Source organism: Winogradskyella sp., from assembly GCF_028282165.1.
Taxonomy (GTDB): Bacteria; Bacteroidota; Bacteroidia; order Flavobacteriales; family Flavobacteriaceae; genus Winogradskyella.
The window spans coordinates 1-49,925 of record NZ_JANQIM010000035.1 but is presented as its reverse complement, the minus strand read 5'-3'; the positions used below and the strand labels follow the sequence as shown (position 1 = coordinate 49,925).

The 49,925-nt window shown below is 36.5% G+C and carries 44 protein-coding genes and 2 pseudogenes; 14 read left to right on the top strand and 32 right to left on the bottom strand.

Annotation, left to right across the window (positions count from 1 at the left end; genetic code table 11):
- The 6 genes and pseudogenes from Q0972_RS14730 to Q0972_RS14705 all read right to left on the bottom strand — a co-directional run.
- A pseudogene (locus tag Q0972_RS14730) lies at positions 1-708 on the bottom strand (collagen-like protein); the annotation flags it as partial.
- Between the two features lie 3 nt (positions 709-711).
- On the bottom strand, positions 712-1,173 hold the full coding sequence (locus tag Q0972_RS14725) for a T9SS type A sorting domain-containing protein (RefSeq protein ID WP_299366955.1): 462 nt from the start codon (positions 1,171-1,173) through the stop codon (positions 712-714).
- A gap of 102 nt (positions 1,174-1,275) precedes the next feature.
- Positions 1,276-3,192 carry an OmpA family protein gene (locus tag Q0972_RS14720; RefSeq protein WP_299366952.1) on the bottom strand — a complete coding sequence of 639 codons (1,917 nt, stop codon included), beginning with the start codon at positions 3,190-3,192 and terminating at the stop codon, positions 1,276-1,278.
- Positions 3,193-3,211: 19 nt separating this feature from the next.
- Positions 3,212-4,123 (bottom strand): type IX secretion system membrane protein PorP/SprF, encoded by a 912-nt coding sequence (locus Q0972_RS14715; RefSeq protein WP_299366949.1) that lies wholly within the window; start codon positions 4,121-4,123, stop codon positions 3,212-3,214.
- Positions 4,124-4,150: 27 nt separating this feature from the next.
- Positions 4,151-9,496 (bottom strand): gliding motility-associated C-terminal domain-containing protein, encoded by a 5,346-nt coding sequence (locus Q0972_RS14710; RefSeq protein WP_299366946.1) that lies wholly within the window; start codon positions 9,494-9,496, stop codon positions 4,151-4,153.
- 211 nt (positions 9,497-9,707) lie between these two features.
- A complete protein-coding gene (locus Q0972_RS14705; RefSeq protein ID WP_299366943.1) occupies positions 9,708-10,658 on the bottom strand; it encodes an endonuclease in 951 nt (316 codons plus the stop codon).
- A gap of 72 nt (positions 10,659-10,730) precedes the next feature.
- Between Q0972_RS14705 and hflX the strand changes: the two genes are divergently transcribed.
- Positions 10,731-11,942, top strand: a complete 1,212-nt coding sequence (gene hflX / locus Q0972_RS14700) for a GTPase HflX (RefSeq protein ID WP_299366940.1) — start codon at positions 10,731-10,733, stop codon at positions 11,940-11,942.
- Between the two features lie 51 nt (positions 11,943-11,993).
- Here hflX and Q0972_RS14695 read toward each other — a convergent pair whose 3' ends face one another.
- From Q0972_RS14695 to Q0972_RS14670, 6 genes are all read right to left on the bottom strand, one after another.
- The gene (locus Q0972_RS14695; RefSeq protein ID WP_299366937.1) at positions 11,994-12,926 is read right to left on the bottom strand and encodes a DUF3078 domain-containing protein; all 933 of its coding nucleotides are present in this window, start codon (positions 12,924-12,926) and stop codon (positions 11,994-11,996) included.
- Positions 12,927-13,048: 122 nt separating this feature from the next.
- Positions 13,049-13,561, bottom strand: coding sequence for a DUF2480 family protein (locus Q0972_RS14690; protein WP_299366935.1), 513 nt, complete (start codon positions 13,559-13,561; stop codon positions 13,049-13,051).
- A 1-nt stretch (position 13,562) separates the two neighbouring features.
- A complete protein-coding gene (locus Q0972_RS14685) occupies positions 13,563-13,889 on the bottom strand; it encodes an iron-sulfur cluster assembly protein (protein ID WP_299366932.1) in 327 nt (108 codons plus the stop codon).
- Position 13,890: 1 nt separating this feature from the next.
- Positions 13,891-14,313 (bottom strand): SufE family protein, encoded by a 423-nt coding sequence (locus Q0972_RS14680; RefSeq protein WP_299366929.1) that lies wholly within the window; start codon positions 14,311-14,313, stop codon positions 13,891-13,893.
- Between the two features lie 33 nt (positions 14,314-14,346).
- Positions 14,347-15,189, bottom strand: coding sequence for an META domain-containing protein (locus Q0972_RS14675; protein ID WP_299366927.1), 843 nt, complete (start codon positions 15,187-15,189; stop codon positions 14,347-14,349).
- A 45-nt stretch (positions 15,190-15,234) separates the two neighbouring features.
- The gene (locus Q0972_RS14670; RefSeq protein ID WP_299366961.1) at positions 15,235-16,449 is read right to left on the bottom strand and encodes an aminotransferase class V-fold PLP-dependent enzyme; all 1,215 of its coding nucleotides are present in this window, start codon (positions 16,447-16,449) and stop codon (positions 15,235-15,237) included.
- A gap of 180 nt (positions 16,450-16,629) precedes the next feature.
- On the opposite strand from Q0972_RS14670, the gene Q0972_RS14665 reads away from it, so the two are divergent.
- Together Q0972_RS14665 and Q0972_RS14660 are read left to right on the top strand one after the other, a co-directional pair.
- Positions 16,630-16,923: a hypothetical protein gene (locus tag Q0972_RS14665; protein WP_299366925.1), complete on the top strand. Its 294-nt coding sequence runs from the start codon at positions 16,630-16,632 to the stop codon at positions 16,921-16,923.
- A gap of 1 nt (position 16,924) precedes the next feature.
- Positions 16,925-17,290 carry a hypothetical protein gene (locus Q0972_RS14660; RefSeq protein ID WP_299366922.1) on the top strand — a complete coding sequence of 122 codons (366 nt, stop codon included), beginning with the start codon at positions 16,925-16,927 and terminating at the stop codon, positions 17,288-17,290.
- A 46-nt stretch (positions 17,291-17,336) separates the two neighbouring features.
- Here Q0972_RS14660 and sufD read toward each other — a convergent pair whose 3' ends face one another.
- From sufD to Q0972_RS14600, 12 genes are all read right to left on the bottom strand, one after another.
- A complete protein-coding gene (sufD, locus tag Q0972_RS14655; RefSeq protein WP_299366919.1) occupies positions 17,337-18,650 on the bottom strand; it encodes a Fe-S cluster assembly protein SufD in 1,314 nt (437 codons plus the stop codon).
- Positions 18,651-18,741: 91 nt separating this feature from the next.
- Positions 18,742-19,494 (bottom strand): Fe-S cluster assembly ATPase SufC, encoded by a 753-nt coding sequence (gene sufC / locus Q0972_RS14650; protein ID WP_299366916.1) that lies wholly within the window; start codon positions 19,492-19,494, stop codon positions 18,742-18,744.
- A gap of 6 nt (positions 19,495-19,500) precedes the next feature.
- Complete coding sequence (locus tag Q0972_RS14645) at positions 19,501-19,917, bottom strand: hypothetical protein (protein WP_299366913.1); 417 nt, start codon at positions 19,915-19,917, stop codon at positions 19,501-19,503.
- A gap of 10 nt (positions 19,918-19,927) precedes the next feature.
- Complete coding sequence (gene sufB, locus Q0972_RS14640) at positions 19,928-21,376, bottom strand: Fe-S cluster assembly protein SufB (RefSeq protein WP_299366910.1); 1,449 nt, start codon at positions 21,374-21,376, stop codon at positions 19,928-19,930.
- A 16-nt stretch (positions 21,377-21,392) separates the two neighbouring features.
- Positions 21,393-21,803 (bottom strand): four helix bundle protein, encoded by a 411-nt coding sequence (locus Q0972_RS14635; RefSeq protein WP_299366907.1) that lies wholly within the window; start codon positions 21,801-21,803, stop codon positions 21,393-21,395.
- A gap of 12 nt (positions 21,804-21,815) precedes the next feature.
- Positions 21,816-22,145, bottom strand: coding sequence for an iron-sulfur cluster assembly accessory protein (locus Q0972_RS14630; protein ID WP_299366904.1), 330 nt, complete (start codon positions 22,143-22,145; stop codon positions 21,816-21,818).
- 105 nt (positions 22,146-22,250) lie between these two features.
- Positions 22,251-22,493 (bottom strand): hypothetical protein, encoded by a 243-nt coding sequence (locus Q0972_RS14625; RefSeq protein ID WP_299366902.1) that lies wholly within the window; start codon positions 22,491-22,493, stop codon positions 22,251-22,253.
- A 106-nt stretch (positions 22,494-22,599) separates the two neighbouring features.
- The gene (locus tag Q0972_RS14620; RefSeq protein ID WP_299366899.1) at positions 22,600-23,661 is read right to left on the bottom strand and encodes a cytochrome c peroxidase; all 1,062 of its coding nucleotides are present in this window, start codon (positions 23,659-23,661) and stop codon (positions 22,600-22,602) included.
- Between the two features lie 3 nt (positions 23,662-23,664).
- Positions 23,665-24,453: an MbnP family protein gene (locus tag Q0972_RS14615; protein ID WP_299366896.1), complete on the bottom strand. Its 789-nt coding sequence runs from the start codon at positions 24,451-24,453 to the stop codon at positions 23,665-23,667.
- 8 nt (positions 24,454-24,461) lie between these two features.
- Positions 24,462-25,799, bottom strand: a complete 1,338-nt coding sequence (locus Q0972_RS14610; protein WP_299366893.1) for a hypothetical protein — start codon at positions 25,797-25,799, stop codon at positions 24,462-24,464.
- Positions 25,800-25,842: 43 nt separating this feature from the next.
- Complete coding sequence (locus Q0972_RS14605; RefSeq protein WP_299366890.1) at positions 25,843-27,291, bottom strand: choice-of-anchor B family protein; 1,449 nt, start codon at positions 27,289-27,291, stop codon at positions 25,843-25,845.
- A 63-nt stretch (positions 27,292-27,354) separates the two neighbouring features.
- Positions 27,355-28,590, bottom strand: a complete 1,236-nt coding sequence (locus tag Q0972_RS14600; protein ID WP_299366887.1) for a choice-of-anchor B family protein — start codon at positions 28,588-28,590, stop codon at positions 27,355-27,357.
- 109 nt (positions 28,591-28,699) lie between these two features.
- On the opposite strand from Q0972_RS14600, the gene thiL reads away from it, so the two are divergent.
- The gene (gene thiL / locus Q0972_RS14595) at positions 28,700-29,752 is read left to right on the top strand and encodes a thiamine-phosphate kinase (RefSeq protein ID WP_299366884.1); all 1,053 of its coding nucleotides are present in this window, start codon (positions 28,700-28,702) and stop codon (positions 29,750-29,752) included.
- Here the strand turns inward: thiL and Q0972_RS14590 are convergent.
- From Q0972_RS14590 to Q0972_RS14580, 3 genes are all read right to left on the bottom strand, one after another.
- The gene (locus Q0972_RS14590; RefSeq protein WP_299366881.1) at positions 29,736-29,966 is read right to left on the bottom strand and encodes a DUF1660 family phage protein; all 231 of its coding nucleotides are present in this window, start codon (positions 29,964-29,966) and stop codon (positions 29,736-29,738) included. The genes thiL and Q0972_RS14590 overlap by 17 nt on opposite strands.
- Before the next feature lie 84 nt (positions 29,967-30,050).
- Positions 30,051-30,290, bottom strand: coding sequence for a hypothetical protein (locus tag Q0972_RS14585; protein WP_299366878.1), 240 nt, complete (start codon positions 30,288-30,290; stop codon positions 30,051-30,053).
- A 77-nt stretch (positions 30,291-30,367) separates the two neighbouring features.
- Positions 30,368-31,144 carry an alpha/beta fold hydrolase gene (locus Q0972_RS14580; protein WP_299366875.1) on the bottom strand — a complete coding sequence of 259 codons (777 nt, stop codon included), beginning with the start codon at positions 31,142-31,144 and terminating at the stop codon, positions 30,368-30,370.
- A gap of 92 nt (positions 31,145-31,236) precedes the next feature.
- Between Q0972_RS14580 and Q0972_RS14575 the strand changes: the two genes are divergently transcribed.
- Together Q0972_RS14575 and brnQ are read left to right on the top strand one after the other, a co-directional pair.
- Positions 31,237-32,787 (top strand): serine hydrolase, encoded by a 1,551-nt coding sequence (locus Q0972_RS14575; RefSeq protein ID WP_299366872.1) that lies wholly within the window; start codon positions 31,237-31,239, stop codon positions 32,785-32,787.
- On the top strand, positions 32,788-34,065 hold the full coding sequence (gene brnQ / locus Q0972_RS14570; protein ID WP_299366869.1) for a branched-chain amino acid transport system II carrier protein: 1,278 nt from the start codon (positions 32,788-32,790) through the stop codon (positions 34,063-34,065).
- A gap of 23 nt (positions 34,066-34,088) precedes the next feature.
- On the opposite strand, the gene Q0972_RS14565 is transcribed toward brnQ, so the two are convergent.
- The 3 genes from Q0972_RS14565 to Q0972_RS14555 form a co-directional block, all read right to left on the bottom strand.
- Complete coding sequence (locus Q0972_RS14565; protein WP_299366866.1) at positions 34,089-35,426, bottom strand: AAA family ATPase; 1,338 nt, start codon at positions 35,424-35,426, stop codon at positions 34,089-34,091.
- A gap of 469 nt (positions 35,427-35,895) precedes the next feature.
- A complete protein-coding gene (locus Q0972_RS14560) occupies positions 35,896-37,185 on the bottom strand; it encodes an aminopeptidase P family protein (RefSeq protein ID WP_299366864.1) in 1,290 nt (429 codons plus the stop codon).
- A 101-nt stretch (positions 37,186-37,286) separates the two neighbouring features.
- Positions 37,287-37,529, bottom strand: coding sequence for a GlsB/YeaQ/YmgE family stress response membrane protein (locus Q0972_RS14555; protein ID WP_299366861.1), 243 nt, complete (start codon positions 37,527-37,529; stop codon positions 37,287-37,289).
- Positions 37,530-37,659: 130 nt separating this feature from the next.
- On the opposite strand from Q0972_RS14555, the gene Q0972_RS14550 reads away from it, so the two are divergent.
- From Q0972_RS14550 to Q0972_RS14525, 6 genes are all read left to right on the top strand, one after another.
- Complete coding sequence (locus Q0972_RS14550) at positions 37,660-40,500, top strand: glycosyl hydrolase (RefSeq protein ID WP_299366858.1); 2,841 nt, start codon at positions 37,660-37,662, stop codon at positions 40,498-40,500.
- Positions 40,501-40,558: 58 nt separating this feature from the next.
- Complete coding sequence (locus tag Q0972_RS14545) at positions 40,559-41,425, top strand: hypothetical protein (protein WP_299366855.1); 867 nt, start codon at positions 40,559-40,561, stop codon at positions 41,423-41,425.
- A 94-nt stretch (positions 41,426-41,519) separates the two neighbouring features.
- Positions 41,520-42,206, top strand: a complete 687-nt coding sequence (locus Q0972_RS14540) for a succinate dehydrogenase cytochrome b subunit (protein ID WP_299366852.1) — start codon at positions 41,520-41,522, stop codon at positions 42,204-42,206.
- Positions 42,207-42,216: 10 nt separating this feature from the next.
- Positions 42,217-44,217 carry a fumarate reductase/succinate dehydrogenase flavoprotein subunit gene (locus tag Q0972_RS14535; RefSeq protein ID WP_299366849.1) on the top strand — a complete coding sequence of 667 codons (2,001 nt, stop codon included), beginning with the start codon at positions 42,217-42,219 and terminating at the stop codon, positions 44,215-44,217.
- 9 nt (positions 44,218-44,226) lie between these two features.
- On the top strand, positions 44,227-44,973 hold the full coding sequence (locus tag Q0972_RS14530; RefSeq protein ID WP_299366958.1) for a succinate dehydrogenase/fumarate reductase iron-sulfur subunit: 747 nt from the start codon (positions 44,227-44,229) through the stop codon (positions 44,971-44,973).
- An 82-nt stretch (positions 44,974-45,055) separates the two neighbouring features.
- Positions 45,056-46,834: a DNA mismatch repair protein MutS gene (locus Q0972_RS14525; protein ID WP_299366846.1), complete on the top strand. Its 1,779-nt coding sequence runs from the start codon at positions 45,056-45,058 to the stop codon at positions 46,832-46,834.
- Positions 46,835-46,891: 57 nt separating this feature from the next.
- Here the strand turns inward: Q0972_RS14525 and rpmA are convergent, their stop codons facing one another.
- Together rpmA and rplU are read right to left on the bottom strand one after the other, a co-directional pair.
- Positions 46,892-47,152 carry a 50S ribosomal protein L27 gene (rpmA, locus tag Q0972_RS14520; protein WP_299366844.1) on the bottom strand — a complete coding sequence of 87 codons (261 nt, stop codon included), beginning with the start codon at positions 47,150-47,152 and terminating at the stop codon, positions 46,892-46,894.
- 42 nt (positions 47,153-47,194) lie between these two features.
- Complete coding sequence (gene rplU, locus Q0972_RS14515) at positions 47,195-47,857, bottom strand: 50S ribosomal protein L21 (protein WP_299366841.1); 663 nt, start codon at positions 47,855-47,857, stop codon at positions 47,195-47,197.
- A gap of 291 nt (positions 47,858-48,148) precedes the next feature.
- Here rplU and Q0972_RS14510 point away from each other — a divergent pair, with 291 nt between their 5' ends.
- On the top strand, positions 48,149-49,480 hold the full coding sequence (locus Q0972_RS14510) for a pitrilysin family protein (RefSeq protein WP_299366838.1): 1,332 nt from the start codon (positions 48,149-48,151) through the stop codon (positions 49,478-49,480).
- Positions 49,480-49,925 (top strand): annotated as a pseudogene (locus Q0972_RS14505) (insulinase family protein); the annotation flags it as partial. The gene Q0972_RS14510 and the pseudogene Q0972_RS14505, both read left to right, overlap by 1 nt.

Below are 49,925 nucleotides of genomic sequence, written 5' to 3'. Positions count from 1 at the left end.
GTAAGCATAGATTGTATTAAAATCAGCTACTACAAAATTACCATTTGACCCAACAATGTCTCCTCCTTGGACAGCACTAGCCGACTGAGAGCTCCAAGTCCCAGTAGCCCCATTATAAGCGTAGATTGTATTAAAATCAGCCACTACAAAATTACCGTTAGATCCAACAATATCATCTCCCTCAACAGCACTAGCCGACTGAGAGCTCCAAGTTTCAGTTGACCCATTATAAGCATAGATTGTATTAAAATCAGCTATTAAGAAATTTGAATTAAAACTATTAGGATTATTATTGCCATTCCCAGTTGCCCCTGAATTTTTAGCATACAAAGCATATGGTACACTAAGCAATTGACTAGTTCCCTCAATCGTATAATTAGTACCTCCAGTAGGATCAGTTTCAGATTTTATATAGTAGCTACCATTTCCCCAATCAATAGTAGAGAAATCATCTGCTGATGAACCAGAACCTATAGATAGCGTTACTAATCCATTTTGGTTTGTGGTTACTGTATGTGTTTCGGTATATACTGCTGTACCTGTATCCGAATTTTGCAATATGCTAATTCTTATACCAACGGATGTATCTTGAATTAAATCGCCATCTGCATTACGTACCAAGGCTTGATAGCTCATTAATTCGGGCGCCTGGGCAAACGAAATAAGAGATATAAAGAATAATAAGGCTGTTAAGTATAAGTTTTTCATGGATTATTTTTTTGAGATTTTATATGATTTAACAATGGTATTGTCCTTTAGGATATTAAAAATATAAATTGAAGTTTCAAGTGATGTAAGTTCAATTTTAGATTGAAGGGTATTCAATTCACCAAACGTTACTCTTCTACCAGATAAATCTATGATTTGATACGATAACTCATCTACTGAATTCAAATGAACGTTCAAAAAATTTTCCGTTGGATTTGGAAAAACTTCAAAAGTTAAATTGCTATAATTATTAATACTTAAAACTGAAACTTCAAAAGGTATTTGCGATCCGACAGAGGTACTTCCTCCAGTTCCTGTAGCTTCTTCATAATGGATTAAGCCAACAGAATAGGTTACTTTTCCTGATGATGATTCACTGTCTAAACCCGAAGAAAGCACATGTTCTTGAGCTGCTATCTGGAGGGTAAAACCCAATAGCGTTAAAAAAAATAGATTTTTTTTCATTAAAACGTTATTTATTAATTGGTGCTATGCGTTAGGATATTTCTAAAAAAGCCTATCAATTTAGTAAATGATAGGCCTTTAAATAATGAGTTATATATAAAATTACTTTTGAGCTTGTGGCCCACCACTGATAATCAAGAATTCTGAACGCCTATTTTGTTGGTGTTCATCGTCTGTACAATTGGCTCCACAATTTACTTTAAGCTCACTTTCACCTTTGCCTTCAGCCGAGATACGAGATTCATCAATACCCTTGGAAATTACATATTGTTGCGTGCTCTTAGCTCTGCGTTGCGAAAGCCTTTGATTATAAGAATCAGACCCTCTACTATCGGTATGTGATGTGGCCTTGATCACTAAGTCGGGATATTTATTCATAACCTGAACTAATTTATCTAACTCAAATGCAGCTTTAGCCGTAATGTTTGATTTATCGTAATCAAAGTAAATAGGGTTTAAGACAATTTCTTCAGTCTCAATTATTTTTTCTATTGGGTCTAAAGAAACCTGTACTGCTAGTTCTTCTTCACTTGTGCCACTGACTTGAATTTTTTTACTTTCAAAGTCCTCCATAACCACTTCTAGCTCTGTGTCTTGTTCACATTCTACTATAAATTCAGCAATACCTTGCTCATTACTCATTTTAGTTACAACTTTATTACCTTCAGCATCATATAAAGAAACTGATGCACCACTTAAGGGCGCTCTGGTTTTATCGTCTAAAACAGTAGCTGTTATAAGCACATCACAAAGAGGTTGTAGTTTTTTAAAAGCATAAACATCATCACTACCTTGCCCTCCGTCTCTATTAGATGAAACGAAACCTTCCTCAGCTTCTTCGTCTATTGTAAAAGCAAAATCATCACCATTACTGTTTATAGGAATCCCAATATTTCTTATAGGTGCCATTTTACCGTCAATTTCTTTAGTGTAAAAAACATCCATTCCTCCAAGTCCTAAATGACCATTTGATGAGAAATATAAGGTATTATTACTACTAACGTAAGGAAACATTTCCTGTCCTTCAGTATTTATTTTCTGACCTAAGTTTTCAGGTTCACCAATAGTTCCATCGTCATTTATTGGCGCTTTATAGAGATCAAATAAACCATAACCTCCAGGCATATTAGATGAAAAATATAGTGTTTTACCATCAGGACTAACAGAAGGATTTTTTACGGAATAGTTCTCACTATTGATAGATAAACCTTCAACAGTATCCCAATCGGACCCTAGCTTAGCGGCCTTAAACAGATAGAGTTGACCAAATCTTGCATTACTCAAAGAGTCTTTTTGAAAGTCTCTTTCAAAATAGCTTTCTCTAGTAAAGTACATAGTATTGCCATCTGGCGAAAAAGACACCAACCCTTCGTGAAACTTAGTATTGATCTTATCATTCAACAATGTAGCTTCCTGATAGGAACCATCAGAGTTTTTAGCGATGGAATAGATATCTAAAAAAGGTTCTTCATTCCATCCGTAGGTCTTACGATTGTCGTTACGACCAGAAGCTATATATAATTTCCCATCGTATAAAGTGCCACCAAAATCGGATTGTGGCGTATTAAAACCAGCATCTTGAACGTTAAACTTTTTACCTTGTTCTAAGATTTTAGGTAAATAGTTAGGGTTCTTTCTATATGCTGTTGCTCTATTATCTGATGGTCGCATAGAAGCAAATTTTTCCATTTGCGTGTTTGATTCTTCATACTTTCCGTTAGCCTTAAGCATTTCGGCATATTTGTAAATCAATTCTGGATTGTCAGACGATTCTAAAGCTTTAGCATACCAGCGTTCGGCTTCTACTGTACTAAAGATGTTATAGTAGCTTTCTGCGAGTTGGGCATATACATAAGAGGTTGCTTTACCACTTTCAACGAGTTTCTCGTAGCTCTCGGCAGCTTTTACAAATTCAAATCTTGCAAATTGTTTATCTGCCTTTTTGGTGTCACTGTTCTGAGCAGTTAAGCATAAACTACTCATCAACGTAATAAATAATAATGTTTTTAAGTTTTTCATAATTGTTTAGCTTAACGGATTAAAAGTATCTAGGTGAACGAGAAACACGTTTCGGGAAATTTAGATCAAATAGCAACATCACTTCATGAGATGCTGGTGCAAATGCCTGAATATCTGAAGACACAGCATCATAAGCATAACCAACTCTTACAGAAGGCGATAGTGCAAAATTGATCAATCCTGAAAATGAATCATCTAAGCGATATGAAGCTCCAATTTCAAACTTCTTAAAAAACCTTGCATTTAGGTTAACATCAAAAGAAGTAGGTGCATCAAAAGCCGATTTTACCATAAAAGATGGTTTTAGCTCAGTATTTGGTGATAAATCAAATACATAACCACCAGTTAAAAAGTAGTGTTGTGTTTCGGAACCAATATTATTTCCATTAGAATCTAAATGAACAGAATCTAATAAATTAGGAACGGATAACGACAGGTAATAATTATTAGTGTAGTAGAAGAAACCAGCACCAATATTAGGAGTAGTTTCATTGATTCCAATACCAAAGAAAGGGTCTCCCTCATCAATCACAGCTACATTACCGCTTGTTAAATTAATGTCGTGAAAGGTGGCACCTGCCTTAACACCAAAAGCCAAACGATGCTCACCGCCTAGTTTAAGGGTATAGGACACATCTACATAAGCATTGGTCTCTGTTACGGGACCAATTTGGTCTGCTATAAGTGAAACACCTAGCCCCAAGTTACTGCCAATAGGAGCATGTCCAAAGAATGTACCTGTTTCAGGCCCGCCTTCAATCTTTGTCCATTGATTTCTGTATAATAATCCAAATGATAGATTTTCTCTAGAACCAGCATATGCCGGATTTATGATGTTCATATTATACATGTACTGTGTGTACTGAGGGTCTTGTTGCCCATGCATTTGAAAAGCCAAGAGCAATACCGCTATAATAGAAAGTTTTTTCATTATTTTAAGTTGATTCAAGTTAGTTGATTATCTGTTAATATAGACCCAAGCACTTTTTTGCTTAGTTCCACCTTCGTAAGTCATCGTATAGAAATATGTGCCAACAGGAAGCTCTTCACCATCATTGGTTTGTCCTTCCCATTCGTCTGTATAGTTATCCTTAGAGTAAACTAGAGTACCATTTCTATTGAATATATCAAGGCGCGTGACATTAAAATACCTTAAGTCAAACGTATCGTTGAATCCAGGAGAGACACCTGGAGATATACCTTCAGGGATAACACAATTATCTATTTCAGTTACAACATTGTCCGAAATTGAATTTGAACATCCCGTATCATCAAAGGTAATTCTTGCAGTATAATCACCTGGAGATAACGCTTCATAGGACAGTCCTGTTGCGCCAGCAATCTCAATCCCATCTAATAACCATTGTACAGAGATGGTACCAACATTAGAGCTGTCGGGTATCAAAGTGAGCACAACTCCAGATCCTGCTTGAGGACATAATAAAAATTCATCCGTATCTGGGTCATAATAGAATAGATTGGTATCGATAGAACCAAGTGGTACCACATTAATAACTAGGTTAAACGAAGTGGTACTAAAACAACCAGTAGTATTATCTTGTGCACGTACAAAAACAGTTTCACCACTACTTGAATATGGGCTTACAAGAGCGTCAGTTCCAGTCTCAGCATCGGCTTGAGTATTATGATAAGTCACTGTAACATTTGGATCAGTAGTAACCTCTGAATCAATTGAAGTTAAATCAAACTCTGTAACACCATCAACAATGCCATCTAGATCATCACAAACCACAAAATCCGCTGGTTGGTTTATGACTGGATTTGCATTTACAATCAACTCTACCTCTCCTAATTGGCGACAGCCAAGGAAACCGTTATTTGCAGCGTTTGTATCTTCAACCCTTACAACTAAAATCTCTCCACCAGAATTATATGGGCTAGTCACGGGATTCATTGCCTGGTTAGCATCAGCCATATTGGTATAGTAAGTTACGGTAAAGGCTGGTCCAAAACCAAGGGCCGCTGTAATATCTTCTAAATTGAAATCTTCAACGCCATCAGCTGTAGCTCCGTCACAGACAATAAGAGGATCTGGAGTAAAGTTGCCAGGATCTTCATAAAGATTAACTTCTACAAATTGAGAAAAAGCCTCAGCAGCACAACCATTATCAATGGCCAATACTTGATAAGTATCTGATTCTGTTACTGTAAGAGTACTTGAAGTTTCACCTGTAATTTCAATACCATTTTTGAACCAAACAAATTCATCAGCACCAGGCGAGTCCGTTTCTAATGTGATTTCAGTAAATCCACATAAAGGAACTACATCAGTTTCTGAGAAGTCATTATTTGGATCGATAAAGGCCTGTTGACTTGTGATTTCGGCTGTAATATCTGCAACAATTGCACCCGCACCACTATCGCCAAGATTAGTTTGAATTACCTGAATGACGCCTGGTTCCGACTCAAAATTAGTAATCAATAGCAGATACACTTCTCCGGCCTGAGCTCCCGTTAAAACTGCATTTTCAACTGGTAAAAACGAATAACTACAATCAACAACTGGTGCAGAAATAGTAAAAGGATCTTGATTTACACAAACAGGATCATCTGGTGTCAACGGTCCCCATAATAAAAAGTCAACATCTAGTTCATCGCCAATTGGGTTACCATCCGCATCAAAAGCAGAATTTTGTACCATTTCAATCAAAATATCACCTGTTTCACCAATAGGAAGTTCAAAATAAGTAGGGTTAGGAATTGTAATTAAACAATCCAAAGTACTCGTATCTGGCAAACCTACTACATTATTATAATAGAGAATGTTGTCATCGTTACCACCGCTACATAGATTCTCAGTCGATTCACAATCTATATTTGGCGGTGCTAAATATGTTGTAATACAAAGGTCGAATGTGGTATCCTCTTGTGTTGTACCTCCAGAATAGACTCTAACATAATAGGTCTCACCTATAGTAACAGATGGTGTAAGAAGCGACCAATCCTCAAAACCAGAAACACAGGCAATCTCTGTTAAGTTATCACAGGTACCTTCATATACAGCAAGATCCATATCTGTGGCTGAGCTACCCACAACGTTGGCTAAAGAAATTAATTGGAATTCACTTAGTGCTTCAAATTGAAACCACACGTCATCATCTGCTGAACCACCGCATGAAGGGTCTGGAACACCAGAAGGACTAGCGCCAAAAATTGATCCAGGAGTATTGTTCTCACACAATATACCATCATTTACAACTGCAACATTTGCCTCACAAGGCGTATCATTATCTGGCGGACATATGAGTCTTAATTCTGGACTTACAATAGTACAAAGACTTTCTTGTTCATTTGCAACGGACACAACAACAGCAGTTCCAGATGGAAAAGGCCCAATTTGTGAAATACCTGCTGCCATGATCTGTATTGTATTGGCATCAAAATCATTTGATATTTCTATAGAAGTGGCATCTCCCAGATCAGTAACATCAACATCAATAAAGAATTGCTGACTATCGCAATCATCTACAATATTAAAACTAACTTCTGGAAGCACACAAGGTAAAATACCCACGTTTACTGTAAAGTCCAATGTAACGCCCCAAGTACCATTATAACATGGGTTAGGGGTGGCCTGACCAGTATCTGCTGTACCAATACGCATTCTATGCACACCAGGAGTTGCGGTAACAGGCATAACAAAAGACGCATCTAAAGTATGAGGATCACCAGCACCTGATGATTCGCCTTGGAACACTAATTCTGAGGCGTCAAAAACTAAATTATCATCAAAATCTATCCAAATATTGGTGTTATAATCAAAGGCATGGCCAAATTCAATAATAACTTCAGTATTAATCCCTGGAAACACATCAATAGTAGGAGACGTTTGATCTTCATAAGTAACAAGATCACCTAGACTTGGAAAATCTATTGTCTCTATTGTAACATTGTTTACACCAGTTCCATCAAGACTCGATGGTTCTGATTGACAATAACCAGTAAAAAATGAAGCTGGACCAGCAAATGAACTTAGGTTCATTGGGTCACATTCTGCCTGAACATAAAAGTCATAATCTGTGTCTGGTAATAAAGGAGAGATTGTATACGGATTTGTTGTTACACCGGAGACTAGTGTCCCTGTTCCTGGTGTAAAGCCTGAAGGACCATATTCAATATTCCAAACGGTAGACGTACCAGTTTCTGTCCAACTAACTTCAGTCTCGGTTAAACTTAAATTATTGGAATCTAAATTTATTGGCTCGGGACAGGTTGGGATACCTCTAACACGGAAGTTGTCTACAAATACATCATTATCTTCAGGATCATCTACGGTACCTTCAGAACCTAAGATTCCGAATCTAACTGTTTGACCTGCATAAGCCTCTAGAGTAAATAATACTGTTTCTCCAGTTGCAGGTACTACAGATGAACTATCGTAAGTTACTAAAGTAGTCCATGTTGCACCATCATCATTAGTGATTAAAAGCTGTACTGTATCATCTGAGCCTAGAGTACCAGCCGTAGTTGTACTCGCAAACTCCATGATAGCAAAATCAAATTCAACTTGGAATGGCCCTCCAGTTAAATCAAAAGTTGGTGATAAAATCCAATCACTTTTAGATGCAAGCCATAAGTTGATTTTATAAGCTCCAGTTGTTCCATTATTAATAAATCCATCTTCTACCCAGGAACTACCACCTAAATCACCTGGGCCAGTTGTTGCATCACCACTATCGGCTTCCTCCCAACAGTCAGGGGTAATTGTATTGAATTGCTCTATGTAATCGGGTGTAAATATATCACAAGCAGTAGTAAATGTAAAAGGACCAGAAAAATCACTTGTATCACCGCCGCCGCAATCTGCTTGAACATAGAAATCATAGTCTGTATTTGGCATTAAGCCTGTAACGGTGTATGGGTTAGTTACGCCGGTAGATGTAGGCGTTCCGGTTGGAGGATCTCCAGCAAGAACAACTTCAACATTCCATACCGTAGCAGTTCCGTTTTCTGTCCAGCTTAAGTCCGCTCCATCTATTGTAAAATTTGAAGCTGACAAATCTGAAGGGAAAATACATGTTGGTCCCTCTTCAATACAAACGTCTGCACTTCCAGATTGTCCGTCTCTCCATATTACAGCGACATAAGTATTGCCAGGTGTAAGCCCATCAATAATACCTGAGTTATCACCATCATTAAAATCGTTATTAAAGCACACTAAAGATGTTCCACCACAAGCATCCAAAATTTCTAGGCCAACTTCATCAGCGCCTCCACCAAACTCAAAGATAACTGAACCAATAGCAGGTGCTGTGAAATTTATCCAGTATCCCCAATTTCCTGCTCCATCACAAGTAGGGTTTTCGCCATTGGCATCTATATCTTCTGCTAAGCTAAAATCAAACGTTACGGGAGTAGCCGCAGAACAATCTGGTTCTACGTTCATTGCAAAGGAAGCATTACAGGCTCCTCCAGGAACAGCTGTTGCAAAGGTAAATGGCCCTATAAAATTAGATGTGCCTGAAGAACCACCACAATCAGATTGTATATAAAAATCATATCCAGTCCCAGCTGTTAAACCTGTAAGATTGTAAGGTATTGCAGTAATACCATTTACTGTTGTACCTGAACCTGGTGTAAATCCAGCAAGCCCCCATTCTATATTCCAAACTGTGGCAGAGCCATTTTCTGTCCATTGTAAGTCGGCAGTAGTCTCTGTGATATTTACAGCTTCTAACATATCTGGATCAGGGCATATTGGTGGTGTCTGTGAAGTTATGGTTGGTGAATCAAAACAAAAACCCCATTCCCAAGCTGCTCCACCTCCAGGGCCATCATCATAAAAGGCAATTCTATACTGAAAGTTTGAAAGCTGATTTGCCGTAAAGCCAGCTATATTTAATTGATTACTGGTAAAGCTATCTCTTGCACCGGAACAGAAATTATCATCAGGTTCGTCAGCAGAAGCTACAAATTGTTGCCATACTTCCCATGTGCTACTGTCGGCATCCCAGTATTCTAGGTTAAGCACATCTGCCAAATCATTATAGGTGTAATCGACATCAATAAATAACCAAGTCTCACCAGCCCCAAAAGCGGCTGACAAGTCTATTATTGGAGATTCAGCGGCGATGTCGTCGTCACTTGTCCCGCCCGCATCGTCATCGTCGAAAGCAAAGTTACTTGTGGCCGTTGGATCTGCTTCAAAGGCCGATGGATCTGGGTTGAAAACGCCTGTAACTGTCCAGTTAGTGTTTGGCCATGCTGCAGGCTGATTTAAAACTTGAGCACTTACAGCAACGGAAAAGCACAAAAGCATTAGAAATAGAGTAATCTTTTTCATTATTAATCGGTTTGTTAGAAATTATATATTCCTTTATAACACTCTGATTATAAAGGAATTGATTTTTTATTTGTAAATTGAGGCTATTAATCAGTAATAAAGCCTTGATTAGGTTGCTTTTTTACAGAGACTCGAATATATAAAAAATGACTATTAACAAGATGTTAACAATGTTATAATAGACCAACTACCGTATTAATCGATAAATGGTTTATGTCTTTTTGAGTTCTATATAAACGGGAAAATGATCGCTATAACCACCTTTATATTTTTTGCCTACAAAAGTTCTAAAGGGTTGTCCTTTATACTTTCCGTGGTATTGCGTTAAGAACTTGTTGTTAAACACGTCTGCACCAGAAAAGGATAAGCTAAAATTACTGGTGTCAAAGAAATTAGTTGAAAATAAAATTTGGTCAAACAGGTTCCATTCAAAATCATGATTAATACTACCATTATCTTTTGACCAAACTGTTTTGAAGGGGTTGAATAAGCCGCTTTCCTCTTCTAGCAACTCGATGCTGTCATTATCTGGATTATCATTAAAGTCTCCCATTACAATTATTTTAGCTCTATCGTCATCTTTTTTCAGTTTGCGAACAATTGAATTAACCACATTGGCTGCCGCTATACGTTTGTATTCGGTTTCTTTTTCACCTTCTCGTCTAGATGACCAGTGGTTAACAATGATATTAAGCAATTCGCCTTCCAATTTTCCTTGTACTAGAAGAATATCCCTAGTATAATCTCTTTCACCGGTATCGGTTTGAAGATATACCGAATACGTTTCTGAATTCTCAAGTTCAAAATGATTGCTTTTATAAAGTAGCGCCACATCAATACCTCGTTCATCTGAAGAATCATAATGCACATAGCTGTAATCTTCATCGATGAGGTTTTTGCTTTCTATTAAATCTGATAAGACTTTTTTGTTTTCTACTTCAGCAAGACCAACAATTACGGGAGCAACTTTAGAGTCTTCATCACCTATTTTAGAAATGACAGCGCCCAATTTTCGAAGTTTATTTTTATAGCGTTTTGGGGTCCATCGCTTTGCTGAAGTTGGTAGAAAATCATCATCATTTGTAAAAGGGTCGTTTTCTGCATCGAATAAGTTTTCAATATTATAAAAGGCAATGGTATGTGTTGCGGAAGATTTATTCATGGCAATAAATATAGGATATTTAAAGTGTATTTAGAATAGCCCATTTGTTTAACTTTGCACTTTAATTTATATATGATAGAAAAAAAAGACATTGCTTTAGAAAAGGTAGTACTTATAGGTATAATTACCCAAGATCAAGATGAGGCCCAATCTAAAGAATATCTAGATGAGTTAGAATTTCTTACTTACACTGCAGGTGGTGAAGTGGTAAAGCGCTACACACAAAAGATGGCCATGCCAAATCCTAGAACATTTATTGGCACAGGTAAGATGGATGATGTGATGCATTTTGTAAAGGATAATGAAATTGGGACAGTAATTTTTGATGATGAATTGTCTCCTGCTCAAGAAAGAAATATTAGTAAGATACTCAATTGTAAGGTACTCGATAGAACAAATCTTATTCTAGATATTTTTGCACAACGCGCTAAAACCAGCTATGCCAGAACTCAGGTTGAATTAGCACAATGCGAATACTTATTGCCTAGATTAAAGGGGATGTGGACTCACCTTGAACGTCAAAAAGGTGGTATAGGTATGCGTGGTCCCGGTGAAACCGAAATCGAGACGGATAGACGTATTGTTCGCGATAAAATTTCCCTTTTAAAATCCAAGATCAAAGCCATTGATAAACAAATGGCGGTTCAACGCAGTAATCGTGGTAAAATGGTGAGGGTTGCCCTAGTTGGCTATACTAATGTGGGAAAATCTACATTGATGAATGTTATTAGCAAAAGTGAGGTTTTTGCCGAAAATAAACTATTTGCAACTTTAGATACTACAGTTAGAAAAGTCGTTATTGGTAATTTACCATTTTTAGTAAGTGATACTGTAGGATTTATTAGAAAACTCCCCACGCAATTGGTAGAGTCTTTTAAAAGTACTTTAGATGAAGTGCGAGAAGCCGACTTATTGTTACATGTCGTGGATATTTCACATTCAAATTTTGAAGAGCACATAGAATCGGTGAATCAGATCTTGGATGAAATTGATAGTAAAGACAAACCAACCATTATGGTTTTTAATAAGATTGATGCCTATAAACCAGAACCTTTCGATGAAGACGATTTAATCTCTCAGAGAACAAAAGCAAATTACAGCATTGAAGATTGGAAAAAAACTTGGATGTCTAATATTGGTGACAATGCGTTGTTCATATCTGCATTAAACAAAGAGAATTTAGATGAATTTAGGAAACGTGTCTACAAGGAAGTAAGGCAAATTCATGTCACAAGGTTTCCATACAATCACTTTTTATATCCAGATGTTGAAGATATTTCGTAAAAAAGGTCGAACTAATAAGCCCGACCTTTTTTACTATAGTATTGTATTTATTTAAAAGCTATAACTCACACCAACCGTGTAATAGCTTTGAATATCATTATCCACGTTATCAAATGTGGCGTCAGGATTTCCTCCTGTTCTAGTCTGTTCAAAATTAACAGCTTCTTGATGGTTGCTTCTTAGACCAAAGTCAAGACCAACACCAATTCCTTTCCATAAGGTGTAAGCAAAAGAGTTGATCCATGTCCAGTTAGAGAGGTTACTGTCCTCGTAACTTTGAAAAGCCGAAAGGTTGGTTTTAAAGTTAATTTTTCCTAATTGTTTGGTGTAATCGGCAACAATCTTCGCACCAAAAGACGAATCGAAAACCGTATCTCCGCTAGAGAAGACAAAATTATAGTTAGCTGGATGAATTACTACGACCAAATCCGTAATCGGTGTCCAAGTAAAACCAACACCCAAGTCTAGGTAACCAGGATCATTAAAGTTGTTGAGTACAGTAGTTCTATATTCTGCCAAACCAGAAACCGCCCACTTTTCACTGAGTCTTTGACCGTAAAGCGATGTTAAGTTGAACACATCGGTTGTAGGCTCAAAATCTTCGCTATCATTGGGATTGTCCTTGTCATCTAGTTTGGTCCAAGCAAAGTTGGTGTTTAAGCTGTTTCTCCAAAAATATTTGTCTTCAATTTTATTGGCAAATGCATTAACCGTAAAACCAATGGTACCGGATTGGTTATTAGGTGCACCCTGGGCGTACCACTTACTAAAATTAGATAAGCTACCGCCAATAGTACCAAATGCGCCAATTCTCCATCCGGGCAAGGCATCGATTTGCGCTTGTAGCGCATCAGCTTCTGCCTGAAATTTATCAGCTTCTGCTTGTTTTTCAGCTTTTTGCTTTTCTAGTTCCTCTTTTGTTTGGGAAAATCCCAAAGTTATGACTAACATTAAAAATGCCGATAAAAGTAATTTTTTGTTCATAATAAGTAATAGTTTAGTAAACCAAAGTTGTTATTTGCGTGCAAATATAAGCTTTATTGATTTCAGCTTAATGTATAAATCTTTGAAAATCAATACTACTTAGACCTTTTTTTGAGGAAAGGTCACACTTTTTTTCTTTTAAATAAGGGTACAGAAGAACAGGCTTCACCATACATAATGGATTTAGCAATTGGTTTTAGCTTTTGGGACAGCAGTACCAGAGCATTAGCGGGGACAGGCTTATGAGCACAACCTTTGATGATCACAGGCATATCTTTATAAATAGATGTATCTAATTCTGAAACAATTGAAGTGTAGACTATAGACTCCAAATGCTCTAAAGAACCAATGACCGTCAATTGAGCAATCCCTTGAAGTTGCATGGATATAAGCATATAGGCCCAATCGGGTACTATAGCATCGGTTGAACAATACAAGGCCACATAGCAATCTCTGTATTGCGACCAGTCGTGTGCTGAGACTGATGCTCTAAAGTCTTTTTCTCGAAGCACCAACCCTTCAAACAACCAATCTTTTATATCAAACAAAATACGCTTACCGTCAGGATAAAATTCCTCGAGATCAATAACTTTTAATTTGCTTTGGGCGACTCTATTAACAATTTCTTCTGCCATACTATAGCATTCCTAATTCTAATTTAGCTTCTTCACTCATTAAATCTTGTGACCAAGGTGGGTCAAAGGTAATTTCGACTTCTGCATTTTTAATATCATTTATCGATTTTACTTTTTCTTCGACTTCAAGAGGCAATGTCTCTGCGACTGGACAGTTGGGTGAGGTTAAGGTCATTAGTATTTTTACCTCGTAATCTTCATTGACCAAAACATCGTAAATTAGTCCCAATTCGTATATGTCTACAGGAATTTCTGGGTCGTAAATTGTTTTTAAAACTCTTACGATCTTATCTCCGATTATTGTTGTATCTATATTGGCTTCACTCATTTTAACTTAATTGTGTTTGGTATGCGATGGCATACATTTTTAGTTGTTTTATCATGCTCACTAGACCATTGGCTCTAGTTGGCGACAAGTGCTCTTTTAATCCTATTTTATCAATAAAATCGGTATTGGCTTCAATAATGGCTTTAGGATGCTGGTTAGAAAAAACTCTAATCAATATGGCAATTATGCCTTTGGTTATAATGGCATCACTATCTGCTGTGAAATTGACTTTGTCATCTTGCATATTGGCATGTACCCAAACCTTACTTTGACATCCTTTTATAATATGGTCTTCAGTCTTATATTGTTCGTCAATTAGGGGTAGGGTTTTACCTAAATCAATCATGTATTGATAGCGTTCTTCCCAGTCATCAAACATAGAGAACTCATCGATAATTTCATTTTGAATTTCTGCAATTGTCATGTTCTATCTCTTTGTGGCAAAGTTACAAAATCACTATTGTTTAGAGGTGTTTTCGCTTATAGATAACACTTTATTAACTAGTGCTTCTATTTCTTTTGGTGGCATACCGTGATCAAAAGTTGGCGACATCATCTCTACATCACCTTTTATGACGGATAAGGTAGCATGTGCAGCACCATCATACAAGCGTTTGTCTGTTGGGGCTTCTAGTTGATCTAGATGTTCTACATCAACTTCGTTTAAGATTTTATTTAGTGCTTCCCAATCTTCAGCTTTGCAAGGGTAAGAATTCATGGTTTTTAAATTTCTGTCTTTTGAGGTCACAATCTCGGATTTTGAGATTTGAATATAATCGAATTTACTTCTTGATAGCACTTTGTAAGTCACTAAAGTTTTGCTGTAATTTTCTTTAACAAGATCCTTTTTTGGGTTATTTGTAGTATTTAGCTTAGAGACTTCTATTTTGTCAGCGTTTAAAACAGAAACATCATCTGTGTACAGTACTAATTTATTGTCTCTAAGCTCTATTTTATTTGCTTTTCTCAAGAGCGTTAAGAAATTCTGCTCCACATCACCTATCTCTTTTCCACAGTATTTTTTAGATGATGCCATATCGCTAAAGTTAATCTTATTATTGTCGAGCGTGTATGTTCCAAAAAAACTATTACAACCAGCAAAACCTGTAACCTTATTTGAATTGGCATCAAATGTGATTTTTAAAGCCAAATCTTTTGTGGCCTTATTTTCAATTTGCGTAACTAAATAATCACCAGAAATCGAATTCTGATCTAAAGTTTTAGCGTTCATTGCATTTTTACTTGTGTTACAAGAGTTAGTCAATAATAATAGACTAAAAATGGAGAGTAAAAGTTTCATATTAAAAAGGTTTAATATGTAATATACATTTTTAATGCCAAACATTTAAGACAGCATCAAAATAGACTTTTTCAAAGCTGTAATAAAGGTGTCAATTTCTTCTTTGGTGTTGTAGAACATAAAAGATGCTCTTATGGTACCAGGGATTTTATAAAAATCCATAATCGGTTGGGCACAATGATGTCCAGTTCTCACGGCAATTCCCATTTTATCGAGAATAGTACCAATATCGTAAGGATGGATATTGGCGACATTAAAAGAAATTACAGAAGTTTTCTTTTTAGCTGTGCCGTAGATCTTTACTCCTTCAATTTGCTGTAATTGATGCGTGGCATATTCTAAAAGCTCATGTTCGTATTGGGCAATAGTTTCAAAGCCTATGGCATTCATATAATCAATGGCAGCACCAAAAGCAATGCCACCACAGACATTTGGTGTACCAGCTTCAAACTTATGTGGTAAACCGGCATAAGTGGTTTTTTCGAAAGTAACTTCAGCAATCATTTCCCCTCCACCTTGGTAAGGTGGTAGTTTGTTTAGCCATTCTTCTTTGCCGTAAAGCATTCCGATGCCTGTTGGCCCACAAACCTTATGGGCAGAGCATACATAGAAATCAACATTTAAGCTTTGAACATCTGGTTTTAAATGTGGACAAGATTGTGCGCCATCGACTAAAACAGCGGCTCCTACATTATGGGCTTTATCTATAATATCTTCAATAGGATTGATGGTCCCTAGTGCATTAGAAATATGATTAACAAATACCAGTTTCGTGTTTTCGTTTAAAAGTGTATCCAATTCTGAAAGAATTAGATCGCCATTGTCATCCATTGGAATAATTTTCAATGTAGCACCAGTTCTCTCACAAAGCATTTGCCAAGGCACTATATTGCTATGATGCTCTAATGCAGAAACAATGACCTCATCTCCTTCTTTTAGCAAGGATGAAAACCCGTTGGCCACTAAATTAATACCATGTGTTGTTCCTGAAGTGAAAATGATTTCGTGAGCGTGTTTGGCATTAACATGTGTTTGGATTTTCTGACGTGCTTGCTCGTAAGCATCAGTGGCTTCTTGACTCAACGCATGGACTCCTCTATGGATATTGGCATTATAATTAGAATAATAATCTACAATAACATCAATAACTTGTTGAGGTGTTTGCGATGTTGCCGCGTTGTCAAAATAGATTAAAGGTTTTCCGTTGACTTTACGATTTAGTATCGGAAAGTCTTTTCTGATTTTTTGAACGTCTAACATTAGCTTTAATTCCATATGCAAAGGTACAAAGCAATCTTAACAAAGTAAAACTTATAACAATGCTTTAAGAGTAGGTTTGGTTTTTCATAAGTATCTTTATATTATTTATAATGTAAGAGTTTTCAAACCACTTTTAAGAAATAATTCAAGTTAAATCGAAAAACAGAAAACTGCTAAAAAGTGAAAATTATAAAGTGCATTAATTGTGGTGTCTATAATAAAAATAGAGATCGTTGTAAAAACTGTGATGCACTTCTGTCATACAAAAAAAGAAGAGCGCAACAAATAAAAGCTGAGAATACCGAGAGGTTAGAAAAGGCAAAAAAGAGCCCTCCAGATTTTATAGAAAATTTGCAGCAACATCGATACATTATGTTTCGTGTACTGGGTTGGATTTTATATTCGGCTTTTGTTGTGGTTAGTGCTATTGGAGCTTTTATAGCGTGGTTGGTCTTTGCTATTGCTGCTGGTTGATATGAATACTACTATTAAGTTCTACTTTTTTATTTCGGTTATTGTGGGTGTGTCGATATACATCGCTCAAAAACAGAATATAGACTTACCTCTAATTGTAAACAATTATGTCAACGATTTTTTAATTGTGCCAATCTGCTTAACGATTAGTTTAGTACTACTAAGATTTACTAGAAATGATGAAGATTATTATTTACGTTTTTATCACGTTTTGTACTTAGCTCTTTTTTATGCAGTGCTCTTTGAATATGTCTTACCACAATTTTATGAGCGTTATACATCAGATCGAGTAGATATAATGCTATATTTCTTGAGTGCAATGCTGTTCTATTATTTACAACGAAAGTCTAAGGCACATGCTAATTAGCCAAATACTTAGTGGTTTTTCAAGTTTGGTTTTATAACTGATTTATTTACAAATCAAAACCTAGATTGACACCTAATTTATTGGCAATTATAGTAGTAATCCTACTTTTAATTTCTGGTATTTTTACTGAATCCAATACATTATTACTAAAGGCAAACATTAATAATGCTCTTGCCTCTTTTTCTGGAATACCACGAGAACGTAAATAGAACATAGCACTGTCATCGAGCTGACCAATAGTGCAACCATGAGAACATTTTACATCATCTGCAAAAATCTCCAATTGCGGTTTAGTGTTAATACTCGCTTTGTCGCTTATCAATACATTGTTATTAGCCTGAAACGCATTAGTCTTTTGTGCTTCCTTTTCAACAATAACCTTTCCGTTAAAAACACCTGTGGAATTATCATCAAAAATACCTTTGTAGTCCTGATGACTTTCGCAATTTGGTTCTATATGATGTACCAATGTATTGTGGTCTACATGTTGCTTATTACCAATTATAGTGATTCCTTTCATTGTAGAATCAATACGCTCACCATTTTGGAAGAAGTTCAAATTATTTCTGGTCAACTTACCACCAAATGAGAAAGTATGCACTTTAGCAATGCTTTCACGCTTTTGGTTGATAAACGTGTTATCAATTAAGGACGCTGTTTCCCTATCATTCTGAATTTTGTAGTAATCTACAATAGCACGTTTATTGGCAAATACTTCGGTAACACTATTAGTTAAAACAGGATTGTCTGTTAAACTCTGGTGACGCTCAATAATCTGAACATGTGAGTTTTCATCAACGACGATTAAGTTACGCGGTTGAAGCATTAATGCGGCTTCATTTCCTGTAGAGAAATGAAGTATTTGAATCGGTTTTTCGACCAATTTATTCTTTGGAATATGAATGTAAGCACCTTCAGCAGAAAACGCAGTATTCAATGACGATAAGCCATCTTTGGTAGCAATTTTATTGAAATAATTTTCAATAATCAATCTGTATTTTGGCTTGGTCAATGCGGCCGACATTAAGCAAACATCAATGCCATCATGAGTGGTCTGTGATAAGTGCGAAGAATACTTTCCATCGATAAAAACAATTTGATATGAATCTATATCATGGATAAAGTACTTTTTAACGTCCTTAAAATCTAAAGCTTCCTCGTGCTTAGGAAACACGCTATAATCGTGTTTTAACACCGAATTTAATGAGGTATACTTCCAAGCCTCCTGTCGCTTAGTAGGGAAACCTTCGATTTCAAAATGCTTTATAGCTTCAGTTCTTATATCATGGACAGGAGAATCTATATCGACCATATTTTCAAAGGCCATGAAAGAAGACACTAGTTTTTCTTTTAATTCCATATGTTCTGTCATTCCTGCGAAGGCAAGAATTTATTTGTTTTTATCTGTTTACGCTATTTGAGATTCCTGCGAAGGCAAGAATAACAATTAGCTATGCGTTAACTTCTTCTTTAATCCAATCGTAACCTTTTGCCTCTAGCTCGTGAGCTAATTCCTTAGGTCCCGATTTTACGATTTTACCATCATGTAAAACATGCACATAGTCTGGAACAATGTAATCTAACAATCTCTGGTAGTGCGTTATCACAATAACGGCATTGTCTTTAGACCTCAGTTTGTTAACACCATTTGCTACAATTCTTAGGGCATCGATGTCTAACCCAGAGTCCGTTTCATCTAAAATGGCCAACTTAGGCTCTAGCATTGCCATTTGAAAAATCTCGTTGCGTTTTTTTTCACCTCCAGAAAACCCTTCATTTAACGAACGCGATAGAAATTTACGATCTATCTCTAACATTTCGGATTTTTCGCGAATCATCTTAAGCATTTCGTTGGCAGGCATATCCTCTAAGCCTTTAGCTTTTCGGGTTTCGTTGATAGCCGTTTTCATAAAGTTGGTTACACTAACACCTGGGATTTCTACTGGATATTGAAACGACATGAAAACGCCTTTGTGAGCACGTTCTTCTGGTCCTAGCTCGTCAATATTTTCGCCATCTAATAGAATTTCACCTTCTTCAACTTCATAATCTTCTTTGCCTGCAACAACTGCAGCTAACGTACTTTTACCAGAACCATTAGGTCCCATAATGGCATGTACTTCTCCTGGTTTTACATGAAGGTCAATACCTTTTAAAATGGCTTTATCATCTACACTAGCGTGTAAGTTTTTTATCTTTAACATTGCTATTTAGTTTGCTAATTTTACTACGTCTTTTTTATTTGGGTCAGGTGCTTCCACCTTTAATATATCTTTTACTTCTAAAATGTTGTCCCACAGAATAGCTTGATCAGTATTCTCAATTCTTTTGACTCTAATGGTAACTGGTACAGAAGTATATTCATCGGCCTTAAAAGCTTTTACTTTTTCATTTAAGAGATGCATATTGTCGTTAACCACTACGCCATAAATTTCATTGGGAGTTTGAAATACAGCTGCTTTTTTATCGGCATCGTATAAAAACTCACCTTTCATCGTTACCAAACCATCATTTTGGTCATATGATTTTGCACGACTTTCTTCTAAGTTAACGCCTTTTTCCTTAGGTTCATTTTTACAGGAAAAAAGACCAATTGAAACCATAAGAATAAATACTAACTTTTTCATTATAAGTGGTTTATCCTACAGATCCTTCTAAACTTATTTCCAGTAATTTTTGAGCCTCAACAGCAAACTCCATCGGGAGTTTATTTAGTACATCTTTACTAAAGCCATTAACAATTAAGGCAATGGCCTTTTCCGTATCTATACCGCGTTGATTACAGTAAAAAATTTGATCTTCGCCAATCTTACTCGTGGTGGCCTCGTGCTCTATTTGTGCTGACTTATTTTTGGCTTCTATGTACGGAAACGTATGTGCCCCACATTCGTTACCCATGAGTAAACTATCGCACTGCGAAAAGTTACGTGCATTTTCGGCACGCGAGCTAATTTGTACGAGTCCACGATAAGAATTTTGAGATTTGCCAGCAGAAATACCTTTAGAAATAATAGTAGACTTAGTATTTTTTCCTAAGTGCACCATTTTTGTTCCCGTATCGGCTTGCTGAAAATTGTTGGTTACGGCAATAGAATAAAATTCGCCAACCGAATTATCACCTTTTAAGACACATGATGGATACTTCCATGTAATGGCAGATCCTGTTTCAACCTGTGTCCAAGAAATTTTGGCATTGGTTTCACAAAGTCCTCGTTTGGTCACAAAATTATAGACACCACCTTTACCTTCAGCATTACCAGGATACCAATTTTGAACTGTGGAATATTTAATCTCGGCATTATCTAAAGCAATCAACTCAACTACGGCCGCATGCAATTGGTTTTCATCTCTGCTTGGTGCTGTACAGCCTTCTAAATAACTTACATAACTACCTTCATCGGCGATTACTAATGTTCTTTCAAACTGACCTGTTCCTGCCTGGTTAATTCTAAAGTAAGTAGACAATTCCATAGGGCATTTTACACCTTTTGGAATGTAGCAAAATGAACCGTCACTGAATACAGCGGAGTTTAAAGCTGCATAGAAATTGTCTTTTTGAGGTACTACAGTGCCAATATATTTTCTGACCAACTCAGGATATTCTTGTATAGCTTCTGAAATACTCATAAATATGATACCCTTTTCGGCTAGAGTCTTTTTGAATGTGGTTGCTACTGATACAGAATCGACCACAACATCCATAGCTACACCTGCTAATTTCTTTTGCTCGTCTAATGATATACCGAGTTTTTCAAAAGTTGCTAAAAGCTCTGGATCAACCTCGTCTAGGCTATCGTATTTAGGTTTGCTATTGGGTGCCGAATAGTAAGATATGGCTTGAAAATCTGGTTTTTCATAATTAACATTTGCCCATTCTGGTTCGGTCATTTCTTTCCAAATTTTGAAAGCCTCAAGACGCCATTCGGTCATCCATTCGGGTTCTTCCTTCTTTTTAGAAATGGCTCTAACAATATCTTCGTTTAGGCCATTGGGAAATGTATCAGATTCTATGTCTGTATAAAAACCGTATTCGTATTCTTTGGTTTTTAATTCTTCCCTTAAATCGTCTTCAGTATACTTTGTCATGTTCAAAGTTTAAAATTCAAAGTTTAAAGTTGGCTAATTGACTTATACCCGCTTCCCTTAAATCGCTATTTTTTAGATAATTCATAAACCCTCCAATCATTTTACTCAATGTAATACACTGAGATAAGAGATTTTCAAATTGATTTTCAGTTATATATTTTCTATCCAATAAGCGGTATAATTGCGATCTTGTTTCACCACAAGATGCTCTAGCAATTGAAAGAAACTGCACAAACTCTTTATTGCCGTTTCTTTCAAATCCTTTGGCTATATTATCCATTATAGACCCTGATGAGCCATCAATTTGCCCATAAAGTTTAGAATCTTTTCTCAATTTTGTGTTAATGGCTATTGTATGGATAGCATCACAAAGTATTCTGGCTGATTGCCAAATTTCTAAATCTTCGAATTGCTTAACCGTTGCCATAATCTTGAATAGTTATAGTGAAAATGATTCTCCACATCCACAAGTTCTATTTGCATTTGGATTATTAAACACAAATCCGGTGCCGTTAAGACCGCCAGAATATTCTAGGGTGGTGCCTATAAGGTACAGAAAGCTCTTTTTGTCAACGATTATTTTAACTCCATTGTCTTCAAACACTTTATCTCCTTCTACGTGTTCCTTGTCAAATTTTAAATCGTACGACAAGCCAGAGCATCCACCACTTTTTACACCTACCCTTATGTAATCGGTATCTGGATTGTAGCCGTCATCACTCATAAGCTGAACGACTTTTTTCTTCGCTTGTTCTGAAACTTTAATCATAATATTAAAGTAGATTAATTCTAAATTGTATGCAAATATACGATATAGCTAAGGTTTAACCATGTTTGCTAACATTATATTAGCATATGATTTAATAGAATTTTCCTATGGATTAAGAAAATTAGGTTTGGATATTTGAAGATTAAGATGAAACAATCGTCTCAGTGTTGATTGAATGTCTTTGTTAGACAAACTTAACTCATCAAAATTACCATGTTTATCCGTAGTTACAACTGTTCCACAATTGCTACAGGTGAGTTCGGCCGTTTGATCAGAATTTGTTTTGGATTTTACATAATTATGACCAAACACAGCACAGGGTAATGCTTTGTTTGAAGTAGGTTCCATCAATAAAATTTGGGACTGAAAATTTAAGGATTTAAACAATAAATAATGCTCAAATACATTATTTTTCGACAAAATACACTAATATAACCGATTATTCTTACGTAATTTAATCTTGAAACTCTGGATTATTAATAAATGAGGGATCGGAAAGTGTTAACAAAAAAGCCTTTAAATCTGCTTTTTCCTGATCGGTTAATTGTACGCCACCTTGAGCAATTTGTTTCATTAAAGGGTCGATAGTAGGTGAGTTCTGTAGTCCTTCACTATAATGGTCAATGACTTCGTCGAGTGTGGCAAATCTACCATCATGCATGTAAGGTGCTGTATATGCCAAATTTCTTAATGAAGGTGAACGGAATTTACCATTATCGTTAGGATCACCGGTAACAGCCCCTAAGCCTAGGTCTGTAAAGGTAGCATCTAGCCCATTATTATGAAAATCATTATTTGTCCAGAGTGGGTTATTAGGGTTGCCATGACAATGAAAGCAATCGCCCTTATCTTCCCTCAAAAAAATATCCAATCCGTTTAATTCTTGTTCTGTTAAAGTTGCTTGGCCAAGAGAATATTGGTCGAATTTTGAATTGGCAGAAATCAGTGTGCGTTCAAATTGAGCGATAGCTTTAGTGGTGAGTTCTTTGGTTATGGTTGAAGTTTTAAAGGCTAGTTCGAATAATCCTGGATATTCGGGATGCGATTGCAATCGCTCTACCACATTATCCCAATTACTGTGCAATTCTATAGGATTTTGAACAGGCTCTTCAGCTTGTCGTTCCATACTCAACGCACTTCCATCCCAATTAAAGCGTTCATTGTAGTTCCAAGCTAAGTTAAAAATAGGCATGGAGTTACGAGTTCCTGCTATACCATCTATACCTATACTAGTTGGCGAGTTATCCGTAAAGGCACTTTGTGGTGAATGGCATGATACACAAGATTTTGTGCCGTCGGCTGATAAAATATTATCGAAAAATAGTTTTTTGCCTAGAGCTACACCTTCAATAGTTTGTGGGTTATCTGTTGGAATGACAGGAGGAATAATATTATTGGAAAAAATCTCTGGAATATCTAACGGCATTGGTGTTGGTTCATAACCACCACTACCATCATCGTTTGAACAGTTCAAACAAAGTAAAACTATGAGTATCCATGCCCAATTTTTTTTCATTTTCTATTCTGTTCCATAAGTAATCTCGCCTAAACTAAACACATTAAGACCATTTTCGTACATTAGTATTTGCGCTGTAGCATTGGGCATTAACATTTGATTATACACATTCAAATCCCAAAGATTTGGATTTTTAAACCACTCAGCGATATTCATTTCTATTTCGATCTCAGTCGAACTGGTTATAGGAATAGATCCAAGGTTAACCGTGAAGAATGTGTCTTGAGGAAATATTAAATTATTAGGGTCTGAGGCATCAACCGCTCTAATAGCATGATAATTAAAGCCCATTTCTTCCATATTAGAATTGATGAATTTGCCATCAAATTGCATGTAATGATAACCGCCACCGAGCATATCAGGAACATTAAAGTTTGCTGAGTTTAAATCTGGATAATTTTGGGAATTATCTTCGTTATCTAATCCAAAGGTGAAGGATACATTGGCAAAAGTACCTGTGGGAATGGTACTTGGGAGTGTATAAGAAAATCCTTCATCATTAGTCACGTCTACCAAATGGTGCCCATTAATATTCAATATCTCGCCAGAGTTAGCAGTAAATGTAATATCGGAAATGACATAGCGTAAACGTTCAATACTCACACTTTCGCCATTGGCGGTTGTGAACATAAAATTGTTGAAATCTGAACTACTAACTGGAGTTCCATCCCAATCGTGCGAAAATGTGAACGTAGGAGATGTCTGATTTGAGTTACCAGAATTGGAATCATCACTTTCACATCCAAAAACACATAAAACAATGCATAGCTGTAATAAAATTTTCCTGATCATTTTAGTCTTCAATTAATTTTTATTAATAGTAGGTCCGTAAAACCTTTATTCTCTGTAATGTCTCCATCATTACTTGTAGAATCGCCTACAGCAACGATAGAACCATCGTTTAATTCTGCTACGCCATACGAAAAATCAATGTTGGCGCCACCAGCTGAGACTTCCCAAAGCAAATTACCACTGCTATCTACTTGAAGAACCCAAGCATCATTTTGTCCTTTATTTTCGGAAACATCAATATCACTGCTGCGAGAACTACCGGCAAGGACAAACCCACTATTTTGAGATCTTATCAGTGCCCTCGCTACATCAAAACTCGTTCCGCCAATAGTTTTTTCCCAAATTAAATCACCCTCGGGCGAAATTTTGATGAGCCATAAATCGGCTGCCCCTAAATTATTGGAGATGTCATTGTCATTACTACGAGTATCGCCTGCAATGATGAAGTTTCCATCTTCAGAGCTCACTATTGCTCTAGCTTCATCAATTTGACCGCCTCCAAAAGACTTTTCCCATACTAAATCTCCGGTAGATGAGATTCTAATCACCCAAAAGTCATAAGTTCCAATATTGCTGGATATATCAGTATCATTACTATCCGAGCCACCTGCAATAATGAATCCGTTATCATTGGTTTGCACAATACCTTCTGGTGTGTCTGTAAAATTGCCTCCAAAATAACGACTCCACTCCAAGTTGCCTAAACTATCAAGTTTTAAAGCCCAGTAATCTCCACCTGCATGTTTATTAAGATTTATAGATGTTTCGCCTTGTCCGCCTGAAGCGGTGACATCAAGGATTCCAGAAACTAAGTACCCTTGATCATTGGTTTGAATGATAGATATTCCAGAATCTGCTCCTTGAAAACCAAACGATTTTTGCCAGCTAATATTGCCGTTGGGATCTAGCTTTGCTAACCAAAAGTCTTGCAAGCCAGCATTGGCAGTTATATCTCCATTATTACTGAAACTGTAGCCTAAAATGGCATAGCCGCCATCTTGTGTTTGAATAATATCGCTTCCTCTGTCATCATTATCACCTCCGTATGTTTTTTGCCATTGTAAATTGTCCTGAGCATCAAATTTTAGAAGCCAATAATCAAAACTTTCATCTTGTTTGTCTGAAATGTCACCATCATTACTTTGGGTAAATCCTAAAACTGCGTAACCACCATCAGTTGTTGAAACTACAGCTTGTCCACTATCGTTATTGGTGCCTCCGTAAGTTTTAACCATACTTAAGTCACCATTGATTACAATTGCTGGATTTCCTGAATCATCACTGGAGCAGTTAATAAGCAAAAGTGTTAGGCAAAGTAATGATAATATGATAGCCTTTTTTTTCATATCACTATGACTATTTTATTTGATTTAGAAACTTCTTTCAGTGTTAATTGACGATTAATCTTTTTGTTATTTTATGGTTTATTTTCACTATATACATACCAGATGTAAAGTTGGATGTTGGTAAAGTGAAGCTGTTATTATTGATGTTAGATCTTGAAAATAATTTTTGACCTAGATTATTATAAATTTCAATTGTATCAATGATTAGGTTTTGAGAGGCTTCAACTAAAGCCAAGTCACTTGTTGGGTTTGGTGATAACGAAAAGTTAGCTTCATATGTTTGGTCATCGATAGACAAACTTTGATTCTTTCTTACAACAAACAGCCCTCTATCAATATCACTTATTACAATGTTACCACTATTAAAATATGGGTAAGCAGTCCATGCTCCATTAAAAGATGTCAAATCATTTTCGGGATATGTATCGAAAAAACCAATTTCTGTCATAGAATCTGTTGGAGATTGAATATTTGAGATATCCAGTAGTCTTAAGCCTGCTCTGTAGCTTGCTAAATAAAATTCATTACCTAAAACGTAGCCATTATGGTCTATGGCCTCTGAAGGTCCAAAATAAGTTGATGATTGTGAGGGGTTATCTAAATCCGAAAAGTCAAAAACTAGGGTTCTAGTATTGATTCCGAAATCTATTTCGTCAGTCTCATCGCCTAAAATAAAATATCTTTGGTCTTCGGTAAACCATCCTTGATGTGTATAACCTGTTTGAGAGTAAAAGATATCGCTAATTTTTACAACATTATTTTTATCTGTTACATCTAAGATTACCACTTTTGTTTCATTACTTCCTATAAGGATTTCTTTTCCAGAGTAGTCCGTGTCTGGGCCATTATAAGTAACTACTTGAGCATCGTGAGTATAGCCATCAATGGCATAACCACCAGCATCTATTGGATTTAAAGGATTAGAAATATCAACAATGGTTATACCACCACTAAACGTATTACAGCCCACTAAATAGGCATAGCCTTCACTCTCATTAATTACAATGTTATGACAGCTATCAACACCTGTATATATGGTGTCTGCTGTAAATGTTTGAGGCGGATTCGAGACATTTCTCAATCGCTTAAGATCGAACACCTGCATACCGTGCGCGCCGACCAAATCGGCGACAATAAAAGCGTGGTCATTGTATACCTTTACATCTCGCCAAAAACTTGTACCAGCAGAGGTATCTAGTCTTCCAAGAAATATTGGGTTTATTGGGTCTGAAATATCTACAAAAGCTGTACTGTTTGTGGTTGCAACTAGAGCATATTCTTTGCCATCTAAGGGGTCTGTCCAGCCCCAAACATCACTTCCTTCTGGGATTCCAGTAGAATTGGCTAGTACAGAGATTGGAATGTTAGAAAGCAAATCTATATTATTACATGGATATTCACCAGCAAAACCATTAACGCAATTGGTTTGAGAAAAAATAGATTGGGAAATAAAGATAATAAAAATTAAGACATATGACATTCTAATTTTCATAACAAAATTTATAAAGATTATACCATGTATATTATAACAACTTATCATGTAAATACCCTAAGCTCAGGGATTACTTTTTCTAATTATATATAAACCACCATCGATATCACTTACCACAATATTTCCACTTTCAAAAAAAGGATAAATGTTCCAAGCGCCATTAAAAACGACATTATTGTTTGGTGTAAAAGTATCAAAAAACCCAAGTTCTGTCATTACTCCTGCATCAATATTAGAAATATCTATGGCCCTAACGCCAGCCGTATAACTAGCCATATAAAAAGTGTTGCCAACTACATAGCCATTATGGTCAATGGCAGTGGTCGGGCCAAAATAATCCATATGAAATGAAGGGCTATCGAGATCAGAAAAATCAAAAACTATGGTTCTGGTATTTCCGCCAAAATCGATTTCATCAACCTCATCTCCCAGTAAAAAATACTCCATATTTTCGGTGAACCAACCTTGATGTGTATAGCCAATATTACTGTAACCGATTGTAGAAATTTGAGTAGGATTATCTTTATCGGTAACATCAACAATGACCACCTCATCCTCATTACTTCCAATCAAGATTTCTCTTCCTGTATAATCTGTATCCGGACCATTATAAGTTACTACTTGGGCATCGTGCGAATAAGAATCGTTGGCGTATCCTCCAGCTGCAATAGGAGTCGTAGGATTTTGAATATTTACAAAATGGGGCCCTCCATCGAAAGTTGTTGTTCCTACTGCATATGCAAAACCACTAACTTCATTAATAACAATATTGTGAGCACTACCAAAACCATCATAATGGCCATCCGAGTCAAAAGTTACTGGTGGATTTGTGACGTTTCTTAAGCGTGTTAAATCAAAGACTTGCATACCATGATCTGCAGCTTCACTGACTATGAATGCATGGTCATTGTATACTTTGATATCTCTCCAACGACTATTAGATGTAGCTGCGGGCAGTGTTCCTAATAAAACCGGATTGGTAGGATCTGTAATATCTACAAAAGCAGAGCCTGTACTGGTACCAACCAAAGCATACTCGTTATTAGTTGTTGGATCTGTCCAACCCCAAGAATCATTGCCTTCAGCACCAGCTCCTCCCAGAACATCGATAGGGATGTGACTCATGAGGTCAAACCCATTACAGGGGTATCCATTAGACATACCATTAACACAGGGAAACTCTGTAGTAAAAGTATCACTTGTGTTGTCATCATCACTAGAGCATGATAAAGCTATAAAAACGACTAAAACGAGAATAGAAACAGCACAGTAGGTCTTTTTAAGGGCAATACATTTCATATTCTTTTTTTAGCAATTTACGGTAATTTTTCACACTTCACTTTGAATAACGAATAATTTAACGTGATCAATAAAGCTTTTATTCAAAAAAGGATAATATTTTTGCAGCATGATAGAGGATAAAAACCCAAAGCGAACTCCTTTAAGTGAATTAGGTGAGTTTAAGCTAATTGAACATTTAACTAACCACTTTGAGATTAATCAAAAATCTACAGTTAAAAGTATTGGTGATGATGCTGCAATTCTAAAATTTAAAGACAAGAACATTGTAATCTCAACGGATTTATTAGTTGAAGGCGTTCATTTTGACCTAAGCTATGTGCCTTTGAAGCATTTAGGTTATAAGGCTGTTATGGTCAACCTTTCAGATATCTATGCCATGAATGCTATGGCTACTCAAATTACGGTTTCTATAGCAGTTTCTAATCGCTTTCCTTTAGAGGCTCTTGAAGAGTTGTATGCCGGAATTAGCACTGCAGCAAAGCTATATAATGTTGATGTGATTGGTGGTGATACCACATCATCTACTTCTGGGTTAATTATTTCAATTACAGCAATTGGAGAAGTTGAGAAAGACCAACAAGTGCTAAGGTCTGGTGCAAAACCTAATGATTTATTGGTAATAACGGGAGATATTGGCGGCGCTTATATGGGGTTGCAGATTCTTGAGCGCGAAAAAGAAGTCTTTAAAGTCAACCCAAATTCCCAACCAGATCTATCAATGTACAGCTATATAGTAGAACGTCAACTAAAACCAGAGGCACGTAAAGATATTGTTGAATTACTTAAGCAACTCGAAGTTAAACCAACAAGTATGATAGATATTAGTGATGGCCTGTCTTCTGAAGTGATTCATATATGCAAGCAAAGCAAAGTTGGTGTTGAGGTATATGAAGATAAAATTCCCTTGGATCCACAGGTGATATCAACTTGCGAGGAATTTAATATAGACAGTACTACTATTGCCTTAAATGGCGGTGAGGATTATGAGTTATTGATGACAATTTCTCAAGAGGATTATCCTAAGATAAAAGGAAATCCAAATTTAACGGTGATAGGATATATAACAGAAGAAAATAGGGGGATGCACTTGGTAACTAGGGCTGAAGAAAAGATTCCTATTATTGCAAAGGGATGGAACGCACTTAGTAATCAATCATAAGGATTTTTTGACTCTTTTCTAGGCGTTTTAGATGAACGCGATTTAATACCGAATTGATTTCTCTACGTTTTGGGGTAAGCTCTATAAGTTTGCCATTTCCATCTATGGTCACTTCAGAATTACAACGTTTGCATTTATACTCTTTTACATGATAGGTGATAACTTTGGAGACTCTGTAATCATGCCCAAATAATGAGCAATAAATGTTTTTCATTGCGGTTGCTATTTTTCTTAGTTTTTATAATCTCAGTTAGGGACTTAAATATAAGAAAAAGAGTTATTCACATGTTGTTAACAATCAACAAATCGATGAAGTGATAGATTTTTGCTTTAAACGCATTAGTCTATTATTGTATATACGCTCTAACGCCGAATTAATGTCCTTATATTTTGGAGTAAGTTCAACAAGTTTACCATTACTGTCAGTTGTTAATTGCTTGCCACAGTTTTTACAAGTATACTCTTTAACATGGTTGGTTACCTTTTTTGTCATTTCGTAATTATGACCAAAAAAATCACAGTATAGTTTTGAAGACATAGTGTAGGTTGTTTAAGCTAATTCTGATTTAGAACCATAAACATAGAAAAAAAAGTTACAATCAACGTTTAAAAGAATTATTTTTCGATAAAATGATTTAATAAGTAAGATAAATCTGATTTATTTTCTATATGACTCATATGACCTTCAGATAACACCTTATGAATTATAGCTGTGTTTTTAATCTGTTGCGAAATCTGTTTGGAATTAACGAGCGCATCTTTTTTGCCAGTAATAATCAAGGCTTCCCCTTTTATATTCTTAAAGACTTCAAGACGATTTGGTCGCAATGCCATCCCTTTTTGGGCAGCGATGTATCCCTGTAAAGAAGTTTGAAGGGCAATTTGCAAGGCATTTTCAAAATCCTTTTTGAATCGTTCTCGACTTTCTGAAGCAAACAAATTAGCAAAAGAGATACGCACTAAATTTTCATAATTCGTTTTTGCTACAGTAACGGCACGTGCTCTCAAAAGTTTTCGTTCATCATCATCCGCTTCAAAAGTAGAATTCATTAAACACAAGCCTTCAAATAGTTGTAGTTGTTGTTCTGCCAAAGCTAAAGCTATGTACCCTCCCATAGAATGCCCAATAAATTTAGCACGACGAATACTTAAATGGTTTAATACAAATAGGACAGCTTCGGCCATGTCTTCCATCGTATGTACATATCCAATGCTATCGGTTTTTCCATGACCTAATAAATCGATGCAAATCACCTGATGGTCTTTGGACCATTCGGGAATAAATTCTTGCCACATAGCTACAGTCTCCAAAAAGCCATGCAGTAAAACCAAGGCAGGACCTTTACCATCAACCATATAATGAATGTTACTGTTTTTATAGTCTAATATCATGAAAGCAAAGATAGCCTTTGAGTATGTTTTTTGGAGCATTCGTCCTCAACATTTATTATATTTGAAAGCATTCATAACTAATCAATACACACATGATTTTAAAGCGAATTTTGGGCTTGATGGTCTTAGTAATGAGTTTTTCACTCACTGCGCAAATTAAAGAAACAGAATTAGACAAACTCATTCAAGAAACACTCACCGCATTTGATGTGCCGGGTATTTCTGTAGGGATCTATAAAGATGGAAAAGAGGTATACGCCAAAGGACATGGTTTACGGTCGCTAACCACTAAAAAGAACATGAATTCTGAAACTTTGGTTGGAGTTGCTTCTAATAGTAAGGGTTTTACCTGTTTTGCTTTGGCCATGATGGTAGATGCAGGAAAATTACAATGGGATGATCCTGTTCGTAAATATATTCCCGAGTTTCAATTGCATGATCCTTGGGTAACGGAGCATTTCACGGTTAGGGATTTAGTAACCCACCGAAGTGGTATGGGATTGGGAGCAGGTGATTTAATGTTTTTCCCAGAAGGGAACGATTTTACGGTTCAGGATGTGATAAGTAATGTGAAGTATCTAGAACCCGAGACCTCGTTTAGAAGCAAATTTGCTTATAACAACAATATGTTCATCGTTGCTGGCGAAGTTTTAAAGCGTGTTAGCGGTTTGTCTTGGGAAGACTTTATTGAAACCAAAATTATGAAGCCTGTTGGGATGAAAAATTCTAAGGCATCTTACAATCGAGTGACGGATAAATCGAATATTATAGACGCCCATACTAGAGCAGAAGGTAAAATCATTCAGATTCCACATGATTGGAGTGAAACCGCAAATGCTGCAGGTGGTATTGTGAGTAACGTTCATGATATGATGACTTGGGCAAAGTTCTTAATGAACGATGCTGTAACAGAAAGCGGTGAGCGTTTGTTAGATTCCAAATTATTTCATGAGCTATGGCAATTACAGACCCCATTAACCGTACGTCCTGGCGATTGGTACAATTCTAATTTTAGAGGTTACGGTTTAGGGTGGTTTGTCACCGATGTAAAAGGCGGACATAAACAAGTTTATCATACAGGTGGATTAATAGGTACGGTGACACAATTTACCATGATACCAGACTTGGATTTGGCGATTGTAGTATTGACCAATCAAATGAACGGATCCGCTTTTAGAACGATTACGAACACCATTAAAGATTCCTATTTGGGATATGAAGATAGAGGTTGGCTGAAAATGTTAGGTGAACGCAATGCGGATTATCTTAAATATAATGACAGTTTAAAGACAGAAGTTTATACTAAAGTTGCTAAAATGAAAGGCAATCTTCAGCTTCCAAAACCAGAGCAAATCGTCGGCACTTATACAGACGATTGGTTTGGTGATATCATCATTTCCCATAACGAAAAAGGTTACAGTATCAAATGCAAACGTTCACCAAGATTGTTTGGTGAGTTATTACCTTATAATGCAACGACCTTTGTTGCCAAATGGAACGACCGAAGTTATGATGCAGATGTCTTTGTGCAGTTTACCTTTGATGAAAAAGGCAATGCTGTTTCAGCCACTATGAAATACATAGCACCTATTACCGACTTCAGTTTCGATTTTCATGATTTGGAACTTAAAAAGACCAATTAGGTGAATAGAACAAAGGAAATCTGGGTGAGCGGCCTCGCGCTGTTCTCAATGTTTTTTGGTGCAGGAAATTTAATTCTTCCACCATTATTAGGATTTAAAGCCTTGGATCAATGGTTTGTAGTAGCCATTGGCTTTGCGATTACAGCTGTCGTTATTCCGATTATGGCTATTTATGCCCATGCAAGGCTGCAAGGCACTTTGTATGATTTTGGTAAAAAAGTCTCACCGCTTTTTAGCGTGGTGTACTGCGTACTAATCTATATCATATCAATAGCTTTACCAGCACCAAGAACGGCTTCGGTTACCCACGAGATTGCCATTTCACCCTTTTTTGAAAGTTCAGCTTTACTGACGAGTGCTATTTATTTTGCTTTGGTTTTGGTTTTTGTACTCAATCGCTCTAAGGTACTGAGTATCCTTGGAAAGTTTTTAACACCGTTGATTGTTGTTATCTTACTTTTGATCATTAGTATTGGGATTTCAACAGATGTACAGGCATTGGCAGAAGGGGGTTCTGAAGCACCATTGGTGGATGGTATTTTGGAGGGCTATCAAACGTTTGATGCCATAGGAGGTGTTGTAGTTGGTGCTGTATTGATTATATCATTGAATCTAAGAGGCCACACTACTTTTGAAGCTAAAAAAGAACTGATTACCAAATCTGGACTCATTGCAGGAAGTGGCTTGTTCATTATTTACGCAGGTCTTATTTTGGTAGGCGCACTATTTAGTGGTGACTTTAATGCCGATATTGAGCGCACAGCTTTGTTATCGGGTTTGAGTTTAAAGACCTTAGGCAATATTGGCAGTACCTTTTTAGGTGTGCTTGTAGCGTTGGCCTGTTTTACTACTGCTGTAGGAGTTATTACTGGGGCAGCAGACTATTTTAAAGGCTTGTTTAAGGATTCTCAAATGGCATATAATCTCACTGCTATTTTAAGCTGTATTATCGGTGTTATTGTTGGGAGTTATAATGTGGAATTTATCATTAAAGTGGCAGTGCCAGCCTTGATGTTTATTTATCCAGTAACCATCGTCCTTATTTTACTGAATATTATACCTAAGCACTTTGCCACAGTATCGGTGTTTAGAGCAGTTGTCCTAGTAACCATAGTATTTAGCATTACTGATTTTTTAGGTGCCTTAGGTATGGGTGAACATATACAACCTGTGGTTGAAGCTATACCATTGGCACACTATAGTTTGGGTTGGGTGTTGCCGGCTTTGTTGGCTTTTGGGGTTTTTGCTTTTTTGCGGTCTAGAAAACGTGTGGAGTAGTTGGGTGTTTTTGAAGGATAATATTATTTATCAATAGAATGATTTTCAACAAAATAGCTAATGTAATCCATAAGTTTTGTGCCTAAATAATAGGGTAGATTCATCAGTAAATACGATTTTTTACCTACTGTAGTAATGTGTTGTTCTATACTAAACTCACCAGCATAAAGACGTATAGCGTGGTCATATTCAGTCATGTCTATAAATTGATGCAAAGATTTGAGTTTACCTTCTTTACCAGATTTTATTTCAATAGGAATAACGTTATCTTTATATTGAACAACCAAATCGACTTCAGAAGATGCTTGTTTTTTCTCCCGAACCCAGAAATTGGGCTTAGAATAACCAATAGTATTAAGCGACATGAGTTCTTGGGTAATTAAATGAGGAATAATTGCGCCTTTATAAGCCGAATTTAAGTCCTCTAAAGCCAGCATATCAGCTTGAATGTTTAATTCGTAATTGACTAAACCAGTATCTAAAAACTGCAAACGAGGTGATTTTTTTAAATCTGCTTTTATGGGAGGTTCTAAACTGGTCGTGGGATAAATTAACTGTATAATACGCGCATCGTCTAAATTGCGCATAGCTTCACCTACTTCTCTTGATTTATAATTAGATGCTCCAAAATTTTGAAATTTTATACGTTGATCAATGTACAAATGTGCTGTGTCTATAATGTGTCGTATGACTCGTGTTTCAGTTGTGTTTTTGGCGTATTTTTCTATATCGTCTTTATAAGTAGCCCAGATACTTTCATAGATTTTTGGCAAATCTGAAATGTTATTAGTCTCTAGATAGTTTTCTATGACTTCTGGCATACCTCCAATTATGGCATACTCATGAAATAAATCTTTAAGCGTTTGGTGAGCAAAGTGCTTCACAGGTATTTCATTTATCTTTTCTGAGGCTAAGGTTTTCTGTTTTGCGTCTAGATATTCAGTGAAGTTTAATGGATGTAAATATAGATATGAAACTCGGCCAACAGGAAAGCTTTTAACTTTGTTCATAACATGTTCTAATAGAGAGCCAGCTGCTATTACATGTAACTGAGGTAGATCTTCGTAAAAATAACGCAATAACGCTATGGCTTCAGTAGATTCTTGTATTTCATCAATAAACAGAAGTACGTTGCCCATGTCGTTAGTAGAGATATTATGGGCTAAAAAGAGTGCTTCTACAATAGTTTTTGTATCGGTATAATTTTTAAAATATCTTAGGTCAGAAGGGCGCTCTAAATTGAGTGGTATATAAAAATCGTAATTCTTAGAAAATTGGTTAACTAAAGTAGTTTTACCAACCTGGCGTGCTCCTCTAAGTATAAGCGGTTTTCGTTTTGCACTTTTTTTCCATTGGTGCAATGTGCTTTCTATGTGTCTTTTAAAAGGTAAAATAACGATTCATTTTATAAAATTGTAACAAAGTAAGGGTAAAAATAAAAATTTTATGTAACAAAGTAAAGGTAAAATTAATAAAAAATTGTAACAGAGTAAGGGTGAAAGTGAATAACAGCAAGGATTTATTTTATAATAGCTTTAATTTAGAACAAAATCGAGACTTTGTTAGATTTTATCGATTCAGGTCCTTTTAAATTGATAATCTTAGGGTCATTCACTTGGACTTTCAGATAGAATATTGCTTAAAACAGTATTTGAACATAAAAATTGTAGATCAATAAAGGTATATTATTATTCAAATGATGTGAGATAATTTTAGAGATATGATTCAAAATATGTCGCGTCACTTTTCCGATAAATAATCGATGAGAAAAAAAGTGCTAGATAAATTGCTTTATAAACCACTCTCTCAAATACAGATTTCTCTAAAAACTTAATTCATCAATTCCTCAATCTCCTCCGCTTCAATAGGAATATTACGCATTAGGTTAAACGGTTCGCCACTGTCTTGTATCACCACATCATCCTCTATGCGAATACCAAAACCTTCGTCTGGAATATAAATACCAGGCTCAACCGTAAAGACCATATTGGCCTGCATAGGTTCGTGCAACAAACCATAATCATGCGTGTCTAAACCGATATGGTGAGAAGTGCCATGCATAAAGTACTTTTTATAGGCTGGCCAATCTGGGTTTTCGTTTTGTACATCAGCTTTGTCAATTAAGCCTAAGCCCAATAGTTCCGAAGTCATAAGTTTACCCACTTCAATATGGTATTGTTCCCAAAGGTTTCCAGGAACAAGCATTTTGGTCGCTTCGTCTTTTACTCGGTTCACAGCATTGTAGACTTCTTTTTGTCTATCGGTAAATCTTCCGGATACAGGAATAGTGCGTGTCATATCACTAGAGTAATTGGCGTACTCGGCACCAACATCCATTAAGATGAGGTCGCCAGCTTTACACTGTTGGTTGTTTTCAATATAGTGCAACACATTGGCATTATTTCCTGATGCAATAATAGGTGTGTAGGCAAAACCTTTGGAGCGGTTGTTTAAAAACTCGTGCATGTATTCGGCTTCGATATTGTATTCCCAAACATCGGGTTTTACAAAATTAAGCACACGTCTGAAACCCTTTTCTGTAATATTACAAGCGGTTTGCATCAACTCTAATTCTATAGGGTCTTTTACAGAACGAAGGCGTTGTAAAATGGGATTGCTCTTAGCAACGCCATGGGCAGGGTATTTGCCTTTTAACCATTTTGTAAAACGATCCTCTCGTGTTTCGGTCTCAACACTAGCGCGGTAATGCTCGTTGGTATTGATGTAGACGGTATCACATTGGGTCATCAGTTCAAACATAATCTTCTCCATATCCTGCAACCAATACACGGTTTTAATGCCTGAGGTTTCTAAAGCCGCTTCCTTGGTGAGTTTTTCACCTTCCCAAACAGCAATATGTTCGTTAGTTTCTTTTAAGAATAGGATTTCGCGATGCTTTTCTTTTGGACAATCGGGAAATAACACCAAAATACTTTCCTCCTGATCCACACCACTCAGATAAAAGATATCTCTGTGTTGAGCAAAAGGCAAGGTGCTATCTGCACTTACAGGATAAATATCATTAGAATTAAACACAGCTAAACTACTCGGCTTCATCTGCGCCATGAAGTTATTTCGGTTTTTAATAAAGAGGTTACGGTCTATGCGGTGATATTTCATGAAGTCAATATTTTAATTAAGAGGTTAAAGTTACATAGTTTTTGTTCAGAAAAAAAGCCATCATAACCGATAGCTTTTAATTTTGAATCGCATTTTAAAACTTACTTTTTAAATAAACCAGCAACAAACAATACCACCACGGCGCCGATGACACCAGTCAACAAATCGCTAATAACTCCAGAGCCAAGGCTAATGTCCAATAGGCCAAAAAGCCAATTACCAACAATACCACCAACGATACCTAAAACAATATTGATGATGATACCAAAGCCACCACCTTTCATAAGTTTGCCAGCTAAGAAACCAGCAACACCACCGATTAATAATGCGTATAATAATCCCATAATACTATGATTTAGTTAATAGTATAAATTTAAGAAAAATTACAATTTGTTCAATTGGCTATTGGCAATGAACTTTAAATAGCTAATTAATTATTCAGTATTTTTGATAGAAATAATTCAGCTATAGTAAATGAAACAACTTTGCCTATTTTTTGTCCTTTTCCCATTTTTTTGTTTTGCACAGCAACCAGCAACTCCGACCGAGACCATTAAAACAGCATTAGAACAGAAACGTGAAATGACCAAAACCTCCTTGGTTAAAAATATCCCTTTTGAAAATATTGGTCCAACGATTATGAGTGGCCGTGTGGTGGATTTGGATGTTAACCCAGAAATGCCATCAGAATTTTATGTTGGGTATGCTTCAGGAGGCGTTTGGCACACCACTAATAATGGCACAACATTCACGCCAATTTTAGATAATTCAGACACACAGAATGTTGGAGATATTGCAGTGCACTGGCCCACACGAACCATTTATGTTGGCACTGGTGAAAACAACGCTTCCCGATCGTCTTATGCTGGTATTGGCATTTTAAAATCGATAGACAATGGAGAGACTTGGGTTAATGTCGGATTAATGGATGCCCATCATTTTGCACCTATTTTAATCCATCCCGATAATCCAGATGTGGTCACCGTTGGTGTTACGGGACATTTATATTCTCCTAATGACCAACGTGGCGTATATAAAACCACAGATGGAGGGAAAACTTGGAAACAGACCTTGTTTGTTGATGACATAAGTGGCGTTATTGATTTGCAACACAGTCCAAATAATTATAATGTGATGTATGCTACCTCTTGGACAAAGGATAGAAAAGCATGGAACTTTACAGGGAATGGAATCAATTCGGGTATTTATAAAAGTACGGATGCCGGAGAAACTTGGACCAAAGTATCTACAGAAAATAGTGGTTTCCCAACAGGTGAAGGTGTTGGTCGTATAGGTATTGCGGTGTACAATGACAATGTGGTTTACGCAGTCCATGATAGCCAGTTTAGACGACCAGACGATGCTTCGACAAGCTCAGCAACCGAAAGAGGCTTGTCAAAAGATGATTTTAAGACCATGTCTAAAGAGGATTTTCTTGCGCTTGATGACAAAAAATTGAATACTTTTTTAAAGACCAATGGGTTTCAAGAGAAATACAGGGCAGAAAATGTGAAGCAGATGGTGCGCTCGGAAAATGTGAAGCCCGTAGATTTAGCCAAATATTTAGAAGATGCCAATTCACTGTTGTTCGATACGCCTGTGGTCGGTGCTGAAGTTTATAAAAGTACAGATGGTGGCAAAACCTGGAAAAAAACTCACGACGACTATTTAGATGGTATTTATTATAGTTATGGGTATTACTTCGGGCATATTCACGTTTCACCAGCCAATGAAGACCATATCTATATTTATGGAGTGCCTATTGTGAAGTCCAAAGATGGCGGAAAATCTTGGACGTCGATTAGCGCCGAAAATGTCCATGCTGATCATCATGCGCTTTGGATCAATCCCAAAAACCCAAATCATATGGTCGATGGTAATGACGGAGGTGTTAATATCACTTATGATGATGGAGAGAGTTGGATAAAGAATAATTCACCTTCGGTGGGCCAGTTTTATGCGATTAATATTGATCACGAAAAACCCTATAATGTCTATGGTGGTTTACAGGATAATGGCGTTTGGAAAGGCGCCAACAACGCAAGGCAAGATAAAAGCTGGCATCAACAAGGAAAGTACCCATGGACACCTATTATGGGAGGTGATGGAATGCAAATTCAAATTGATAATCGAAACTCAAATGTGGTTTACACTGGCTACCAGTTCGGAAACTACTATAGACTTAATCTTGAATCTGACGAACAAACCTATATTCAACCTAAGCACAACTTAGGGGAGAATCCATATCGCTTTAATTGGCAAACTCCAATTTTGCTATCACCACATAATCAAGATATATTATACTTGGGCGGTAATAAATTAATGCGTTCCATGAATCAAGGCGATGATTGGGAAGCCATAAGTGATGATTTAACCAATGGCGGAAAAAAAGGCAACGTGGCCTACGGAACAATCACGTCAATTTCTGAAAGTCCATTTAAATTCGGGTTGATTTATGCAGGAAGCGATGACGGTTTACTGCACGTCACCAAAAATGCAGGTGGAAATTGGACAAATATTTCAAACACATTTCCTAAGGATTTATGGGTGAGTCGAGTTATAGCTTCACAACACAAAAAAGAACGTGTTTATGTCACCTTGAATGGCTACCGTTGGGATGATTTTAAAGTGTATGCTTATATGAGTGAGGATTACGGACAAACTTGGAAAGATATCAGTAGTAATATTCCGGTGTCACCAGTCAATGTGATTAAAGAGGATTCTGAAAATGAAAATATCCTATACTTAGGGACTGACAATGGCGCTTATGTGTCGTTTGATATGGGCAAGTCTTGGGAGGTATTCTCCAAGGGATTGCCTAATGTTGCTTTTCATGATATCGTCATTCAACCTGAAGCCAAAGATCTATTGCTGGGAACACATGGTCGAAGTATTTACAAAGCCAATATTGCACCATTACAACAGATGAATGCTGATTTAAAATCAAAGGCCGTTACGATTTTCGATATAAGTCCTGTACGTCATTCAGGTCGTTGGGGAAGTTCTTGGAGCAAGTGGTTAGACTCCTATCAACCAAAAAAGACCATTCGGTTTTACAGTAATGCTTCAGGTAAAAAAACCATCAAAATTCTTTCTGAAAAAGGAGCAGAGCTAAATAGTATAAAAGTTGATGCCGACAAAGGATTCAACTATGTAGATTATAATCTGGAACTGACTGAAAAAGGACGAAAAGCCCTGATGAAGGAAAACATAAATTTGAATATTAACAAAGCTAGCAACGGAAAATATTATCTGCCTAAAGGCGTTTATACAGTTGAAATTGATGACTCAGAGATGAAGTTAGAAATTAAATAATGACTTTTAGAGGTGTCAATAAAAATGTTTATTTTTAGAATCCAAATCTTATCTTAATATGAAAAAAATTTTCCTACTTATTTTAATGCTTATAATAGTAGTGTCTTGTAGCGATGATGATGAAAACAATCAAAATGGGACGCCGCAATTAATCATTAAGCTCAATTTTGATTCCAACCAACAACGATTAGATAATTTAGGGCAGCCAGCCACCATTCCAAATGGGAATGCGGCACAAACTCCAGTTATTCAAAGCATGAGCGCCAACTATATTGAGTTTGCACCAACAGCAAATACACTTTTAGGTGATGGTGAAATCATTTATGAAGGCCCAGAAACTAATGCAGGGGGAGACATGGCCATTGATTTTCAACAATCCATCTTAGTAGGTGATGATGATGTGTTTCTAAGTATACCTTTGAGTCAAGTTGCTGTCGGAAATTACCAATGGGTACGCGTGTCTTTAGCATATCAAGAAGGCGACATACAGATCTTAACAGATAATGTTGGTGAGGTTACAGGCCGTTTGGCAAGCTTTGTGGGCTACAATAATTATGTCACTTCATTTGATCTCAATGGAAGTACCTTCACAGTTAATGAGAATAAACTACAAGGATTTTGGGCCTTTGAGGCTTTAGGCTTCACGTCCCAAGGCCAAGCACCTGAAGGCGCAACAACAGTTCCTAACCCATTGTTCAATACGTCACCTGTGCCACAAGGCTCTTGTGTTGTCACAGGTCAGTTTGTAGAGAACTTTAGTGTCACAGGAAATGAGACTGAAGACATTACAGTAACGCTGTCGTTTTCCATAAATAATAGTTTTGAGTGGACAGAAGTCAATAATGACGGAAAATATGAGCCATCGGCTGGTGAACAGGTCGTTGATATGGGACTGAGAGGACTGATTCCGAGCGTGTCTAATTAAAACCATTCTAAATAAATAATTATAACAAACGTCAGTTGCTAAAACGTGGATTGTACTGTATTTTTGTAAGACTAACAAAAAGATTAAATCTACAATGAGCGGAATTCTAAATTCTTCGATTGGAAGAAAGTTTGCCATGGCACTTTCGGCACTCTTCCTAATGGTTTTTCTCGTAATGCATGTTTCCATAAATTTTACCTCGGTCTTTAGTGAAGAACTATTTAACAATTTGTCCCATTTTATGGGAACTAATCCATTAGTTCAAGGGCTTATGCAACCCATTTTAATTTTTGGTGTTGTCTTTCATTTTGTAATGGGCTTTATCCTAGAAGCTAAGAACAGAGCATCTAGAAGTGTAAAATATGCAAGTAACTCTGCAAAAGATAATTCTACTTGGATGTCTAGAAATATGTTACTCACTGGTGTCGTTGTATTGGCGTTCTTAGGCCTGCATATGTACGACTTCTGGGTTCACGAAATGACAGTGAAATACGTTGAAGGCGATATGAGCGGTTTAATTGATCCTAATAATGCTGAGTCTGGCTTCCGTTATTATGAAGAACTACGCGAAAAGTTTGTAAGCCCCGTCAGAGTTGGGATTTATGTTGTGGCCTTTGTATTATTAGCCTTGCATTTATTACATGGATTCAATTCATCTTTCCAATCCATTGGTGCCAATAATAAGTATATCAAAGGACTTAAAGGCTTCAGTAAGGTTTATTCTATAGGCATTCCTGCTTTGTTTATTTTCATCGCGGTTTACCATCACTTTACCCATTAAAAAGAACACTATGTCAATATTAGATTCTAAAATACCAGAAGGTCCTTTAGCGGACAAGTGGACAAAACATAAAAATGATATAAATCTTGTTAATCCAGCCAACAAACGTTTGATCGATGTCATCATCGTTGGTACTGGTTTAGCAGGAGGTTCTGCTGCAGCAACCCTAGCTGAGTTAGGCTACAATGTAAAAGCATTTTGCTTTCAAGATTCACCTAGACGTGCACACTCTATTGCAGCACAAGGCGGAATCAATGCAGCAAAGAATTATCAAGGCGATGGTGACTCTACCTACAGATTATTTTACGACACTGTAAAAGGAGGCGATTATCGCTCTCGTGAAGCTAACGTTTATCGCTTAGCTGAGGTTTCAACCAATATTATTGATCAATGCGTGGCGCAAGGTGTACCATTTGCTAGGGAATATGGAGGCTTATTGGATAACCGTTCGTTTGGTGGTGTATTGGTATCACGAACATTCTATGCTAAAGGCCAAACAGGACAACAATTGTTGTTAGGTGCTTATGCCGCTATGAACCGTCAGATTGGTCGTGGAAAGATCAAAATGTACACACGTCACGAAATGTTAGATGTGGTCATCGTAGATGGAAAAGCAAGAGGTATAATAGCACGTAATCTTGTAACAGGTGAAATAGAACGCCATTCGGCGCATGCTGTAGTTTTAGGAACTGGCGGTTACGGAAATGCCTTTTATTTATCAACCTATGCTATGGGATCAAACGTTACGGCAGCATGGAAAGCCCACAAACGAGGTGCTTTTTTCGCTAATCCATGTTACACACAAATTCACCCAACATGTATTCCAGTTTCTGGAGATCATCAATCTAAATTAACGTTAATGTCTGAGTCTTTAAGAAACGATGGTCGTATTTGGGTGCCAAAACATAAAAAGGATGTAGAGGCGATTAGAAACGGTAGTTTAAAACCGACCGAACTCGCTGAAGAAGATAGAGATTACTATTTAGAACGTCGCTATCCAGCCTTCGGAAACTTGGTGCCAAGAGACGTGGCATCGAGAGCGGCTAAAGAGCGTTGCGATGCAGGTTATGGTGTTAACCAAACAGGTGAAGCGGTGTACTTGGATTTTGCTTCTGCTATAGAGCGTTACGGTAAAGAACAAGCTTACATAAAAGGGCTCAACGTTGACGATAAAAAAGTAGTGACCGACTTAGGTAAGAAAGTTGTAGAAAATAAGTATGGCAACTTATTCCAGATGTATGAAAAGATCGTCGATCAAAATCCATACGAAACACCAATGATGATTTATCCTGCGGTTCACTATACTATGGGAGGACTTTGGGTGGACTATAATTTAATGACTACTGTACCAGGATTGTATGCCATTGGTGAGGCTAATTTCTCAGATCATGGTGCAAACAGATTAGGAGCTTCGGCTTTAATGCAAGGTCTAGCGGATGGTTATTTTGTACTGCCATACACCATTGGAGATTATCTGGCTCATGATATTAGAACTGGCCCAATTCCGACCGATACCAAAGAATTTGATGAAGCTGAGAAAAGTGTAAAAGACACGATTAATAGACTTGTTAATAATCAGGGGACGAAATCCGTTGATCATTTTCATAAGCGTTTAGGCAAAATAATGTGGAACAAATGCGGAATGGCTCGCAACGAAAAAGAGCTTAAGGAGGCAATTCAAGAAATCGCTAAGTTAAGAGAAGAATTCTACAAAGATGTCTTTGTTCCTGGGAATGAAAACGAATACAACGAAGAATTAGCAAAAGCTGGTCGTGTTGCTGACTTCCTAGAACTAGGTGAGTTATTTGCAAAAGATGCATTAGAGCGCAACGAATCAGCTGGAGGGCATTTTAGAGAGGAATACCAAACTGAAGGTGGTGAAGCTTTAAGAGTAAAAGAATACCAATATGTTTCGGCATGGGAATATAAAGGTCAACCAAGTGATGCTGTTCACCATAAAGAGTCATTAGAGTACGAAAATATTGAAGTGAAAGAGAGAAGTTACAAATAAAAAGCTATGATGAATTTAACATTAAAAATATGGCGTCAAAAAGATGCTAATGATAAAGGAAAAATTGTTGATTATCCAGTCAGTGGAATTTCCCCGGATATGTCTTTTTTAGAGATGTTAGATGTGCTTAATCAAGAATTGATTGAAAAGGGCGAATCTCCTGTGGCCTTTGATCACGATTGTAGAGAAGGTATTTGTGGAACGTGTTCATTATATATTAACGGGCGAGCACATGGCCCAGCTACAAAGATTACCGCGTGCCAGTTGCACATGCGTAGCTTTAAGGATGGCGACACTATTTATATAGAACCTTGGAGAGCAAAGGCATTCCCTGTTATAAAAGATTTAATTGTAGACCGTACATCGTTTGATCGCATTCAACAGGCAGGTGGTTTTATTTCAGTAAACACCTCTGGGAATACTCAGGATGCTAACGCCATTCCAATTGAAAAGGAAAATGCTGATAAAGCCTTTGATGCGGCAACATGTATTGGTTGTGGTGCTTGCGTGGCGAGCTGTAAAAACTCTTCGGCGATGTTGTTTGTTTCTGCTAAGGTGTCTCAATTTGCTTTATTGCCACAAGGACAAGTTGAAGCTACTGATCGTGTTTTAAATATGGTAAAGCAAATGGATGAAGAAGGGTTTGGTAATTGCACCAATACCGGTGCTTGTGAAGTTGAGTGCCCTAAAGGCATATCTTTAGAAAATATAGCACGTATGAACCGTGAATACTTAGCTGCTAGTTTTAAAGGTTAAGGATTTACTGCAATTCCATAAAATAATCTATAATATTTGAATCCCAAGGTAAAATCTTATCTTGGGATTTTATTTCGTCTTAATGCAAGATCCAGTTACATTTTACAACGAACAGCGTAATATACATAATACAGAAGCTAAGCGTATTTATAAATTAATGGGTGTTCTTAGTATTTCGAGACTATCCATTTTCGCTTTAACGGCCTTTGGGATTTATTTGAGCTTTGGACGCTGGAAAATTGTGCTATTAATTGCTGCTATAGGAGCAATCATATTTCTTTATCTACTTTCGAGATATACAGATTTAAAAAACAAGAGAGCACTTCATAAAAGATTAGCCAAAATCAATGATGAGGAACTCCAAATAGCTTCAGGTGATTTTCACAATAGAGCTGATGGTTCCCGATTTCAGAATCCTAAACATGCCTATAGCTTAGATATTGATTTATTTGGGCGAGGCTCATTTTTTCAATTTATTAATCGAACGACCATTAAAGAAGGTACAGACCGCTTGGTGCAAAGTTTACTTGCTAATAATATTGTTGACATAGAAGCAAGACAAGAAGCTATAAAAGAATTGTCTAAATCACCAGAGTGGAGGCAACATTATACAGGAATTGCACAAGGTGTAGAGATTGAACATCAGGCCAAATCCATAATTAAATGGTTAAAGGATTATACCCCATTTTTAAGCACAACCATGTATTGGTTAACAAGTGCTTTTAGTATAGCATCAGTTACAATATTAGTTTTGGGGATTATTGAAGTTATACCTATTAAATATGCAGGGTATTGGTTATTGTTTGGGTTGGCAATAACGGGTAGATATTTAAAACGAATCAATGAGATAGCACAAAACACAGAGAAGGCTAAAGATACGTTTAGGCAATATGCATTGTTGTTAGAACAGATCGAAAATCATACGTTTGAGTCTAAGCTTTTACTCGAAAAACAACAAAAAATTCAATTAGACAACTTAAAAGCATCTCAAATATTTTCAAGATTTTCAAAGGCTTTAGACGCTTTGGATAATAGGAATAATTTTATATCTGCCATTTTTGGCAATGGCTATTTACTTTGGGATATAAGGCAAACCTATCGCATAGAACAATGGATTGCTAAATACGCCGATAAGGTTGAGGATTGGTTTGAGGTGGTGACATTTTTTGATGCATATAATAGTTTTGGGAATTACGCCTTTAATTACCAAAATTATACCTATCCTAAAATCACTAATGATAAAGTTACAATTGAGGTTAAGGCAATAGGACACCCTCTTTTAAATCCTAAAAAACGCATCGATAGTGATATGGTACTAGGGCAAGGACAGTTCTTTATTGTAACTGGGGCCAATATGGCTGGAAAAAGTACGTTTTTAAGAACCGTAGCCTTACATATTGTAATGGCCAATGTTGGGTTGCCAGTTTGTGCTAAGGAAAGCAGCTACAAGCCTATTAGGTTGATTACAAGTATGCGAACCACAGATTCGCTAACCGACGACAGTTCTTACTTTTTTAGTGAACTAACCCGATTAAAATTTGTAGTCGACACGATTGAAAACGACAAAAACTACTTTGTGATTTTAGACGAGATATTAAAAGGAACCAACAGTACGGATAAAGCCATTGGCTCCAAAAAATTTGTTGAAAAATTAGTGAAGCTTAATGCAACAGGAATTATCGCTACCCATGATTTAAGCCTTACCGAAACCGAAGCAGAATTAGAAGATGTGAAGAACTATTTTTTTGATGCACAAATTGTTAATGATGAGCTTTTTTTTGATTATAAACTCAAACAAGGGGTTTGCCAAAATATGAATGCGAGTTTTTTGTTGAAGAAGATGAAAATAGTGGAAAACTAAAAAACCCTCTCTATGTCTAGAAAGGGTTTGAATTCTATTCTTTTAAGAAGTAATTTCTTAAGCCTCAAAAGGCGCTATAGAAACATAAGACTTGTTGTCTTTCCTCTTAGTAAATTGTACGATACCATCAACTTTAGCATGTAAAGTGTGGTCTTTGCCTTGGTACACATTTTCACCTGGATGGTGTGTGTTACCACGTTGTCTTACGATGATGTTTCCAGCAACTGCAGCTTGTCCACCAAAAATCTTAACACCTAAGCGTTTCGATTCTGATTCTCTACCGTTTTTAGAACTACCAACTCCTTTTTTATGAGCCATTGTCTTAAGGTTTTATATTGTTATACTTAAGTGGTTGCGCAATTATGCTTTACCACCATCTAATTCGTCTTGCCATTTTTTAAGCTCATCCCACTTGCCTTCAGCAGCTAATTTAGCTTGCTCTGGCCAAGTGTCGGTAACGTGGTTACCACGGACATTAGCTATGATTTCAGAAATTGCTTCTGGTTTAGCCTTAGCTAAATCAGCATAGGTAGTAATGCCTGCTTCGATTAAAGTAGAAGCAATTTTTGGCCCAATACCTTCAATTTTCTTTAAATCATCAGCTTTACCTGTTGTTTTTTTAGCTTCTGTTTTTGCAGCAGCTTTAGGTTCAGCTTTTTTTGTTGTATCAGCTTTAGCTGACTCTTTCTTTGGAGCGGCCTTTTTGGCTCCAGATGCAGTAATCCCTTCAATAACGATTTCAGTTAAGGCTTGTCTGTGTCCATTCTTAACACGATATCCTTTACGTCTTTTCTTTTTGAAAACGATTACCTTGTCACCTTTAAGGTGCTTTAAGACTTTAGCACTTACTTGTGCTCCGTCTATAGCTGGGGCGCCTAAAGTAACGTCATTACCATTTCCTATTAGAAGAACATTATCGAAAGCTACTTTCTTTCCTTCTTCTGTAGACAAACGGTTAACAAAAACTTTTTGGTCTTTCTCAACTTTAAATTGATGCCCTGCTATCTCTACAATTGCGTACATAGCGTAACGTTTTTATTAATTAGTTTATTAATCAAAATATGCTTTTTCTCAGAAAGCGGATGCAAATATACTCCTAAATTCCTAATCTACAAACGTTTTTAGGCTTTTCGACCAGTTTTTAGTGCAATTATAAATTCGGTGAAAATACCAGAATGCTCAAATATGAGAGTTTTCACATTTTATTATATTAAAAAGGCAAATCATTCCTTATTTTTGCGAGGCTTTGTGTGACAATAAGGACAAAGCAGTGTCAAACACTAGAACAGTTTTAAAATCAAAACACTATTAATAATGAAAAAAAGCGTATTTGCTCTATTATCCTTACTGTTAGTTGGGTTTTATTCTAACGGACAGCAAGTAGATTTTACAGAGTTCGATTTGGATAATGGTTTACATGTAATTTTGCATCAAGACAATTCGGCTCCAGTTGTAATTACTTCCGTTATGTATGATGTTGGCGGTAAAGATCTTGGTGGAAAACCAGAAACGGGTTTAAGATCTGGGTTTGCCCATTTTTTTGAACATCTATTATTTGAAGGTTCTGAAAATATAGAACGCGGGGAGTTCATGAAAATTATACCTGCTAACGGGGGTACATTTAATGCTAATACGTCTATGGACAGAACTTATTATTACGATATTTTTCCATCAAATAAGTTAGAATTAGGATTATGGCTAGAATCTGAGCGTATGCTGCATCCAGTAATTGACCAAATAGGAGTTGATACCCAAAAAGAAGTGGTTAAAGAAGAAAAACGTCAGAGAACAGATGCACCTTATGGGAAATTATTAGAAGTTATTAATGAAAACCTATTTGATGTACATCCTTACAAGAATTCAGTTCTAGGTTTTATGGAGGACATAAATGCTTCAACATTAGAAGAGTTTTATGCCTATTTTGATAAATGGTACACTCCCAACAACGCTGTTTTAATCGTTGCCGGTGATATTGATACAAATGAGACTAAAGAATTGGTTAAGAAGTACTTTAGTGAAGTAAAACAAAGACCAAAACCAGTTAGAAACTTCCCAAAGGAAACCCCAATTACCGAATCTAAGCAAGTTGAAGCCTTTGATGCTAATATTCAATTACCAGCAATAATAGCGGCGTATAGACTTCCACCACAATCATCGAGAGATGCTTATGTTTTAGATATGATTTCGACCTATTTAAGCGGTGGGAAAAGTTCTGTACTTTACAAAAAAATGGTAGACGAGCAAAAACAAGCACTTGCTGTACAAGCTGTAAACTTAGGACAAGTAGACCATAATATTTTTGCGCTTTTTGCAATACCACTGGGCGATGTGGCTTTAGATACACTTCTTTCTGAAATGGATGAAGAAATAAAAGTAATGCAGTCAGAACTTATTTCTGAGCGTGATTATCAAAAATTACTTAATCAGTTTGAAAATCAATTTGTAAACTCAAACACTAGTGTCGAAGGTATTGCCGGTTCCTTGGCAACATACTATCTACTTTATGGTGATGTTAATCTTATTAATACACAATTAGATTTGTACAGATCTATAACAAGAGAGGAAATAAGAGATGTTGCTAAAAAATATCTGAGTCCAAACCAACGTGTAGAAATTAAATATTTACCTAAAAAAGACGATCAATAATGAAAAATTTATATAAAATGAATTTAAAGGCTATTACGTTTATCCTATTGACTTTAGTCTCATTAGGTTTAAATGCACAACTTGATAGATCTAAAATGCCAAAACCTGGCCCAGAGCCAGAGATAAAATTAGACGTTCCATCTGAATTTACCTTAAAGAATGGCATGCAGGTTCTTGTTGTTGAAAATCACAAGTTGCCAAGAGTGTCATATTCCCTCAGAATAGATAATAATCCTATTGCAACCAAAGATAAAGCTGGTATTGAGAGTATTCTTGGTGCAATGTTAGGTAATGGTACTACAACAATTTCCAAAGATGAATTTAATGAAGAAATAGATTTCTTGGGTGCTAATTTAAGTTTTGGTTTTTCTGGTGGATTTGCAAGCTCCTTATCAAAATATGCCGATCGTATTTTGGAATTAATGGCTGATGCTGCGATAAACCC

Excerpts from the sequence above, each read along its gene's own strand:
- Q0972_RS14725 (WP_299366955.1), bottom strand. The coding sequence starts at position 1,173 with ATGAAAAAAAATCTATTTTTTTTAACGCTATTGGGTTTTACCCTCCAG.
- Q0972_RS14720 (WP_299366952.1), bottom strand. The coding sequence starts at position 3,192 with ATGAAAAACTTAAAAACATTATTATTTATTACGTTGATGAGTAGTTTA.
- Q0972_RS14715 (WP_299366949.1), bottom strand. The coding sequence starts at position 4,123 with ATGAAAAAACTTTCTATTATAGCGGTATTGCTCTTGGCTTTTCAAATG.
- Q0972_RS14710 (WP_299366946.1), bottom strand. The coding sequence starts at position 9,496 with ATGAAAAAGATTACTCTATTTCTAATGCTTTTGTGCTTTTCCGTTGCT.
- Q0972_RS14705 (WP_299366943.1), bottom strand. The coding sequence starts at position 10,658 with ATGAATAAATCTTCCGCAACACATACCATTGCCTTTTATAATATTGAA.
- hflX (WP_299366940.1), top strand. The coding sequence starts at position 10,731 with ATGATAGAAAAAAAAGACATTGCTTTAGAAAAGGTAGTACTTATAGGT.
- Q0972_RS14695 (WP_299366937.1), bottom strand. The coding sequence starts at position 12,926 with ATGAACAAAAAATTACTTTTATCGGCATTTTTAATGTTAGTCATAACT.
- Q0972_RS14690 (WP_299366935.1), bottom strand. The coding sequence starts at position 13,561 with ATGGCAGAAGAAATTGTTAATAGAGTCGCCCAAAGCAAATTAAAAGTT.
- Q0972_RS14685 (WP_299366932.1), bottom strand. The coding sequence starts at position 13,889 with ATGAGTGAAGCCAATATAGATACAACAATAATCGGAGATAAGATCGTA.
- Q0972_RS14680 (WP_299366929.1), bottom strand. The coding sequence starts at position 14,313 with ATGACAATTGCAGAAATTCAAAATGAAATTATCGATGAGTTCTCTATG.
- Q0972_RS14675 (WP_299366927.1), bottom strand. The coding sequence starts at position 15,189 with ATGAAACTTTTACTCTCCATTTTTAGTCTATTATTATTGACTAACTCT.
- Q0972_RS14670 (WP_299366961.1), bottom strand. The coding sequence starts at position 16,449 with ATGTTAGACGTTCAAAAAATCAGAAAAGACTTTCCGATACTAAATCGT.
- Q0972_RS14660 (WP_299366922.1), top strand. The coding sequence starts at position 16,925 with ATGAATACTACTATTAAGTTCTACTTTTTTATTTCGGTTATTGTGGGT.
- sufD (WP_299366919.1), bottom strand. The coding sequence starts at position 18,650 with ATGGAATTAAAAGAAAAACTAGTGTCTTCTTTCATGGCCTTTGAAAAT.
- sufC (WP_299366916.1), bottom strand. The coding sequence starts at position 19,494 with ATGTTAAAGATAAAAAACTTACACGCTAGTGTAGATGATAAAGCCATT.
- Q0972_RS14645 (WP_299366913.1), bottom strand. The coding sequence starts at position 19,917 with ATGAAAAAGTTAGTATTTATTCTTATGGTTTCAATTGGTCTTTTTTCC.
- sufB (WP_299366910.1), bottom strand. The coding sequence starts at position 21,376 with ATGACAAAGTATACTGAAGACGATTTAAGGGAAGAATTAAAAACCAAA.
- Q0972_RS14635 (WP_299366907.1), bottom strand. The coding sequence starts at position 21,803 with ATGGCAACGGTTAAGCAATTCGAAGATTTAGAAATTTGGCAATCAGCC.
- Q0972_RS14630 (WP_299366904.1), bottom strand. The coding sequence starts at position 22,145 with ATGATTAAAGTTTCAGAACAAGCGAAGAAAAAAGTCGTTCAGCTTATG.
- Q0972_RS14625 (WP_299366902.1), bottom strand. The coding sequence starts at position 22,493 with ATGGAACCTACTTCAAACAAAGCATTACCCTGTGCTGTGTTTGGTCAT.
- Q0972_RS14620 (WP_299366899.1), bottom strand. The coding sequence starts at position 23,661 with ATGAAAAAAAATTGGGCATGGATACTCATAGTTTTACTTTGTTTGAAC.
- Q0972_RS14615 (WP_299366896.1), bottom strand. The coding sequence starts at position 24,453 with ATGATCAGGAAAATTTTATTACAGCTATGCATTGTTTTATGTGTTTTT.
- Q0972_RS14610 (WP_299366893.1), bottom strand. The coding sequence starts at position 25,799 with ATGAAAAAAAAGGCTATCATATTATCATTACTTTGCCTAACACTTTTG.
- Q0972_RS14605 (WP_299366890.1), bottom strand. The coding sequence starts at position 27,291 with ATGAAAATTAGAATGTCATATGTCTTAATTTTTATTATCTTTATTTCC.
- Q0972_RS14600 (WP_299366887.1), bottom strand. The coding sequence starts at position 28,590 with ATGAAATGTATTGCCCTTAAAAAGACCTACTGTGCTGTTTCTATTCTC.
- thiL (WP_299366884.1), top strand. The coding sequence starts at position 28,700 with ATGATAGAGGATAAAAACCCAAAGCGAACTCCTTTAAGTGAATTAGGT.
- Q0972_RS14590 (WP_299366881.1), bottom strand. The coding sequence starts at position 29,966 with ATGAAAAACATTTATTGCTCATTATTTGGGCATGATTACAGAGTCTCC.
- Q0972_RS14585 (WP_299366878.1), bottom strand. The coding sequence starts at position 30,290 with ATGTCTTCAAAACTATACTGTGATTTTTTTGGTCATAATTACGAAATG.
- Q0972_RS14580 (WP_299366875.1), bottom strand. The coding sequence starts at position 31,144 with ATGATATTAGACTATAAAAACAGTAACATTCATTATATGGTTGATGGT.
- Q0972_RS14575 (WP_299366872.1), top strand. The coding sequence starts at position 31,237 with ATGATTTTAAAGCGAATTTTGGGCTTGATGGTCTTAGTAATGAGTTTT.
- Q0972_RS14560 (WP_299366864.1), bottom strand. The coding sequence starts at position 37,185 with ATGAAATATCACCGCATAGACCGTAACCTCTTTATTAAAAACCGAAAT.
- Q0972_RS14555 (WP_299366861.1), bottom strand. The coding sequence starts at position 37,529 with ATGGGATTATTATACGCATTATTAATCGGTGGTGTTGCTGGTTTCTTA.
- Q0972_RS14550 (WP_299366858.1), top strand. The coding sequence starts at position 37,660 with ATGAAACAACTTTGCCTATTTTTTGTCCTTTTCCCATTTTTTTGTTTT.
- Q0972_RS14545 (WP_299366855.1), top strand. The coding sequence starts at position 40,559 with ATGAAAAAAATTTTCCTACTTATTTTAATGCTTATAATAGTAGTGTCT.
- Q0972_RS14540 (WP_299366852.1), top strand. The coding sequence starts at position 41,520 with ATGAGCGGAATTCTAAATTCTTCGATTGGAAGAAAGTTTGCCATGGCA.
- Q0972_RS14535 (WP_299366849.1), top strand. The coding sequence starts at position 42,217 with ATGTCAATATTAGATTCTAAAATACCAGAAGGTCCTTTAGCGGACAAG.
- Q0972_RS14530 (WP_299366958.1), top strand. The coding sequence starts at position 44,227 with ATGAATTTAACATTAAAAATATGGCGTCAAAAAGATGCTAATGATAAA.
- Q0972_RS14525 (WP_299366846.1), top strand. The coding sequence starts at position 45,056 with ATGCAAGATCCAGTTACATTTTACAACGAACAGCGTAATATACATAAT.
- rpmA (WP_299366844.1), bottom strand. The coding sequence starts at position 47,152 with ATGGCTCATAAAAAAGGAGTTGGTAGTTCTAAAAACGGTAGAGAATCA.
- rplU (WP_299366841.1), bottom strand. The coding sequence starts at position 47,857 with ATGTACGCAATTGTAGAGATAGCAGGGCATCAATTTAAAGTTGAGAAA.
- Q0972_RS14510 (WP_299366838.1), top strand. The coding sequence starts at position 48,149 with ATGAAAAAAAGCGTATTTGCTCTATTATCCTTACTGTTAGTTGGGTTT.